The sequence below is a fragment of the Sorangium sp. So ce321 genome (assembly GCF_051530195.1).
Taxonomy (GTDB): Bacteria; Myxococcota_A; Polyangia; order Polyangiales; family Polyangiaceae; genus Sorangium.
In genome coordinates this window covers 3,104,802-3,162,472 of sequence record NZ_CP150329.1, presented here as the reverse complement: position 1 = coordinate 3,162,472, position 57,671 = coordinate 3,104,802, and the positions used below count along the sequence as shown (strand labels likewise).

42 protein-coding genes and 1 pseudogene (2 of these 43 cut by a window edge) are annotated in these 57,671 nt (G+C 69.5%); 24 read left to right on the top strand and 19 right to left on the bottom strand.

Annotated features, from left to right (window positions below; genetic code table 11):
• Together WME89_RS12255 and WME89_RS12250 are read right to left on the bottom strand one after the other, a co-directional pair.
• On the bottom strand, positions 1-532 hold the 5' portion of the coding sequence (locus tag WME89_RS12255; RefSeq protein ID WP_438009370.1) for a GNAT family N-acetyltransferase. It extends 1,406 nt beyond the left edge of the window; 532 of the gene's 1,938 nt are visible here — the first part of the coding sequence; the start codon lies at positions 530-532; its stop codon lies off the left edge, out of view.
• A 343-nt stretch (positions 533-875) separates the two neighbouring features.
• The gene (locus WME89_RS12250; RefSeq protein ID WP_438009369.1) at positions 876-1,859 is read right to left on the bottom strand and encodes an aldo/keto reductase; all 984 of its coding nucleotides are present in this window, start codon (positions 1,857-1,859) and stop codon (positions 876-878) included.
• Positions 1,860-2,120: 261 nt separating this feature from the next.
• On the opposite strand from WME89_RS12250, the gene WME89_RS12245 reads away from it, so the two are divergent.
• Positions 2,121-3,089 carry a D-2-hydroxyacid dehydrogenase gene (locus tag WME89_RS12245; RefSeq protein ID WP_438009368.1) on the top strand — a complete coding sequence of 323 codons (969 nt, stop codon included), beginning with the start codon at positions 2,121-2,123 and terminating at the stop codon, positions 3,087-3,089.
• A 21-nt stretch (positions 3,090-3,110) separates the two neighbouring features.
• Here WME89_RS12245 and WME89_RS12240 read toward each other — a convergent pair whose 3' ends face one another.
• Entirely contained in the window at positions 3,111-3,914 is an 804-nt protein-coding gene (locus tag WME89_RS12240; RefSeq protein ID WP_438009367.1) for a class I SAM-dependent methyltransferase, read from the bottom strand.
• A 315-nt stretch (positions 3,915-4,229) separates the two neighbouring features.
• On the opposite strand from WME89_RS12240, the gene WME89_RS12235 reads away from it, so the two are divergent.
• A complete protein-coding gene (locus WME89_RS12235; protein WP_438009366.1) occupies positions 4,230-4,778 on the top strand; it encodes a DinB family protein in 549 nt (182 codons plus the stop codon).
• Positions 4,779-5,234: 456 nt separating this feature from the next.
• Complete coding sequence (locus WME89_RS12230; RefSeq protein WP_438009365.1) at positions 5,235-6,560, top strand: glycosyl hydrolase family 18 protein; 1,326 nt, start codon at positions 5,235-5,237, stop codon at positions 6,558-6,560.
• Between the two features lie 123 nt (positions 6,561-6,683).
• Here the strand turns inward: WME89_RS12230 and WME89_RS12225 are convergent, their stop codons facing one another.
• Complete coding sequence (locus WME89_RS12225) at positions 6,684-8,051, bottom strand: hypothetical protein (protein WP_438009364.1); 1,368 nt, start codon at positions 8,049-8,051, stop codon at positions 6,684-6,686.
• Positions 8,052-8,486: 435 nt separating this feature from the next.
• A complete protein-coding gene (locus WME89_RS12220) occupies positions 8,487-9,758 on the bottom strand; it encodes a hypothetical protein (protein WP_438009363.1) in 1,272 nt (423 codons plus the stop codon).
• A 772-nt stretch (positions 9,759-10,530) separates the two neighbouring features.
• On the opposite strand from WME89_RS12220, the gene WME89_RS12215 reads away from it, so the two are divergent.
• Positions 10,531-11,508 carry a lipocalin/fatty-acid binding family protein gene (locus WME89_RS12215; protein WP_438009362.1) on the top strand — a complete coding sequence of 326 codons (978 nt, stop codon included), beginning with the start codon at positions 10,531-10,533 and terminating at the stop codon, positions 11,506-11,508.
• Between the two features lie 146 nt (positions 11,509-11,654).
• Here the strand turns inward: WME89_RS12215 and WME89_RS12210 are convergent, their stop codons facing one another.
• On the bottom strand, positions 11,655-12,617 hold the full coding sequence (locus WME89_RS12210; protein ID WP_438009361.1) for a LysR family transcriptional regulator: 963 nt from the start codon (positions 12,615-12,617) through the stop codon (positions 11,655-11,657).
• A gap of 210 nt (positions 12,618-12,827) precedes the next feature.
• On the opposite strand from WME89_RS12210, the gene WME89_RS12205 reads away from it, so the two are divergent.
• The 3 genes from WME89_RS12205 (at position 12,828) to WME89_RS12195 (ending at position 15,883) form a co-directional block, all read left to right on the top strand.
• Positions 12,828-13,418 carry an RNA 2'-phosphotransferase gene (locus tag WME89_RS12205; RefSeq protein WP_438009360.1) on the top strand — a complete coding sequence of 197 codons (591 nt, stop codon included), beginning with the start codon at positions 12,828-12,830 and terminating at the stop codon, positions 13,416-13,418.
• 1,348 nt (positions 13,419-14,766) lie between these two features.
• Positions 14,767-15,003, top strand: a complete 237-nt coding sequence (locus WME89_RS12200) for a hypothetical protein (protein WP_438009359.1) — start codon at positions 14,767-14,769, stop codon at positions 15,001-15,003.
• Between the two features lie 241 nt (positions 15,004-15,244).
• Positions 15,245-15,883: a glutathione S-transferase family protein gene (locus WME89_RS12195; RefSeq protein ID WP_438009358.1), complete on the top strand. Its 639-nt coding sequence runs from the start codon at positions 15,245-15,247 to the stop codon at positions 15,881-15,883.
• Positions 15,884-15,903: 20 nt separating this feature from the next.
• Here WME89_RS12195 and WME89_RS12190 read toward each other — a convergent pair whose 3' ends face one another.
• From WME89_RS12190 to WME89_RS12170, 5 genes are all read right to left on the bottom strand, one after another.
• On the bottom strand, positions 15,904-17,271 hold the full coding sequence (locus WME89_RS12190; RefSeq protein ID WP_438009357.1) for a cytochrome P450: 1,368 nt from the start codon (positions 17,269-17,271) through the stop codon (positions 15,904-15,906).
• Positions 17,268-20,246, bottom strand: coding sequence for an aminotransferase class V-fold PLP-dependent enzyme (locus tag WME89_RS12185; protein ID WP_438009356.1), 2,979 nt, complete (start codon positions 20,244-20,246; stop codon positions 17,268-17,270). Before WME89_RS12185 ends, WME89_RS12190 begins: the two co-directional genes overlap by 4 nt.
• Before the next feature lie 574 nt (positions 20,247-20,820).
• Positions 20,821-24,372 carry a serine/threonine-protein kinase gene (locus tag WME89_RS12180; protein WP_438009355.1) on the bottom strand — a complete coding sequence of 1,184 codons (3,552 nt, stop codon included), beginning with the start codon at positions 24,370-24,372 and terminating at the stop codon, positions 20,821-20,823.
• Positions 24,373-24,441: 69 nt separating this feature from the next.
• Entirely contained in the window at positions 24,442-25,227 is a 786-nt protein-coding gene (locus WME89_RS12175; protein ID WP_438009354.1) for an enoyl-CoA hydratase/isomerase family protein, read from the bottom strand.
• Positions 25,228-25,257: 30 nt separating this feature from the next.
• A complete protein-coding gene (locus WME89_RS12170) occupies positions 25,258-26,880 on the bottom strand; it encodes a B12-binding domain-containing radical SAM protein (protein WP_438009353.1) in 1,623 nt (540 codons plus the stop codon).
• Between the two features lie 240 nt (positions 26,881-27,120).
• Here WME89_RS12170 and WME89_RS12165 point away from each other — a divergent pair, with 240 nt between their 5' ends.
• A complete protein-coding gene (locus tag WME89_RS12165) occupies positions 27,121-27,333 on the top strand; it encodes a hypothetical protein (RefSeq protein ID WP_438009352.1) in 213 nt (70 codons plus the stop codon).
• Positions 27,334-27,354: 21 nt separating this feature from the next.
• Here WME89_RS12165 and WME89_RS12160 read toward each other — a convergent pair whose 3' ends face one another.
• The 4 genes from WME89_RS12160 to WME89_RS12145 form a co-directional block, all read right to left on the bottom strand.
• Positions 27,355-28,260: a DMT family transporter gene (locus WME89_RS12160; protein ID WP_438009351.1), complete on the bottom strand. Its 906-nt coding sequence runs from the start codon at positions 28,258-28,260 to the stop codon at positions 27,355-27,357.
• The gene (locus tag WME89_RS12155) at positions 28,257-29,678 is read right to left on the bottom strand and encodes a hypothetical protein (protein WP_438009350.1); all 1,422 of its coding nucleotides are present in this window, start codon (positions 29,676-29,678) and stop codon (positions 28,257-28,259) included. The genes WME89_RS12160 and WME89_RS12155 overlap by 4 nt, the downstream gene beginning before the upstream one ends.
• Before the next feature lie 103 nt (positions 29,679-29,781).
• Positions 29,782-30,603 carry a Rossmann-like domain-containing protein gene (locus WME89_RS12150; protein WP_438009349.1) on the bottom strand — a complete coding sequence of 274 codons (822 nt, stop codon included), beginning with the start codon at positions 30,601-30,603 and terminating at the stop codon, positions 29,782-29,784.
• Positions 30,572-32,200 (bottom strand): B12-binding domain/radical SAM domain-containing protein, encoded by a 1,629-nt coding sequence (locus WME89_RS12145; RefSeq protein ID WP_438009348.1) that lies wholly within the window; start codon positions 32,198-32,200, stop codon positions 30,572-30,574. The genes WME89_RS12150 and WME89_RS12145 overlap by 32 nt, the downstream gene beginning before the upstream one ends.
• A gap of 1,180 nt (positions 32,201-33,380) precedes the next feature.
• Here WME89_RS12145 and WME89_RS12140 point away from each other — a divergent pair.
• The 5 genes from WME89_RS12140 to WME89_RS12120 all read left to right on the top strand — a co-directional run bounded on the left by WME89_RS12140 (position 33,381) and on the right by WME89_RS12120 (position 38,981).
• Positions 33,381-33,779 carry a hypothetical protein gene (locus WME89_RS12140; protein ID WP_438006172.1) on the top strand — a complete coding sequence of 133 codons (399 nt, stop codon included), beginning with the start codon at positions 33,381-33,383 and terminating at the stop codon, positions 33,777-33,779.
• 119 nt (positions 33,780-33,898) lie between these two features.
• Positions 33,899-35,254, top strand: coding sequence for a DDE-type integrase/transposase/recombinase (locus tag WME89_RS12135; protein ID WP_438009347.1), 1,356 nt, complete (start codon positions 33,899-33,901; stop codon positions 35,252-35,254).
• A complete protein-coding gene (locus WME89_RS12130; protein WP_438006171.1) occupies positions 35,251-36,066 on the top strand; it encodes an ExeA family protein in 816 nt (271 codons plus the stop codon). The genes WME89_RS12135 and WME89_RS12130 overlap by 4 nt, the downstream gene beginning before the upstream one ends.
• Positions 36,067-37,218: 1,152 nt before the next feature.
• Positions 37,219-37,785: a glycine-rich domain-containing protein gene (locus WME89_RS12125; protein ID WP_438009346.1), complete on the top strand. Its 567-nt coding sequence runs from the start codon at positions 37,219-37,221 to the stop codon at positions 37,783-37,785.
• On the top strand, positions 37,785-38,981 hold the full coding sequence (locus WME89_RS12120; protein WP_438009345.1) for a glycosyltransferase: 1,197 nt from the start codon (positions 37,785-37,787) through the stop codon (positions 38,979-38,981). The genes WME89_RS12125 and WME89_RS12120 overlap by 1 nt, the downstream gene beginning before the upstream one ends.
• Here the strand turns inward: WME89_RS12120 and WME89_RS12115 are convergent.
• Positions 38,967-39,431 (bottom strand): transposase, encoded by a 465-nt coding sequence (locus tag WME89_RS12115; protein WP_438009344.1) that lies wholly within the window; start codon positions 39,429-39,431, stop codon positions 38,967-38,969. The genes WME89_RS12120 and WME89_RS12115 overlap by 15 nt on opposite strands.
• 133 nt (positions 39,432-39,564) lie before the next feature.
• The gene (locus tag WME89_RS12110; protein WP_438011923.1) at positions 39,565-40,656 is read right to left on the bottom strand and encodes a serine/threonine-protein kinase; all 1,092 of its coding nucleotides are present in this window, start codon (positions 40,654-40,656) and stop codon (positions 39,565-39,567) included.
• Positions 40,657-40,707: 51 nt separating this feature from the next.
• On the opposite strand from WME89_RS12110, the pseudogene WME89_RS12105 reads away from it, so the two are divergent.
• A pseudogene (locus WME89_RS12105) lies at positions 40,708-40,809 on the top strand (ATP-binding protein); the annotation flags it as partial.
• 69 nt (positions 40,810-40,878) lie between these two features.
• Positions 40,879-41,403: a hypothetical protein gene (locus tag WME89_RS12100; protein ID WP_438009343.1), complete on the top strand. Its 525-nt coding sequence runs from the start codon at positions 40,879-40,881 to the stop codon at positions 41,401-41,403.
• A gap of 554 nt (positions 41,404-41,957) precedes the next feature.
• Here the strand turns inward: WME89_RS12100 and WME89_RS12095 are convergent.
• Complete coding sequence (locus WME89_RS12095; RefSeq protein WP_438011922.1) at positions 41,958-42,587, bottom strand: transketolase-like TK C-terminal-containing protein; 630 nt, start codon at positions 42,585-42,587, stop codon at positions 41,958-41,960.
• A gap of 586 nt (positions 42,588-43,173) precedes the next feature.
• On the opposite strand from WME89_RS12095, the gene WME89_RS12090 reads away from it, so the two are divergent.
• Both WME89_RS12090 and WME89_RS12085 read left to right on the top strand, forming a co-directional pair.
• Positions 43,174-43,737, top strand: coding sequence for a hypothetical protein (locus WME89_RS12090; RefSeq protein WP_438009342.1), 564 nt, complete (start codon positions 43,174-43,176; stop codon positions 43,735-43,737).
• Between the two features lie 606 nt (positions 43,738-44,343).
• A complete protein-coding gene (locus WME89_RS12085; RefSeq protein ID WP_438009341.1) occupies positions 44,344-45,948 on the top strand; it encodes a response regulator in 1,605 nt (534 codons plus the stop codon).
• A 161-nt stretch (positions 45,949-46,109) separates the two neighbouring features.
• Here WME89_RS12085 and WME89_RS12080 read toward each other — a convergent pair whose 3' ends face one another.
• Complete coding sequence (locus tag WME89_RS12080; RefSeq protein ID WP_438009340.1) at positions 46,110-47,945, bottom strand: hypothetical protein; 1,836 nt, start codon at positions 47,943-47,945, stop codon at positions 46,110-46,112.
• A 404-nt stretch (positions 47,946-48,349) separates the two neighbouring features.
• Between WME89_RS12080 and WME89_RS12075 the strand changes: the two genes are divergently transcribed.
• The 7 genes from WME89_RS12075 to WME89_RS12045 all read left to right on the top strand — a co-directional run.
• Entirely contained in the window at positions 48,350-49,942 is a 1,593-nt protein-coding gene (locus WME89_RS12075; RefSeq protein WP_438009339.1) for a poly-gamma-glutamate hydrolase family protein, read from the top strand.
• A 636-nt stretch (positions 49,943-50,578) separates the two neighbouring features.
• Positions 50,579-51,094 carry a hypothetical protein gene (locus WME89_RS12070; RefSeq protein WP_438009338.1) on the top strand — a complete coding sequence of 172 codons (516 nt, stop codon included), beginning with the start codon at positions 50,579-50,581 and terminating at the stop codon, positions 51,092-51,094.
• Positions 51,095-51,110: 16 nt separating this feature from the next.
• The gene (locus WME89_RS12065; RefSeq protein WP_438009337.1) at positions 51,111-51,995 is read left to right on the top strand and encodes a hypothetical protein; all 885 of its coding nucleotides are present in this window, start codon (positions 51,111-51,113) and stop codon (positions 51,993-51,995) included.
• 294 nt (positions 51,996-52,289) lie between these two features.
• On the top strand, positions 52,290-52,751 hold the full coding sequence (locus WME89_RS12060) for a macro domain-containing protein (RefSeq protein ID WP_438009336.1): 462 nt from the start codon (positions 52,290-52,292) through the stop codon (positions 52,749-52,751).
• A gap of 160 nt (positions 52,752-52,911) precedes the next feature.
• A complete protein-coding gene (locus tag WME89_RS12055; protein WP_438009335.1) occupies positions 52,912-54,450 on the top strand; it encodes a hypothetical protein in 1,539 nt (512 codons plus the stop codon).
• Between the two features lie 236 nt (positions 54,451-54,686).
• The gene (locus WME89_RS12050; RefSeq protein WP_438009334.1) at positions 54,687-54,983 is read left to right on the top strand and encodes an MbtH family NRPS accessory protein; all 297 of its coding nucleotides are present in this window, start codon (positions 54,687-54,689) and stop codon (positions 54,981-54,983) included.
• A gap of 196 nt (positions 54,984-55,179) precedes the next feature.
• On the top strand, positions 55,180-57,671 hold the 5' portion of the coding sequence (locus WME89_RS12045; protein WP_438009333.1) for a hypothetical protein. It continues 40 nt past the right edge of the window; only the first 2,492 of its 2,532 coding nucleotides appear in the window; it begins with the start codon at positions 55,180-55,182; its stop codon lies beyond the right edge, outside the window.

The window sequence follows — 57,671 nt, the reverse complement described above, 5'->3', positions numbered from 1 at the left end:
GGGCGACGCGCGCGCGGATCCCCGGGAAGAGCAGGGCGTCCGGCCCGGCGTCGTCCGGGATCGTCAGCCGCGGACACGCCTCGTGCTTCTCGACCTCGTCCGACCAGCCCGGGGGCGCCTCGACGGCGAGCAGGGGCGACGACGGGCGCAGGTCGCCGAGCTCCGCGACGTCCCAGGAGCCTTCCCGCTCGCGCAGGCACCCGAGCACCGCCTCCGCGACGGCGCGCTCGTACCCGGGCGCGGCGAGGACGTCGAGGTAGTCGGTGATGCCGGCGCCGAGCAGCGCGACGAGGCGCTCCCCGCGGTAGTGGTGGATCGCGAGGGGCGCCAGGCCGACGAGCCCCTGCTCGGACCAGAAGGCGAGGGCGAGCACCTCCTCGGGGCCGAGCTCGCGGCACCACGGGATCAGCCACTCGGGCCGCTGGAACGTCGTCGCCGCCGGACAGCGCTCCCACAGCGCATTCCACGGTTCCCGCAGCGCCTCGAGCTCCCCGCGGCGGTGCAGCACCTTGATGTCGAGTCGTTCGCTCACCTGGCCTCCGAGAGGCGGGCTCTCCCCGGCCGGCGCCGCGCGAGCGCGCTCGCCGGGCTCCCGGCTCCTCTCGGCGCCGTATCCTCGCAGAGGCGAGCGGCCACGCAACCGCCGCGCGCTACCCCGGGGACGGCTCGCCGAGCACGCGATAGAGGCCGCCGTCCGCGTCCTCGGCGACCGCTCGATGCCCGGGCACGACAGGGACGAGCCGCTCGGCACGAAAGGGATGTACGTCGGGTGCAGGACCGCCGACAGGGCGGCGGTCGCCGCGCCGGCGCGCGGCTGAGCGCTCTCGATCGGAAGAAAGCTGCACGATCGCAGCGGACCTAGCATTGCCGCGCGATCATGTGTGCCCGAGCACAGGGTGCGGCCGGTACGGCTCGGCGAGCGCCCGCAGCTCCTCGGCGTCGAGCTTCAGCTCCACGGCCCTGGCCGCGTCGTTGATGTGCGACAGCTTGGTCGCCCCGACGATCGGCGCCGTGACCCCGGGCTGCTGGAGCAGCCACGCGAGCGCCACCTGCGCGTTCGGCACGCCGCGCTTCGCGGCGATCTCGGTCACCTTCTCGACGACGGCGAAGTCGGAGTCCTGGAAGTAGAGCCGCTGCGCGAACTCGTCGCTCTTCGAGCGGGCGGTCTCCCCCTTGCCGTCCTTGCTCCGGTTGCCCACGAGGAACCCACGCGCGAGCGGGCTCCACGGGATGACCCCGATCCCCTCGGACCGGCAGAGCGGGATCACCTCGCGCTCCTCCTCCCGGTAGACGAGGTTGTAATGGTTCTGCATGGCCACGAACCGGCTCAACCCGAGCCTGTCCGAGGTGTGGAGCATCTTCGCGAACTGCCAAGCGTACATCGACGAGGCGCCGAGATAGAGCGCCTTGCCCGCCTTGACGACCTCGTTCAGGGCATCGAGCGTCTCCTCGATGGGGGTGTTCGGGTCGAACCGGTGAATCTGATACAGATCGACGTAATCGGTGCCGAGCCGGCGCAGGCTGTCGTCGATGGAGTGCCTGATGTGCTTGCGCGAGAGCCCGCGCTGGTTCGGGTCGTCGCCCATGGGGCTGTTGACCTTGGTCGCGATCACCAGCCTGTCGCGCGAGGGGCCGATCTCCTTGAGCGCGCGGCCCAGCACCGCCTCGCTCTCGCCGAGCGAGTAGACGTCGGCCGTGTCGAAGAAGTTGATCCCGAGGTCCAGCGCCCGCTTGATCAGCGGGCGGCTCGCCGCCTCGTCGAGCACCCAGTCCCGCCACCTGGGCGAGCCGAAGGTCATGGCGCCAAGACAGATCCGCGAGACCTTGAGGCCGGTCGAGCCGAGGTTTGTGTACTCCATGGGCGAGCTCCTTGCGCTGCGGGTCCGTGGTTGACGTGAGGTGAGTCCGGCGCGGCGCGGCGCGGCCGAATGCAGGGCCTGTGCCCCGATCGGCCCCAGGAGCGCGCGGATCGGCGCCGATGCGAGGCGGCGCCGGCTGCTGTCTCGAGCGCAGCGCCTGCTGATCCGGTGCTGCTGGGGGAGCATCGCGGGGGCGCCCGGCGCCCTCGGGCGGGCGTGGTCCGGCATTTGGATGAGCCTCGCGCCGAGGGACATTCATCCATGGCCGAAGCCCCGGTGACCTTGCTCTTGAACGCCGAGATCCCGGCGCCCGTTGTGTCTCGCCTGCGCGCCGTCTCGCCGCGGGTGCGGGTCGTGACCGCGGCGCAGCACCGCGCGCGGCCCGAGTGGCTCGCCGAGGCGGAGGTGCTGCTCACCTCGGTGGCCGACGGCCGCCTCCTCGGCGAGGCGCGGGCGCTCCGGTGGGTCCAGACGCTCGGCGCAGGCGTCGACTGGGCGCTGACGCCCGAGGTCGTGGCGCGCGAGGAGCTCGTCATCACGAACGCGAGCGGCATCCACGCCCAGCCCATCGCCGAGCACATCTTCGGTCTCATCCTGATGTTCGGTCGGAACCTGCACCGGGCCGCCCTGCGGCAGCGCCAGGCCGAGTGGAGGAGCGACGACCTCCGCGAGGGCCTCGGGATGCTGTCCGGCAGCACGCTGGGCGTGCTCGGCGTCGGGGCCATCGGGGAGAGGACGGGGCAGATCGGCGCGGCGTTCGGCATGCGGGCGATCGGGGTGAAGCGCACGCCGGCGCCGGTCGCGGGGTTCGAGCGGATCTACGGCGTCGACGAGCTCCACACCTTCCTCGCCGAGTCGGATTACGTCGTGAATGCGCTCCCGCTCACGCCGGCGACGCGCGGGATCATCGGCCCGGCCGAGCTCGCGGCGATGAAGCCGAGCGCGATCCTCATCAACATCGGGCGGGGCGGGACGATCCAGACCGACGCGCTGGTCGACGCGCTCCGGTCGCGCCGGATCGCCGGCGCCGGCCTGGACGTCACCGATCCCGAGCCGCTGCCGCGCGATCACCCGCTCTGGCGACTCGAGAACGTGCTCCTCACGCCGCACTACTCGGGCGCGCACCCCGGTTATACGGAGCGCGCTTCGGAGATCTTCCTGGAGAACCTCTCTCGGTACCTCGACGGACGGCCGCTCATCAACGTCGTGGACAAGCGGGCGGGCTACTGATCCGCGCGGCCGCGCGGCCGGTCAGCCGTCCGCGCGCGCCACGACGAAGACGAGGTGACGTTGCAGCCGGATCCCCTCCGGCGCGCGGCGGCGCTCGAGCTCGGCATCGAGCGCTTTCCTGACCCGCTCGACGTCCGCCGGGGCGAGGTTGGACAGGAAGTTGCCGAAGGAGCTGGCCAGGTTGAACGCGACGACATCGTCCGTGGCCGCGAAGTGGTCCGTGAAGGTGCGGATCTGGAGCTTCGGCTCCGGGAAGCCGGCGAGGACGAGGGTGCTCTTCAGCTCGTCGGAGGTCACCTTGTACGTGGTGCTGCCGGACGTCTCCGCGGTTCCGGTCAGGCCGAGAGAGGCCAGCACGCCGCTCAGCACCCCCTCGAACTCGTGCGGGCGCTCCCGGACGGCCGAGCTGATCCCGAGCCGCCCTCCCCGCTTGAGCACGCGGCGCGCCTCGCGCAGCGGGCCGAGCTTCTCGGGCAGCCAGTGGAGCACGCTGTTCAGGAAGACGACATCGAAGCTCCCGCCGGCGAACTGCGAGAGATCCTCGGCCTGGCCGACGCTGGCGCGGAAGCGCGAGCTGCCCTTCCTGTTCGCCAGCTCGACCCGGAGCGGCAGCGGATCGACGCCGACCACGTCGCCGGACGGACCGACGAGCTCGGCGACGTGCGCGCCGAGGCGGCCGGTCCCGCACCCGACGTCGAGGACGCGCTCGCCCGGAGAGACCTGGAGATCCTCGATGAGCAGCTTTCCATGGTTGAACTGCAGATCGCTGACGCGATCGTACGTCTCCGCCAGAGCGGCTGAATCGAGCGCAAGGCTGACCATCATGGCTCCTTCTGTCGGTGAGAGGAGGTGGCGCTCGGCGGGGACGGCTCCGGAAGGGAGGTCTCCCCTGCGAGCACCACGCGTCTGCTATCGAGGACAATAGTCCGCCATAGCGGCATGATCAAGGGCGATCTCGGCCGCTGCGCGCGATGGCGGCGAGCCGTCGGAGGCGTCCGGAGAGCGCCGGTCCGTGGCGGCGCGCGGCGCGAGGGCGCCCCTGCCCTGGACGCCACCGGCGCTCACGGGCGGATCAGGATCGTCTCGACGATGCCGTAAGCGTGGTAGGGTGCGCGCCTACCTTCGACGGAGGATCGACACATGGCCTGGCTCGAGCAGTACCGCGCGCTGGCACGGTACAATCGATGGATGAACGACAAGCTCTTTGATCTCGTCGGCAAGCTCGACGACGTCGAGCGCAAGCGCGATCGCGGCGCCTTCTTCAAGTCGATCCACGGCACGCTGAACCACATCCTGCTCGGTGATCGCCGGTGGATGGGCCGCTTCACCGGCGACGAGGAGCGCTTCGCGCCCCGCGACGCGAGCGGCAGGGTCGTCGAGATCACCTCGATGGCGCAGGAGCTCTACGCCGACTTCGACGATCTCGCCCGTGAGCGCGCCAGGACGGACGCAGACATCCTCGCCTGGGTGCACCAGCTCGACGAGCGCGCGCTCCTGGGAGACCTGACCTGGACGGCGACCGGGACGGTGAAGCCAAGGTCCCATCCGCTCTGGTGGGCCGTGGGCCATTTCTTCAACCATCAGACCCATCACCGCGGCCAGGTGACCACCCTGCTCATGCAGATGGGGATCGACCCCGGCGTGACGGATCTGATCGCGATGCAGGCGATCGAGGCCAGCGCGCCCTGACAGGCGCGGTCTCGCGGCGCGCGCGCACGAGAGCACGAAGCACCCTGGAGAGCAGATCGGAAGCCGAGGTCGTCGCGATCGCGGGCGCCAGCGTTCCCGAGAGAGCGACCACGGCCGCGGCGGCAGCTCGCCCATGAGCACACCGACGTCAGCCGAGCGCGTTCCCGTGGCTCGGTGCCACGAGCAGAGCGTGGTCCATGATTTCATTGCAGCAGCAAATGTCAGGCCCCGGTGCATCTCCATCTGTCCGTAGCAACATCATCTGTCCGTAACGACATCATCATCGGGCGGACAAGCGGGCGGCTCGCGTAGATCGCTGCAAAATAATCCGAAGGGGTGCTCCCCGTGGCGGCATCAAGTCCCGTGAGATACCCGGGTCCGGGTGTCGAGCTTGAACTTGTGCTCTGGGTCGAGGCGCGCCGCCTGGTGTCTGCTGTCGACCGGGGAAGGTCTACCATGCTGCTCAATTCTACTTTCATTGCTCCCAGGCTGTCGCTCGTCCTTGTCGCCGTCGCCGCGAGCGCGCTCGGGTGCCTCGACGCCGGCTCGCCGCAGGGTGAGGTCGATGTGGGGCACAACGAAGCTGCCGCTTGCGCAGGCTCTCCGGAGTGGCAGGAGGGTCAGTGGTACGACGAGGGTGCCATCGTGAACTATCAGGGGGTGGCCTACATCGCCGAGCACGGCAATCCTGGCTACATCCCGACCGTCAGCACGTACTTCTGGGAGCCGTACTCCGGCTGCAGCGAGAGCCCCGACCCCGGCGGCGACGCGTGCAGCTATCCGCAGTGGCAGGAGGGCCAGTGGTACGACGAGGGCGTCATCGTGAGCTATGAGGGGTCGGCCTACGTCGCCGAGCACGGCAATCCTGGCTACATCCCGACCGTCAGCACGTACTTCTGGGAGCCGCACCCTGGCTGCAGCGAGAGCCCCGACCCTGGCCCTGGCCCTGATCCTGGCCCTGGCCCCATCGGTGCGCTCCCGGCAAAGGTCGTCGCTGGCTACTATCCCAACTGGACGCCTTCGCCCGTACGCATCCGGGACGTCAACAGCAATTACAACGTGATCTACCTCTTCGCCGCGACGCCCGTCGGCGGGTCGCCCGGCACGACGGGCGCCGTCGAATGGACGCCGCCGCGCAATGAACGGGGAGCGGCAACGAACCTCAACGCGGACATCCAGTACGCGCGGACGACGCAGGGTCGCAAGATCATCCTCTCTGTCGGCGGCGCCCGCAACGGCATGAGCTTCCCGGACCGACAGAAGTCGCAGACGTTCGTCGATAGCATTGTCGATATTTACAACGACCTGGGTGGGTTCGACGGCATCGACTGGAACACCTTCGAGGCCGATCAGAATCCTGACACAGCCGAGATGATCTGGATCAGCCTGGAGCTGAAGCGACGCTTCCCCGGCTTCATCATCACCGCGCCTCCGGCCCCGTGGAACGAGCGCGACAAGAGGTTTTGCAAGGAGATGGTGGACGCCGGCGCCATGGATTATGCGGCCCCGCAGTATTACGATGGCCCCGAGCTGGACCAGCAGGCTTACATCGTGAATAACGTGAACGAGTGGGTCAGTCTGCTCGGTCCGACGCACGTCGTCGTGGGGTTCGGGATCTGGGACCAGACGAACTACATGTCCATCGACGAGGCGATCCCCACGTGGAATGAGGTCGAGGTCAACCACCCGACGCTCCGCGGGGCGTTCGACTGGCAGATCCACATCGATGAGAGCCTGGGGTGGCCGTTCGCCGACCGCATCGGGCCCCTCGTCACAGAGTGAGGCGGACTCTCGGCCGGGTGCGGCCGCCGGCGACAGGCCCCGGACGGCGCGGCGCGCGTCGCCCGGCGACAGGCCCTGATCAGCGCGACGCGCGTCGCCCGGATTGGCGGTGATCCAGGGGCGTCACCGGGCGGCGCGCCGTCGCCCGTCCTGCCGCGCCTGGGCCGCTGCTTTCGCCTCGAGGAGCGGGTTGCGCGCCTCCGCGGCGCGCAGCCGCTCGAAGCGCTCGACGCGCGCGCGGTCGCCGCTCTGCCGGAGCGTCCTCGCGAGCACGACGCTCTTGGCGAGCCGGATGAACCGCAGGCGGTGCGCTGACGTCACGTCCTCGACGTCCTTCCTGCCGGCCCCCGGCCCGAACTCGCGGTCGTACGCGGCGCGCAGCCGGTGCTCGCCGTGGAGGCCGAGCGCGTCCGAGAGCCCCTCCAGCGCGGCGCGCTCCGCCGGGGTCGCCCAGGAGAGGACCCTGGAATAGGGCGTCGCCATGGTCTCGTGATCCGGCTTGTTCACGAAACGCCGCAGGAACACGTCGGACGTCGCGACCGGCACGTCGCTCGTCGCCTGGTGAAGGAGGGCGTACGCGAACGCCTCGTTCATGCCCACGAACCGGTTCTGGTCGTAATCGGCGCCGTCCACGCGCTGGCCCAGGCGGTCGACGCCCGAGAGGGCGGCGAAGAAGAAGCTGCTGAAGTCGGTGTAGTCCGCCTCGTTGATCTCGGGCGTGCAGCCTGACGCGGGGCGGTCCCTTGTCGCCGCGAAGAAGCCCACGACGTCGCGCTCGACCAGCTCGCCGTCGGGCCTGCCGCCCTCGAAGAGGAGGTTCGCGAACGAGCCCGAGAAGCACTGGGCCATCACGAGGACGACGGGCATCTCGTCGGGCAGCTCGTCCATGCGCGCGGCGAGGTCGCGCACCGACAGCCCGCCGCCGCCCCAGAGGTCGAACACGTTGTTGTCGAGATCGCGCCGCGGATCCGGGCTCCCGTGGCCGGCGAAGTAGAGCAGCAGCGGGTCCCCCCGGCGCGAGGCGGCGAACCTGCGCCAGAGCGCGTCGAAGCCGGCGCGGGTGGTCGCCCCGTCGATGCGCGGCAGCCTGGGCGCGCGGTAGCGCATGCGGAGGCCGTCGAGGAACTGGACGCTCCGCGTGCCGTGGCGCCCGTCGGCGAAGAGGACGCGCCGCTCCACCGCGGCCGGGAGCAGCGACTGGAAGTACCGGATGTGGCCTTCGATGGCCACCTGGTTCATCGCCGGCCGCGGGCCGCCGCCCACGACGAGCGCGCGCCAGGAGGCAGGCTCGGGCAAGGGCGCGGCCGGCTGGGCGAGCAGCGGGGGGGCCGGCTGGGCGGGCAGCGGGGCGGCAGACGTGGCCGGCAGGGCCGGCGGCGGGGTGGCAGACGTGGCCGGCGCGAGCAAGGCGGACGCGGCCGGCGCGGGCGAGGGCGCAGCCCTGGTGAGGGGCGCCGGCCGGGGCGCGGGCGCCGGCCGAGACGAGCGCACCGAAGAGGCTGCCGGCGCCGGCCGAGGCGAGCGCACCGGAGAGGCTGCGGGCGCCGGCCGAGACGAGCGCACCGGAGAGGCTGCCGGCGCCGGCCGAGACGAGCGCACCGAAGAGGCTGCCGGCGCTGACGCGAGCGCCTCCGATGCAGCCGGCGCTGGCCGGGGCGAGCGCGCGGCCGCCGCCGTCGTGGTCGCCGTGGCGGCGGCGAGCACAGCAACGCGGAGGAGCAGAGGGTACGCGGCGGTCACTTCTCGGCCTCGGCAGCGGGCATCGCTGCGCTCGACTCTAGGTAGCACCCGCCCGGCGATCGCGCAGCGGACGGCCTCCGTGGCGCGCTGCGGCGCGGTCATCCGCTTCGCCCGGCGGCGTCGCGCCGCGAGAGGGACCGGCCCTGCCGAGCAGGTCATCGGTCCTCTCCAGCGCTCGCCGCGCGCCTACTTGGCGAGCTTCATCACGACGCCGCGCCGATCCGTCCAGTAGATGCTGGTGCCGTCGACCGCCAGATCGTTCGGCGCGACGCCCGAGATCACCACGGCCGACTCACCGCCGCCGACAGGCACTCTCCTGATCTCGCCTGCGCCCGCGTTGACCCAGTACACATGGGCCTTGTCGAGCGCGATGTAGTACGGGGATGGCTGGCCCGTCGCGAGCGCCACCGGGGTGCCCCCCTCCTTCGGCACCTTGTTCACGGAGCCCACGCTCGGGCCCTCGCCGGGGGTGGTCCAGTACACGTGGGTCGCGTCGAGCACGACCTCGTGCGACTCGAAGTATCCGGTGGCGAGGGCCACGGACGCGCCCCCCGCGATCGGCACCTTCCGGACGGAGCTCGCGTCCGCGTTGGTCCAGTAGACGTGCGTGTCATCGACCCTGACGCGGCGAGAGCCGCTGCCCAGGGCGAGCTCTTCCGCGGGCCCTCCCTGGATCGGAAGCTTCATCACCGCGTAGTTGTCGCCCACGTAGATGCTCGTGGCGTCCAGGGCGAGGCCCACCGGATCTTCCAGCCCTGCGGTGGAGAGCAGCACCGGGGTGCCCCCGTCCAGCGGCGCGCTGTAGACGCCGGTGGGCACGTCGTGCTCGACGCCTGCAGAGGGGGAGCAGGTCCAGTAAATGCCCGCCTCGCTCACCGCGAGCCCGGGCGTCGGGCAGCTCTCGACGAGGAGGACCGGCGCCCCTCCCGCGATGGGCGCTCTCATGATCTCGCCCGTATCCTCGTGCGTCCAGTAGACGTGGGTCGCGTCCACCGCGATGGCGAGGGGATTGCCGGCCGCCTCGGCCAGCACGACAGGCTGACACGCGGCGTCGCTGCACGGCCCCCCCTGACAGCCGTGGCCGCAGGCGCCGCAGTGCAGCCCATCGCTGCTCAGGTCGACGCACGTCCCATCGCAGCACGAGGCCCCCGCCGCGCACGCATTCCCGCACGCGCCGCAGTTGGCCGGGTCGGCGCCCGTGTCGACGCACGCGCCGGAGCAGTCCGTCGCCCCGCCGGCGCAACCGCCGCCGCTCGCGGCGGAGGCGCTCGCCGCGCCGCCTCCGCCGCCTTCACCGGCGCTGGTGCTCGCCGCGTCGCCGCCCCCGACGCCGACGCTCGCCGTTCCGCCGCTCCCGACGCCGACGCTCGCCGCATCTCCGCCGCTGGCGGCGATGCTCGCGGCTCCGATGCCCCCGGCGCCGCCGGTCCCCGTCGCGCCGGGGGCGCTGAGCTCCAAGGCGCACCCGATCGCGAGCACCGGAGTGCCCGAGGCGAGCGCCGCGCGCGCGACGGCGATCGCAGCGACTCCCCGCCCGCGGCGCGGCGATCGAGCGTACCTCCGTGAGGGGGTGGCCTGTGGTCTGTCTGGTTGCATGTTCATCGCGCTCTGCGCACCGCGCGCAGCCTCCCGCGGGATAGCTAAGGCTCAGCCGGCGAGCTGGTCAAGCGAGCTCCCCGTCTGGACTCGATACGAGCGATCGTGCCCCTCCATGGAGGACGGAAGCTCCGTTCATCATCCACGTTGGCCCGGAGGACGCTCGTGGATGCCTGGAGGAGGGGGATCCTGGGATAGGGCCTCGACCCGGACCGACAGGCGGGCACGGCAGCGGGCGCCTGCAGGCGAGGCGTCGGGCCGGTGCGCAGGGGCGACGAGAGGGCCTGTGGTCACTCTCGATCAGGATGCGGTTCAGGCCGGCAGCATTTCGCCGCAGACGAGGCAGATTGCCCCAGCGCGCCTGTGCTCGACCGCGGCTGAGCTCCCCTCTCTCCGCCTCGGTCATGGACTCGCCGCCGGGGCTCGGGCGCGCAGGTCGCGCGCAGATCGCGCGCGGTCCAGAGCATGGCGACGGAATGGGCTCATCCAGCGCTGTAGTCGTCGTCCGTGAAAGACCCCTCAAAGGCATCTCACGGCTGAGCTCGACCATCTCTTGCCCTTATCATCTCATGGTCCGCTGGCACGCAGGTTGCCGCTCCCGGCGAAATCGACGTACGAGCACAGGAGAGTGACCATGTCGGCCAATTCATCGAAGACGACCATCGATCATGACGAGATCCGCCAGTGGGCCGAGTCGCGCGGAGGCCGCCCGGCGACGGTGAAGAGCACCGAGAAGAACGGGGAGCCGGGGATCCTCCGCATCGACTTCCCGGGGTACAGCGGCGAGGGCACCCTCGAGGAGATCGAGTGGGACGACTTCTTCGCCAAGTTCGAGGAGTCGAACCTCGCCTTCGTGTACCAGGAGACGACGGCGGACGGGCAGCCGAGCAACTTCTCCAAGCTGGTGAGCCGCCCCGACGACATGGTCCAGAAGGCCAAGCCGAAGTCGGACTCGGCGAAGGGCAGCAAGGCCAAGGCGAGCAGCGCCAAGGGCGCGAAGGCGAAGGGCGACGAGGGCGAGCTGGACGTCGAGATCGAGGTCCAGATGGATCTCGACAAGGAGCCCGGCGGCGCCGAGCAGCCGACCCGCGGCAAGCAGGCCCGCGCCAGGGGCGCCGAGGGCGAGCAGGACATCGAGGTGGAGGCCCAGATCGATCTCGACGACGACGACGATTCGGGCGAGGCCGGCGGAGCCGAGCGGAAGAAGCCCCGCGGCAAGCAGGCCAGCGCCAAGGGTGCCGAGAAGGGCGCCGAGGCGAAGGACGCCGGGGAGGACGACCACTCGTCCCACATGACGATCGATCACGACGAGATCCGCGAGTGGGTGGAGGCGCGCGGCGGCCACCCGGCGACGGTGAAGCGCACCGAGAAGAACGGGGAGCCCGGCGTCCTCCGGATCGATTTCCCGGGGTTCAGCGGGGAGGACTCCCTCGAGGAGATCTCGTGGGACGACTTCTTCGCGAAGTTCGAGGAGTCGAACCTCGCCTTCGTGTACCAGCAGGCCAAGGCGAGCGGCGAGCCGAGCTACTTCTCCAAGCTGGTGAGCCGGCCTGACGACATGGGCGGCAGCAAGGCGAAGCAGGGCAAGTCGAAGTCCAAGAAGGCGGCCTGAGCCCGGGAGCCCCCGTGGCGGGGCGCCGTGGTGAGGGTCGGATCCGATCGACGACGAAGGCGGGAAGGCGGGAGGAGCCCAGCGAGGCTCGTCCCCTTCCCGCCTTTCCTGTGAGCGCGATCCGAGCGGCTGCGGCCGCTCCCGGGTCAGCGCTGGCCTGCCGGCGCGCCGGCGCTGCGCTGGGGCCGTGAGGGCGTCGAGCGCGCCGGAGCGCTCCTTTCGACCGCGGCGCTCCTCCGCTGCCACGCCGCGCCGTGCGCGAGCAGCGTGTCGCGGAGCTCCGCCGGCGCGCCGGTCAGCTCGCCCCCGCGGCGGCGGACCACGTAGAAGACCTTGCGCGGCAGCTCGGGTACCGGGCGCGCGACGAGGCCGCGCGGGAGGCGGCAGCAGGCGTTGACCACCGCGACGCCGACGCCGAGCCGGACGAAGTGGAGCATCAGCTCCCAGCCGTTCGCCTCGACCGCCGGCTCCCACCGGACGCCCGCCGAGAGCAGCGCCTGCGCGAGCAGCGCCCGGTGGGGCCGCGAGGGGCCGGGGACCACGAGCCGGGCGCCCTCGAGGTCTTGCAGCTTGATCCGGCGCTTCCGGGCGAGCGGGTGCGCGTGGGGGACGACGAGGACCTGCTCCACCTCGGTGAGGCGGTCGGCGGCGAGCCCGTCCGGCGTGCCCTCGAGCGGCGCGACGCCGAGGTGCGCCTCGCCCGTCGCGATGGCGTCGAGCGTCGCCTCGCGGTCGCGCGTGAGCAGCCGGAGCGGCGCGGCGGCGCGCGCGGTGAAGGCGCGGATCCCCTCGCCGAGCAGGTAGAGGTACGAGCCCTCGCCGGCGCAGAGCACGACCGGCTCCCGGCTCTCGCCGTTGCGGAGCACGTCGAGGAACGACCGCGTCCGCTCGCCCACCTCGCGCCCGAAGGCGGCCACGCGCTTGCCGTCGGCCGTGAGCTCCAGCCGCTGCCCGCGCCGCTGGTAGAGCGCGACGCCGAGCGCCTCGCCGAGCTTGCCGATCTGGGCGTGGAGCGCCGGCTGCGAGATGTGGAGCGCCCGCGCCGCGCGCGTGAAGTTGAGGTGCTCGGTGAAGACCACGAAGGCGCCGAGCCAGTCGAGGTTGAGCATGCGGGGAGGCTATCGCGAAACGCGATAGCGTATCCAGAAATACAGCTTCCGGGTGATAGCCGGGGGTCTATGCTCCGGGTCGTATTCCTCTGGTCGTCCTTGTCCGGCGCCTGCGCTGGACAGGGTGTCTACCGGAGCGCCCCCGCGTGGAGGGCGGCTCCGGCTTGAGCTTGAAGAAGAGAAGGGAGCTTGACGATGGGCCGCGATCGCATGACCGACACGAGCAAGAAGCTCTCCTGGCTGCTCCGCCACGGCGCGCCCTCGCTGGGCATCGCCATGGACGACGCCGGCTGGGTGGCCGTGGACGACGTGCTCAGGGCGCTCGGGCTACAGCGCTCGCGGCTCGACGAGGTGGTGGAGAACAACACGAAGAACCGCCTCGAGCTCCGGGGCGACCGGGTGCGCGCGTCGCAGGGGCACTCGCGCGAGGGCATGCCGGTGACGCTCGCCGGCCTCGAGGCGTCCTGGGAGGAGGTCCACGGCGACGCGCCGATCTGGCACGGCACCAGCGTGGACGCGGTCCGGGGCATCGCGCGCGAGGGGATCCGCCCGGCGGCGCGCACGCACGTCCACTGCACCGACGCGCTCGACAGCGCGGTGGGCAAGCGGGCGAACGTCGACGTGATGCTCGAGATCAGCCCCGCGCGGCTGAGGGCGCGGGGGATCGGCGTGTTCCGCAGCCAGAACGGGGTGATCCTCGCGCGGGAGGTGCCGGTCGGGTGCGTCGTGGGGCTCGTGCCGATGGTCGCGCGGGCGAGGCGGGAAGCGGAGGCGCTGCGGGGGTTGCTGTTCGGGGGGTAGCGGCGGAGCTGCCCGGGAGCGCCGATGGGAGGCGGGGAGAGCGGGCCAAAGACTTGTGGAGAATCCACACATCCGTGCGGCATGGGCCGCAACGCTCCGCACGAACTGCCCGGGCTCCTCAGGAGACAGGAGACAGGGCCAACCTTGTGCGATCAGCATCAGCGAGGCTCCGGTCAGCGTTGAAGCCGCCGACGACGCCGACATCGGCGCCGGTCGGGACGTTCGCGGGTTCCGAAGGCTCTCCGCAGCGGGGCCGGACATCCTTACCGCCAACCTCTCCGCGGTTCTCCAGCTCGACGAGCTGGCTCGGCGAGAATACCTGGCCGATTAATTTGTCTCCGGGAAAATCCGAAGGGGTATAGAACGCACACCCCAATACCGTCGCGCCTGAGGGGAGTCCAGGTGCAGCTTGCGAATAGCCTCGACCTCGGAGGAAAGTCCGGCGCCAGGCCGCGCGGCCGCATACGGACGCAACGACTATTCAGAGTGAAGGCAAGGAACGCCAAGCGTGAAACTTGAGCTCATGGCACGACAGGTGCAAAGGAAACGTGCAAAGGAAACGTGCAAAGGAAACGTGCAAGGTCAATGTTCTCGTGCGGAAACTTTGCTCAAACGCAGAGCATGGCACTCGTGCGCCTCATGGACAATAGAGAATAGCAGGAGGTCATTATGCAATGCAATGTATCGCGGTCAGTGAAGATTGTCTCCTTTGTGTTTATTGCTTCAAGCGTCGGCTGTGTCGATAGTGCGGACGAGTCGTTCAACTCGGAGTCGGCGGCGCAAGCTCACCTCGGCATCGAGCCGCCTGCGTCTACATGTGATTCGTGGTTCGAGTATAACGACGGTCTCGATCAGTCTAGAGTTGCTTCATCGCTCCTGGGCTGGCCTCCCGTATGGCCTATAGGGAACCAAGGGGTGAGCTTAGCCTTCCCAAGACCCCTGCCGCCGGGGGACCCCCCACCGGACGGCTGGGCGGCGGCGGGTGCGCAGGGCCGACCTTGATAGATGGGACGTTCATGAACGACCAGCTCGATCCAGCGGGAACCGTCCCACCGCCGCAGGCCATCATAAGAGAATTCGAAGAGGTTATCCGGCTCGCCCCAGAGACCGTAGGGAGCATCCGTGCCGGTCTCGGTGCGGATGCTGCGCCAGCCCGTCGACGGGTCGTAGAGATAAACGCTCCCGTCGCGGGTTGCCATGGCCAGGGTCCCGCCGGCGTTGTGGACGAAAGCGGGACCGCTCGTGATCGTCGGGCTGCTGATATTGTACCAGGTGCCTCTGCGCCGGTAAGGGATCTTGCTTCTTGTTCCGTGTGGCGACCGCGATCCAGTCGATACGATGATTCATCATGCACGGACCTCCAGCGGCGCTCGCGCGTGCGCACCTGGAGGCGGCGATCGCCGGGTTCGATGAGCGCGAGATCGCGCTGAGCGCTGCGGCGGCGCGCGGGCGGCTCGGGCAGGTGCTCGGAGGCGACGAGGGGCGCGCGCTCGTTCTGGAGCCCGATTGCGCCATGACGCGCCTCGGTGCCAGCCGTCCGGATCGGATGACGTCTCGGTTCGCTCCCGGCTTCGGCGTCCTCTGACGGCAGCAGCCGCGGCCCGCACCGTCGGGCGAGCGGCGTCGAAGCCAGAGAGCCGGGCTCGAGGAACAGGATTGGTGGCCACGGCGGCGCGCGACGACGGTGACGCTGGAGAAGCGGGACGCCGGCGCTCTGGCTCCCGGGGGCCCTTGGCAAGCCCCTTGTCGCGCCCTACGACTCGCAGTGGCGCGCCTCGGGGGGCGAGCCGCCGGCGGTCGGACTCGTCAAACCCAGGGGAGGTTATATGAAGATCTACGGAAATCCGATGAGCACGTGTACCCAGAAGGCGCTGATCGTCCTGGCGGAGAAGGGGCACGACGCGCAGCTCGTGACGGTTGACCTCATGAAGGGCGAGCAAAAGCAGCCCGAGCACCTGGCGCGACACCCCTTCGGCGTGGTCCCCGTGCTCGACGACGACGGCTTCATCCTCTTCGAGTCGCGAGCGATCATGCGCTACCTGGATCAGTCGCTCTCTGGCCTCTCGCTCACCCCGGGCGACCCGAAGGGCCGGGGCCTCATGGAGCAGTGGATCAGCGCCGAGCAATCGTACTTCAGCCCGCATGTCCTCAAGATCATGTACCAGTGCATCTTCGGGCCCATGCGCGGCACGCCGCCGGACCAGGCCATCGTCGATCAGGCGAAGAGCGACATCAAGAAGGCGTTCGGCGTCGCCGACACGACGCTCGCGAAGCAGGAGTACTTCGTCGGCTCGGGCTTCTCGCTGGCGGACGTCACCTGGATGCCCTACATGCAGTACCTGTTCATCGCCGGCGTCGGAGACATCGTGGCGGAGCATCAGCACGTCAACGCGTGGTGGAAGCGCGCCAGCGCGCGTCCCTCGTGGGTCAAGGTCGCGCGCCAGGCCTCGCCGCAAAAGAGCTGAAGCCGCGCGCCGCAGCGACGCTAGCTCGCCCAACGACATGGCGCCGGCCGGGACGCGCGGTGCTTCCGTTCCGTGACGACGCAGGGCGCGCCGTTGGCTGGAGCCATGAAGAACCCCTGCTGCTTCGCGCCGGGGATGCCGCCCAGGAGCTCCATCCGCAGCTCCGAGAGCATCTTGGCGAGCAGGAACCGCATCTCCTCGAGGGCGAGCCCGCGGCCGATGCATATCCGATCTCCACCGCCGAAGGCGCCCCACGTGTACGGATCGGTCCGCTTGCCCAGGAAGCGCTCCGGGGAGAACACCTCGGGATCGGGATACACGTCAGGCGAGCGCTGCAGAAGATAGGCGCAGTGCACCAGGATCGTCCCCGCCGGCAGCAGGAACCCGTCGATCTCCATCGGCGTCTTCAGCATCCTGACCCCGTTCAGCGGCGTCACCGGGTGCAGGCGCAGCGTCTCCTTGAGCGTGGCATCCAGGTAGAGCAGGGCATCCAGCTTGCCTCGGGAGAGGGGGCCGTCTCCGACGACCTCTCGCAGCTCCTCCGTCAGCCGGTCGTGGACGTCCTCGTGGGTCAGGACGCGCACGAACGCCCAGGAGAGCGTGTTCGCCGTCGTCGAGAAGCCGGTGTAGAGCAGGCTGAAGACCTCATCGCGTACGACCTCGCGAGAGAGCGACGTATCGCCCTTCCCGGCGAGCTCGAGCAGCATCGCCAGCACATCCTGTCGTCCGGTCACCACGGACCTCCCGAGGTGGCCGCCGATCCGCTCGTCGATCAGCGAGCGGATGGCTCGGTCCGCCTCCAGCACCTCCTCCCTCCGGAAGCGCGCGCCCTCGGTCCTCGGCATCATCGCGCAGAGCTGCTCTCGATCGCGGGGCGCCATGTTCCCGCAGACGATCTCGGCGATGATGTTCGAGGTCAGCCGCTGGAGCTCCAGGAACAGGGAGAACGGACGCCCGCGCGGCCACTCTGCGATGCACCTGGTGGACACCTCGTCGATGAGCGCGGTGTAGTCCCGGCTGCCGTTGAACACCGGATGAAGCTGTGAACGCCTGCGCTTGTGGTCGCTGCCTTCGATGTAGCCGACGGACGCCTCGTTCGTGCCGAAGAAGAGCTTGTTGGCGGCGGCGCCGCTCACCGCGGAGCCGTCGGCCTGGTACATGAGTCGGATCTGATGCGGCCTCGTCAGGAACACCCAGTAGCCGTTGTTCCCGGCGCCCTCTGTCGGACCGTTGCCGAGCTCTCCCAGCTTCAGCGAGAAGATGGTCCCGTGCTCCTTCGACAACGCCTCGAGGCAGCGGTAGGGATCCTCGGCGTACAGGCGGAGGTCCTCCTCCGCGGAGCCGCTCGAGCCTGGAGGAAGCCTGTCTACACTCTCTCTATGCATCATGTGCTCTCCTGATCGGAGCTGGAAGCTCCGTGTCTCGCGTCAGCGCGCATTCGGCTCGACCTGGCCGCTCCGGCCAGCTCGAACGACGCTCCCGGCGCGTCGGCGCGGGCGTTGGTCGCCGCGACAGCCATCTTGATATCCTCGACGAGCCGATCGATGGTGGCAGCCCCGGTCATGTGGTGCAGGATGCAGGCGCGGATGACGGTCCCGTGGTCTGGCAGCTTCGTGGTCGTCAGGTATGTATTTCCGTACGAGCAGATAAGCTGGCACAGCCGCTCGTTGATGCGGTCCTCCTCGGCTGACGCGCGCGCGCGCATCTTGAAGTTGACGACCGGGAGGAGCACCTGGTGCCTCCTGATCACCTCGATCCTGTCGATGTGCCCGAGCTCTGCCGCGAGGCGCTCGGCGAGATCGATCTTCTCGTCGAGGCAGCGTTCGAACGCTCTGATGCCGTGGAGCTTTATCGGGAGCCACGCCGCCAGCCCGCGGATCTCCCGCGACAGCTCGGGTCCGTAGTTGCAGAAATCGATGAGCTCGGGGTCCCTCGTGAAGCCGGGCAGGTAGGCGGCGCCGTCGATCTCGAACGTCCTCCTCAGGTGCGCCTGCTCCTTCACGAGCAAGGCCGCGAGCCCGTGCGGCAAGAAGAGCGACTTGTGCGCGTCGACCGAGATGGAGTCGGCCTCCTCGATGCTCTTGAGAGCCTCCTTGCCTCTCTTTGTGATGCCGAAGAACCCGCCGAAGCAAGCGTCGACATGGAGCCAGACGCCCTGTCTGCGGCAGAGCTCCGAGATCGTCGCGAGATCGTCGATGGCGCCGGTGTTGGTGGTTCCAGCTGTGGCCACGACGCAGGCGGGGGTGAGCCCCATCGCCCTGTCCTGCTCCAGGCGCTCCTCCAGCTCGCTCGTGTCCATCGAATAGTCATGGCGCACGCTGATTATCCGTACCTGCGACCGCTGCAGCCCGAGCGTCCCGGCCGCCTTCGTGACGGAGAAATGGCCCTGCGCGGACGTGTATATCGTCGGGTAGCTGCTCCCGGCATCTCTGCTCCGGCGAATCGCGCACACGAGGCCCATGAGGTTCGCGATGGATCCGCCGGTGGTCAGGTAGCCGAAGGCGCGCTCGCCGTAGCCCAGCATGGCACAGAACCACTTGATGACGTTGGCTTCGAGCTGGATGAGGCCTGGAGCGGCGATCCAGACGCCGGCGAACCGGTTCGTGGCCCGCGCAATGAAGTCGCCGACAGCAGCCTGAAACAATCCGCCTGATGGGATGTGCGCCATGAAGCCGGGATGGGAGTGAATCGTGCCGCTCGGCATCGCCTTGTCGAAGATCTCGCCCAGGAGCGCGTGGAGGTCCGTCCCGTCCTCGGGGACCTGGTGCTCGCGGAGCTCGGCCGCGACGCGCTTGCCCTGCGCGTAGGCGTCAGCGTCGAGGGAGTCGTGGGCATACGACGCTGGGAGCTCGCCGCTCGAAACATCCCTGTGGTACTTCAGAATGTACGAAGTCGTGGTGTCGACGAGCTCCCGCATCTGCTCGGCTGAGAGCTCGAGCCCGCATGACGCGGCGCGCGCCGGGCCGGTCGAGGCGGACGGCGCCCTCGACCTCGCGGCATACGACTCGATGATTTTATCGGCCTCGGTCTCGACGTCGAAACGCTGGACGAGGGCGTCCAGGATGCTCTGTTGATCTCTGTGCTTCACGATGACCTCGTCGTAGGGGAGCCTGGAGAAGGCCACCATGCAGTAGAGCGGCGTGAACTCGCCTGGGTACCGTCGGTAGAGCTCCCTCTCCAGGCGGCTGCGGACGTGGAACTTCTTCTCCCCGGTGTGGGTCGAGAGCTCCCGGAGGTTCGCCAGCGAGAGCCCCGCGACGGCGTCGCACGGCGATTTCCTCGCGGCGGTGAACGCGGGCAGCGTGTTTGCGACGGCGCGCTCACGATCGTCGCGGAGGTTGCGGTCGAAGATCTCGAAGAACGTATGAACGTCCTCGAAGCTGCAGTTGATGCCTTGCCCGTAGAACGGCACCATCGTGTGGGCGGAGTCCCCGAGGAGCACCGCTCGTCCGTGGTGGAAGGAGCTGCACTTGATCGTCCTCAAGGACGCTGGAGGGCGCCTGAAGAAGTCCTCGGTCGTCCGGGGCAGGAGCTCGACGGCGTCCGAGAAGTGGCGCTCGAAGAAGGCGCGGACGTCCTCGTGCGTGCGAAGATGCTGGAACGCGGGCAACTCCGGGCTGTCCGAGAACTGCGGCATGAAGAGCGTCGTCGTGTAGGTCTTGTCGACGTTGGGCTGCGCGATGAGCACGAGGTCGCCGCGAGGCCAGACGTGCAGACCGTCATTGAGGCTCTCTGGCACGCATGGGTCCCGGCGCCGCTGAAGGAGCGCATGCTCGCCGCGAGCCGTCGGCGGCATGTGGAGCTCGACGTAGCCGTGGGCGATGTGCTCCTGCGAGGTGTCGACGCGCGCGCCGCTCCTCGACAGCTCGTACCTGACGAAGCTGTTCGTCCCGTCGCAGCCGACCAGGATGTCTCCTTCGTCCTGGATGAGGGCGTCCTGTGCCATGAGGCTGGCCCGAGCGTCGTGCGCGTCGATTCGAACGCACTCGTGATTGAAGGAGATGCGCGCCCCGGCGCGCTCGGCCTCGTTCAGCAAGGTCCTGTGTAGCACCGCTCGAGGTATCGAGAGAAGATGGTGTTCAGGCCTCATACCGTAAGGCTGATACGAGAGAGAGCTGTCCTCGTGGTGGACCACGCGCTGATGCATCGGCACTCCGTGCGCATAGAGCGTCTCCCGCAGGCCGGCGCTCAGGCAGCGCAGCCCACGCAGCGTCAGGGTCAGGTTGAAGGAAGGTCCTCCGTCCGCGCGAGAGCGCCGCGGATCACCGTACTTCTCATAGATGTGGACGTCGAAGGACCGCCGCCGGAGCTCCAGCGCGGTGAGGCATGCGATGGGACCGCCTCCGATAATGATCGCTCTCATTGGAACGCCTTTCATGTCTCCTCAGGTAAGAGACGCAAATTATCCAGGGGGCGCGGCTGCTGCCTTGCGGCCGCCGCGTCAGGGGCGCTGCGACCGCGCTGCCGGTGCCCATTGCATCGGCCATACCAGGACGAGGCACGCCGGCGATACGCGCGAGCGAGCGCGCGTGGCGCTGGGTATGGGCGCGCCGAGGCGCTTTGGCCTTCCTGGCCAGCTTGCTTGGTCAGGCAAGTCATTGCGTCTTCGTGCAACGACCGCTCGGTGGCGAGCATGCCTGCTTGGCGTCATCGATCGATTGAGGCGTCTCATCGAGCGACCGACGCGCCGTCCACCGCTTCGGGAATCCGGGCCGCGACCAGCCTGCCGGACAGGGCAGCGTCCGCGGTCATCGTCCTGCGACCTGAGCGCGTCGCCGGGGAAGCGTGGAGCGCGCCGCGCTGGAGGAGGGCCCCCAGAGCGCTGGGCTCTGCGAGATCCGCTCGCCTCAGGCGAAGGATGTGGTGGTTGCAGCTGCTGGCGAGAGCCGAGGTCAGAAGGACGACGCACGAGACGCGTACAAGCCCGCGGAATCAGCTTACATGGTCAGCAGCGTCGGCATGTAGCCGACCTCGGTCGATATCTTGTCCAGCAGCCCAGACATCACCGCCCCCAGCGGCAGCGTCAGGCTCGAGCCGACCGCCTCTTTCCACGCCATGGCCTGCTCGGGATCCCTCAGTCTGCTCCAGAATACCCGCCGTGATTGGTGGCGCTCCGCCGCGATGTCGGGCACCCGCGGCCAGAAGTCCGGCTCCCCCGGCTCGAGCTCCTCGACGAGGGCGCCGCGCCGGCGCACCCTCTGCGCGGCGTCCTCGAGCTCGCCGAGCGCCTCCAGCGCCTCGGCGTAACGCTGCTCGGCGATGATGCACGTCGCCAGGTTCGAGACCTCCTCGAGCTGTCGCAGCCCTTCCTCCGCGAGCCTCCGTACCTCACCAGGTGCCTGACCGCAAAGCGCGCCGAGGTGGGCGAGCCCCACCTGGCAGAGCGGGGCCGCATAGGCGTCGCCCGTACGGGCGAGCGCCACCTCCATGCCGCGACGGTACGCGTCCTCCGCCTCGCGCAGCGCGCCGGTCACGAAACATGCGTCCCCCAGGAACGCGTAGGCCCAGCCGACCCCCGTTGCGATGTGGAAGCGCGCCGAGAGGTTGACGGCGTTGAGGAGCAGCACCCTCGCCCTGTCGGGACGACCGACGTGGAACTGATGTCGCCCCGCGAACATCGTCCCGAGGTACAGGTACAGTCCACCGAGCGAGGTCTTCTCCGCAGACGCGAGCAGCCGCGTCGTGAAGACGATGCCCATATCCCACTGGCAGCTCGCCTCGCACAGCGCCGCGTAATAGAAGAGTGAGCCGAGGGTGCGGACGGGATCCTTCAGCTGGTCCGCGAGGCGCGCGCTCGAATGTATCCGCTCCCATGCCTCCTCGTATCGCCCCATGTAAGCCAGCGAGGTCCCGAGCAGCCCCTCCGAGTGGGACAGCTCGGTGTACTCTTCGGCTTCCTGCGCGAGCTCGCATGCCGTCGTGAGCACCTCCGCCGCTGGACCGAACTTACCCATCGCGGACAGGGCGCGACCCATGATGTTGGACGGGATGTACTGGTACTGGCGGAGCGATGGCTCTTCCTTCACCGTCTCCAGGCAGCGCACGCTGTGCTCCAGCGCCTTGGGGAAGTTACCCTGGGCGTAGTAGATCCGCGCGTACGAGCTGAAGAGCGCGGCCGCCTGCGCCGGGCTCGGCTCGCCCAGCATCGCAGCGCAGGTGTCGAGGTGCTGCAGGATGTCGGACGCCTGTCCGAGCAGACAAGCGACGCGGACCAGCTCGTAAGCCGTGCGCATGAGCAGATCGCCGCGCTCGGAGGAAGGCGGCAGCGCGGTGAGCAGCCGTGACGCCTGCCCCAGATGCGCCGCGGCGCCTGCCGGGTCGTGCTGCTCGTAGGAGGCGAGGCCCGCCATGAGGTACGCCTCTGCCGCCGCCTGAGACTCACCCGCTCTCGAGAGGTGGTACGCGCGCGCCCCGGGCGGCTGCCCCTGCTCCTCGAGCCGGCGAGCGATGCGCCGGTGGATATCGGGGCGCTCCGCCTCGGCCACCGTGGCCTCCAGCTCCTCCCGGATCGTGTGGTGCACGAACGTGCAGCAGTCGGCCGTGATCCTGCAAAGATAGAGCTGCTCTGCTCTGGCCAACGCTGCCCTCACCTCGTCCTCTCCCATGAGACCGAGCGACGGCAGGAGCGCGACGCTGAACTGCCTTCCGAGGAGGGCGGCGACGCCGAGCACCCGGGTCACGCTGGGGTCGAGGCGGCACAACGTACGCTTGAGGACCCGCGAGACCGAGTCGGGCGGCACATAATCCGTATGGATCCTGGGCGATAACCAGAGCGGGCCGTCGTGCGACCGGGAGAGGTATCCCTCCAGCTCCAGATTGGCGACCACCTGGGTGATCAACAGCGGGCTGCCAGCGGAGAGGAGCGGGACGGCTCGCTGGAGCGTGGCGAGATCCTCTTTCGCGCTGCTCCCGGTCAGCGCCGCGAGCAGGGCGTCGTTGTCGGCTTTCGCGAGCGCCTCGACGAGGATCACACGCATCCCGAGCTCGTCGACCCGAGCCCTCGCCTCCGGGCGGCTGCTGCCGAGCAACAGCACCCGCGCGCCTGCGAGCTCGCGCGAGAGGACGCTGAGAACGCGAAGCATCCCTTCGTCCATCCAGTGCAGATCCTCGATCACGAGCACGACCGACACCTCGCGGGCGAGCTCCGTGAGCAGGTGCACCGCCGCGCCGGCCACGCGCGCCGCGCCGCTCGGCCTGATGGTCGAGGGGCGGCGCACCCCCCTGCCGTTCTGGAGGGTCGGGCGGTGGAGCTCCGGGACGAGCTCGCCCAGCAGCGCCGCGTCTCCTAGCATCGCGTCCTCGATCCGCCGCTGGATCTGCCGCTGTGCGAGCGCCGGGAGGGACTCGACCGCATGCGCGACCTGAGCGAGCGCTTCCCTGAGCGGTGCGTAGGGGACCAGCTCACCGAGCTGGCGGCAGCGGCCATAGCCCACCAGCGTGGGCTCGACGTGCACCGATCGGCTGACGAACTCCCCGAGGAGCCGCGTCTTGCCGATGCCGGCCTCGCCCACCACGGCCACGGCGTGTCCGCGGCCGCAGCGCGCCTCCGCGAGGCGCTCGCCAAGCAAGGCCAGCTCACGCGTCCGACCTACGAAGGGAACATCGCGGCCCGTAGGTGAGCCCGACATGACGTCGCCGTCGATGACCTCGTCGGGACCGCCGTGCAGGATCGCGTAGTAGACGTCCTTCAGACGGGCGCTCAGGAGCGCGGCGCTGGGGTAGCGCCGCTCCACGTCACGACGAAGGAGCGCGCCGACGAGCCCGGTCACCCCCTTCGGGATCCCTGGATCCAGCACCTCCAGCGGGACGGGGTCGTACGACAGCTTGGCCCGAATGAGCGCCGAGAGATCGGCGAGCTGGTAAGCCGGGGCGCCGGCGAGCAGCTCGTAGAAGATCGCCCCGAGCGCATAGATGTCGATCTTCGGGCCGAGGCGGGGTCTCCGCTCCTCGAAGCACTCCGGCGCCATGTACTGGACGGTCCCTGCGCCGATGCTGTCGAGGTCCATGAGCCCCGCGTCGCTCAGGCGAGCGAGCCCGAAGTCGAGCACCTTGACGGCCGGCGCATACGCGTCGGTGATCACGATGTTGTTCGGCTTGAGATCGAGGTGCAGCACGTCCTGGTGGTGACAGTACGCGAGCGCGTCCGCGATCTTCTCGACGATACGGACAGCCTCGAGGGCGTCCAGCCTGCCTCGATCGCGGCAGTAAGCGTCGAGGCGGGTGCCGTTGACGAGCTCCATCAGCAGGTAGAGCCGACCGTCGTCGAGGAAGCCGTGGCCGAGCACTCCCACGAGCGACGGGTGATGGAGCCGCATCAGCACCTCGAGCTCGTTCTGCTGGTACCCGAGCTCCTGCGATGAGAGCTTCGCCGTGGGGACGTTCGACACCTTGACGGCGACCGCTCCGCCCGCCGCCGTACACGCCCTGTAAACCTTGCCGAACCCGCCCTCGCCGATCAGCTCCTCGACGGTGAGATCACCGATTCTCACCCCCCTGTCGAGCTTGTGGTAGGACACGAACCCTCCCGCGTCGTCCGCTCAGCGCTGTGCCGTCGGACGTCATCCGCCGTCGTCGGAACGTTTTTTGAAGAAATCAGCCAGGCGCCTGCGCACGTCCTCCGGATCTCCAGCGCTCGAGTAGCCATAGATGGCCTCCAGACGCAGCGCGTCGTCGATGGGGCGGCCGATCACCTCCAGGATGGTCTCCTTGGCGGAGCGGACAGCAATCTGGCCGTTCTCCAGGATCATCCTCGCGTAGCGCTCGGCCTCGGCGAGCAGCTCCTCCTCCGGCACGACACGGCTGACGAGACCGATGGCGAGCGCCTCCTCCGCGTACACTGCCCTCCCGGTGAGGACGAGCTCGAGCGCGCGCCCCGTGCCGAGGATCGCCACCAGCCGAACGATGCCACCATCGCCGTGATGGAACCCGCGCCGGACCTCGAAGCTGCCGAACTGGGCGCTGCGCGACGCGATCCGGATGTCGCAAGCGAGGGCGAGCTCGAAGCCGCCGGCGAGCGCGTGCCCGTTGACCGCCGCGATCACCGGCTTGTAGATGCGGTGGAGTCCTCTCGTGATGCCCCCGAGCCCCGTCGACGCGTTCCGCCGGATGTCCAGAGCGCTCCGTCCGAGCCACTCTGGAATGTAGGATCGCAGATCGGCGCCTGCACAGAACGACGGCCCGTTGCCCGTCAGGATCGCGACATCGACGTCAGCGTCCCCGTCGAAATCCCGCCAAACGCGCCAGAGCTCGGCGTTCGTCTCCCGATCGATGGCGTTCATCGCGTCGGGGCGATTCAGCGTGACCCACGCGATCCGGTCCTGCTTGCGGTAAAGTACAGTGTTCATGCTTCCTCCGTAGGTGAGGGCCTGCACGCCCTATCCCGTCGTGGAGCCCGCTCGCCGGCGCGCGCCGAGGAGCCCCGCCACGGCGAGCCGGATGGCCAGCGGGCCCTTCCAGCGCGGGCTCACGACCAGCCGGTCGAGCGTCTCGTCGTTGGCCATCGATTCGATGATGCGCTGCTGCCGCTCCGCGACGGACAGCTCCTCGTTCTTGGCGATCCGGTAGCGGTAGAGGTCATCCGCCGTGGTACAGAGCAGGCGCTCGAAGAACACGGCCAGGTTTCCCCAGTAGAAGTGACGATCCATGCGGTCGGTCGAGCCCATCGCTCTCAGCGTGTGGAGGTCGACCTCGCCGAGCGCGTGCCTCAGGCTCTTCCGGTTCTCCTGGGCGGCTCCACCGATGCTGGAGGCGGGCATATTCCAGTCGTGGTAGAACATATCCTTGACCTCCAGCCGCTTGTCACGGACCATGTTGTCGAAGAGCACGCTGTTCTTCTGCGGCAGGAGATCCGCGGAATAGTGGTAGTCACAAACCACGCCGTCGAGGCCCGCCCCGGAGCGAGCCGCGCCGGCGTGGGTCGGATTGATGAAAAGTCCGACCACGTAGACCCCGTTCGCCTTCATCGTCCGGTAGACTCTTCTCCACATGTCGAGCATGTCCCTGGAAGCGACCCCTTTCTTGTGGTCCTTGAGCCAACGGCTGTCGAGCGTCTCGATCCCCATCAGGGCGAGACGGAGCCCCGCCCTGGAAGCAATCGAGGCGAACTCAGGATGTCGCGCGACGGTGTCGCCCCTGATGAACCCGCCGAACGACATGCCGTAACCGCGCCGGACGATCGACTCCAGCAGCTCGACGGTGTGCGCGTGGTCGTGGCCGAAGTTGTCGTCGGCGAAGAAGACCTGGCGGACGCCCAGCCGCTCGAGCCGGTCGAGCTCATCGAGCACCCGGTCCACGCTCTTGTATCGTTGCTTGTAATCCCAGAAACGGTTGATATTACAAAAATCGCACCGGTGCGGACACCCCCGAGAGATCTCGAGCGTGGCCGCCGGGCCGCCCGCTCCGAAACCATGACGGTAGGGCGTCAGATCCATCCGCTCCCACGCGGGTATCGGAGAGTCATCGAGCGGCATATCAGGCAGCGCGGCGGTGGTCCGGCGGACGGCGCCGGAGGCGTCCCGATACACGAGGTTGGGCACGTCCTCGAAGCTCTGCGCGCCCTCGGCGAGCAGCTGCATGAGCCGCGGGAAGGCGCGCTCCCCCTCCCGGACCACGACGAAGTCGACGCCGAGCTCCACCCAGCGCTCGGCGAAGGCGGACGCCTGGTTGCCCCCGAGGACGACCTTGACGGAGGGGTTCAGCCGCCGCGCCAGGCGGATCGTGACCTCGGTGTCGAGCGCCTTCAGCGGCGTCATCACCGTGATGGCGATGACATCGGCGCGCGCGAGCCGCGCTTTATAATCGCGAAAGCTCGCGGGCGCTACGTAGCCGTCAAAAATCTCAACGTCGAATGGCATGGCGCTGACCGTCGACGCCAGAAGGGGGTAAATGAGGGATGGGACCTTGACGATCTCGCCCAGCGTATCGACCGGAAACGGCCACGAGTCGAAGAGTGTCTTCGGATGAAGGAACAACAGCCTGATCTTGGATCGTCCCGGCATCAGCATACCTCTGGGGCTGCAATGGCGCTGCGCACCGACGCGTGATGCGTCGGCGGCGATCGCGGTCAGTCCTCGGCGGTCCAGGCGGGCGGCGCGCGCGAGGACCCACCCAGTCTAGTAGCGAGCCGCTTCTCGACCATGGCCGGACGCCATAGAGCGCGTGCGTTCGGCGCCGGCGAGCGTCGGCCAGAGTGTCTCGAACGGCTCTGGCCAGGGCGCACGGCGACGACGGCGTGGTCCGTGACGCCAGTGTCGCCGAAGCTGACGACCCGTAAATTCGGAGAGCCGGTCAGTCCCCCGCCGGGCCGTCTCACGGGGATGTTGCGCAGCCGGACGTCGAGCTACGACGAGGACGGGATCCGACGCTGCCGCACCGAGGTGATCGCGCGGGATCTCCGCTTCACCGGGCGCCGGCCCATGGCGCCCCCGCCGCCGGGGCTCGAGGACGGCTGAGCCAGCCGAACCCCGCCGTCATCACGCAGCCTGTTCACGCGAGGCGCGCCTCGGCGAAGGGAGCTGCACGAGGGCAACGCCCACGATGACGACCCCCAGCGCGGCGAGGAGCGCCGGAGTGACCGCCTCGCCCAGAAAGACCGCCGCCAGGAGGAAGCTCCAGACAGGGACGAGGTTCAGGAAGATGGTCGTGCGCCCCGCGCCGAGCTGCTGAATGCCGCGATACCACAGGACGAACGCCACCACGGTCCCGAACGCCGCCATGTACCCGATCCCCGCCGCGCTTCCGGCGTCCAGCAGCGCGATCTGGCGGGGGACATCCACGCGGACGAGCGCGTACGCGCAGAGCAGCGCCGCGCCCAGCATGACGGCGTAGGCGGTCGCGACCAGCGGCGAGAAGATGGCGACGGCCTTGCGCCCGAGAATGGAGTAAGCCGCCCATACGACGACGGCGCCGAGGAAAGCGATGTCGCCTGTCGTGCCCCGCCATCCCAGCGCCGACACGCCCCCTCCTCGACCGGCGATCACGATGTACAGCACGCCCAGGAAGGACACCACCATCCCTACGAGCTTCTGGGGCGTCAGGGGCTCCTTCAGGAACACGCGCGCCAGGAGCACGGTCCACACGGGGGCTGTCGCGATGATCGCAGAGCCGTGGGTGACCGTCGAGTACTTCAGGCCGAAGAAGAACAGGACATTGTACAGGAGCACGCCCGTCACGCTGCAAAGGGAGATGATCTTGAACCCCCGCGCGCTGGCCGGCTCCCACCGCTTCGAGACGGTCAGGAGCAGCGGGAAGATCACCGCCGCGATCGCGAAGCGCGCCGCCGCTACGAACGTCGGATCGAGCCGGTGCACGGTGGACGACCCCACCACGAACACCCCGCTCAACAAGAGCGTGGCCAGGACGACCTGCAGGTAAATCATGCCGCTTCGTCGAGCAGTAACCACGTGCACTCCGTGTAGGTATCGTACTCTTGCTTCGAAGCCGCTCCGGTCTCGAGCGCTGCCTTGAGCTCCTTCTGGAGCTTGCGTAGATCCGTGAACGCCTCGTGGACATCGCCCGCCGCGATCTGCGCGCGCGCGCTCCTCAGCCGCTCGAGGAAGCGGCCATGCCCGTCGCGATCCTCGACCAGGCGTGCCATCGCCTTGATCTGCGCGTGGCTCGCGAGGAAGCTCGAGACCTGTTCCAGGATCTGGTTGCGAAGCGCGACCACCTCTCCGCTCCTGGCCCCGACGAGGAGGGACAGATCCGACACCGCCGCCGCGTCGGCGCGCCCGGCCTCCACGCGGTGGACGACCTTCGCCACGGCTGGCCGGAAGGGCGTACCAACGAGATCCGCGTGCAGCAGCCGGACCGCGAGGATCGCCTCTGCGGCGGCCATCGCCGCGACGAGCCAGACGTCCTCGCCGCCGTCGGCGCCCTCCTCCCGCAGCGTCGCCACGATCTGCAAGGCGGCGGACGGCTCGAACCCCACCGGGCGCTCCGCGGCGCTCGTCGCCTCTGGCTCGAGCGACAGGCTCCCGGTGTCCTGGTTCCAGAGGCCATCAGCCGCCGCGTCAGAGAAGCGGAGCCGCGCGATCGGCAGCGCGGCGACCTTGCGATCGGTGTGCCCACGCGCGAGCCCCGCGGCCTCGAGCTCGTCGAAGATGCGCTGCCGCGCCTCCCCATGGCTCGCACCGTCGAAGAGGCCGGACTTGATGGCGACTCCGGTCTTGATGACCGGCGGCACGAGCCAGCGGCCCAGCCCGGGGTGGACCCCGGCGGGGGTCAGGCCGAAGCGGATCGGAAGTCCGATGGCGCGGCCATACGCGAGGTCGGCCGTATCGTGCGCCGGGTTGATGAGCACGGCGCCGGTCCCGAAATCGGGCTTCACCCAGTCTGCAATCAGGACGGGGAGCTGGTCTCCCGTCAGCGGGTGATGAACATACCGCCCCAGGAAGCCTGGCTGGCGTCGCCTCCCTGCCCGGCGCGCGAGCCGGTGATCCCGGTGGATCGCGACCGCGCACGCGGCGTGGCAAGGTGACCAGTCCGTGATGAAGACCTCGACGGCGCTCTGCTCGTCGCCGACCAGGGGGAAGCGAAAGATCGCTCCCGGAGTGGCGCGCACGGCGTCCTGATGGCGCCTGGAGAGCGCCGACCCGAACACGTCGCCGCTCTCCTTCAGCGCCGCGACTGCCCCCGGCGACGGGACGTAAAGCACGTCGGCGCCGGCCTCGTCCTCGGAAAAATGGATGAGGTCTTGCTCGAGGAGCGCACCCAGCGCCGCGAGCGAGGCCGGGCGCCCAGCCTCTGACGGCTCGCTGGCCGTGGACGCCTTCGCTCGCCGGAGGAGGGCGGCCATGCCCTCGCACCTCCTCTTGTCCAGGGGAGGACACCGCTCAGAGAGGCAGACGATACGCGTCATTCGAGCACCCTCGCGTGGTCATGGGACAGGCCGTTCGCCCTCACGAGGCCGCCCGGAACACATCGATCCTCGATGTGCCCTGGAACATGTACTGCGGCTGGTACTCGGAGATGACGCAATCGACCCCGATCTCCTTGCAGTAGGTCTCGCCGAAGTGGGATCCCGTCGCGGCAAAGAGGACCAGCTTCTTGCCGGCCTCCTTTACCCCCTGCAAGATGCTATCTAGGGTCGCCGTCGTCAGCGTCATCCCCGTGGCGAGCACCAGGTCGCACGCGTGGATCAGCTCGTTCGTGTGCTGGCCGTCGCACACCTTCACGCCCCCGAGGCCACGCTCGATGAGCGCGGGATCGAAATCGCTCCCGATGACCCTCACTCCTCGTTTCAGCAGGTGAGGGAAGAAATTGCCCATGACCCCGACGTTCAAGACTCGCTTGCCGGCCGGGTCGCCGAGGAGATCACAGACTTCCTCCACGATGATGCGCGCGCGCTCGACGGTCTTCTCGTGCGCGTTTCCGGAGAACTGGTACGTCCTCAACGGGCGCCGCTCGAAGTTGGCGTAGACGGCGTCGAGGACCGCGATGCTCGTCGGCCAGTGGTCGGTCACGATGTGCCGCGTGTCCGCCCCGAGGAGCGCGTCGTCGACGGGGGCGTCCCCGTACGCGCTGTACGCGCAGCCCTGCCAGAGCGTCTGCGCGTACACCATGCTGTACGCCAGGTCGCGCTCGTGCTCGTTCGGGCGGTAGCGGTAATCGACCCGCCAGAGGCCGCGCAGCGCGAAGATCTCGGCGGACATGCCGCGGCTGCGCTCGATGGCCTGCGCCCGCAGGCGCTCAAAGATGATGCTGTCTCTCGGTGATCTCATGGTTCCTTGTGCTTCTTTCTCCACCGCGTCTCAGGATCGCGTCGACCCATGCAATGATCTCCATGGCCTCCCGTGGATCCGGCGCTGGACACCCCTGCAGCGGATACCTCGTCGAGGCCTCCCCGAAATGGCACAGCGAGGGCAAGAGCGCGTCGTCGATGGCCCAGTCCAGGTAGTCGTACGATGCGCCCCCGTCCCTCCCCATGAGCGGGTGCTGGACGGCCCAGTTCATGCTGATGGTCACGAGGGCCGGGTAATCCGCCCTCATGCGCTCGATCTGCCGCAGGAAGGCGCGCCGCTGCGCGTGAGATTCTCCCATGCCGAAGAGCAAGGAGAAGCCCACTTTGATGTCGCTGCTCGAGAGGATGTCCAGCATGTCACGGGTGCGGTGTAGCCAGGGCTTCCGCTTCCGGCCCGTGTCCTTGCTCATTCCGCCGATCGCGGTCGGGTCCGGTGTCTCGATCCCGACGAACAGGTAACTCAGGCCGGCCGACCGGAGGAGCGAGAGCTCTTTCGGCCTCGCGAGGACCTGGTCCACGGTCGCCTGGCCGCCGAACCGGAACGACGCGAGCCTCGCCGCCTTGCCCTCGCAGAACCTGTGGATCAGCTCCGGGTGCATACCGAGCAGGGTCGAGTCCTCCACGAAGCCGCAGGGCTCCTCGCCCGGGTGGTCCTCTTCGATGACCTGCGCCGCGGCGGCCATCTGGCGGAGGAGGCGCAGGTCGCTCGTCCGGAAGTCCCGAGGGGGACCGACGACGGACACGCGCTCGCTGCAGAAGGCGCAATCATAGATGCAGCCCCTGCCGATATCGCTGAAGAGGTGCGCGGTGGGCTGTCGATCGAAGACGTCGAACCGCGCCTCTACCCCGAACGGCTGGCACGGCGGGACGAGCTCGACGTCGGTCATGGGCCGCTCGCGCGAGGCCACGACGCGCGCCGCGCCATCCTCGGCCGTCCCGGCGATCCAGCGCCCGGGCGCCTCCTCGAGCTCGTCGATGCGGCGCCGCGCCGCGGAGGCCGGGGCACCGGCGCCGACGACGCTCGAGACGAGCTCACCCATGGCGGCCACGAAGAACTCCCCGTCTCCGGACAGGACGACATCGAAGACCGGTTCGATCGCCCCGCGGGCCATCAGCCGCAGGGGAGACGAGGCGTGGTGGCGTATGCTCCGGGTGAGGGGGTCGCGGTAGATCGTCTCCGACGCGTGCCGCCCGCCGAGCACGATACACACCTCGTCGCCGAGCAACGCCTTGATCCTCGTCGCGCAGGCGATGGCCCCTGGGAGGCACACCGTCATCGCCCCGAGGAAGACCAGGTTGGGCCGCAGCTCTTGCACGAGCGCGTCCACCTTCGCGAGCGCGGACGGCAGGTCGTGCACGAGCAGGGCAGTCTCGCGCCGGCTGCGGCGGTCGGTTGCCCAGTTGCTCGCGGACCAGGGGCTCTCGACGCGGGTCGCGCGGTGCGCGGCGACCCGCATCGCGTTGTATAGACTCGCAGCGTCCTCGCTCGACAGGGCGCGCCCGCCGACGCCGCCAGCCTGGAACTGAGGAGCGGAGAGGGCAAGAACGCGCAGGTGTGCGCCGGAGTGATTGCTCATGAACACCTCGACACGCTGCTCGCGCTCCGCGGCAGGCGTGCGCCGGGGTCCAGAGCACGACGCGTGCCCGGGGCGAGCCTCGCGCGTGCCGCGGGAAATCGAGGCCCCGCCGGGCCGAGGCGCCTTCGCCGCGGAGCTCCGATTGCGCGATCGAGCAAGGCGGCGCGCTATCAGGCAAAGCCGCGGCGCTGCGGGCGGCCCGCGCGGTCAGCCGGGTTGAGCTGTGAGGGACGGGGCGACTCGTACCGCTCCCCTCCCCGGGCCGGCGCCGCCGCTCGGGCGGAGGCATCGAAGGAGAGCAAGGCATGGGCGCGCCCCATCAACGCCGAGGCGGAGGCTGGGGAGGACCAGTCTGCATGTCGGCCCCCGTGCGAGCGGGGTTCGGCCACGCGGCCCGGGGAGCTTCCAACGACCGCGGGACGCACTGTTTTGGCGGTCGACGGACCGTCGGTCAGCACAAGTGCGGGCCGACGGTTTCTTCCGTATAGCCCTCCTCCGCGCCGTCTGCAAGGTCGTCGGTCGTTGGCCAACCGACCCCTGTGGCACCCTACGCAGGCGGACGGTCCGTGCGAGGTTATTACCGCCCAGTCTCGTTGATGCTCCAGCCCCTCGCACCGAGCATGCTGCGTGATGGTGAGGAGTTCTGCGCCGCGAAGATGGCCATCATGGAGGGGGCTCGCTCCGCGTAGGCAACGAGGGAGGAGGACGTCCACGGAGCCACGGCCCCGAGCCTTCCGGTCATCCACCAAGAATTCTCATCAGAGAAGCAACCGGTACATGGCTGCACCCTTTCCGAGTACGGCTCGGGAATTACCAGCCATCGTTGCTCCCACGCCCGCCTCACGACGGGGTAGGTCCACCCGAGGAGCGGAGCAGCGGCGCGGTGCCGGCCACAAAATAGGCGACGAGGAGACCTGATCTTGGCGGACAGCCTCCTCGTCGTGCTCCGGTTCTCTTGCCCAGGAATCGAAGCGGTCGCAGTGTTATCCAGAGCGCCATCGACATCAAGCGCTGGCAGCAGCAACCCCCCACAGTCGTCGAAGCGCGCCCCGCTCGCTGCCCCGCCTGCGGCGCCGCGAGTTGTCCGCTCGGGGGCGCGATCCGGCTCCAAGGCCACGGCAGGCGCGAGCGACAGGTCTGGGGCCCTGCCAGCCCGGACCAGCCCCCCGAGGTGATCTCGGTGGCCGCCCGCCGCTACCGCTGCCTCGGTTGCAGCGCCGTGCTCCTCGTCGTTCCTCGCGGCGTGCTGGGCCGGCGCGTGTACAGCGCCGCCGCGATCGGCTTCGCCCTCGCGCTCTGGGGCCTGGCGCTCGCGACGGCGATCGAGGTCCGGCGGCGCGTCGGCCCGTCGAGGATCCTCGGCGAGAGCGCCGTCACCGGCTGGGCCACGCTGCGCCGGTGGGCGCGCGAGGTCGCGCAGCGACGTCTCTTTGCTCAAGCCCCCGACCCAGGGCCGTCAGCGTCCCTCCGAAAGAGCGCGGCGACCGCCGCGGCCTCGCTCGCGGCGAGCGCGGACCCAACGACCCGGGCGCTGCCGATCGAGCACCGCGCCTTCTTCGGCGCCGCGCACGCGGCGTGAGGGGCTCTGCCCTTTCGGAGTCGGAATCGTACAGCCCACCTGAGAGGATCGCTGCCGAAAACGCCGCCGATCCCGGACAAGGACCGCACGCCAGCAAGGCGCAGAAAGGACCTGTTCGAATGGCTCTCGGCCCCGCCGACCACGCCGAGACCGTGGCGATCTATCGCGCCACGGTCATCGGCCCTCTGATGCACCGCGTGCTCACCCACGGCCAGCTCGCCGCCGAGCTGCGCACGCTCAGCGAGCAGCGGTTTCGACCGCCGGGCGCGCACAGCACGCGCACCTACTCGGTGCCCACGCTCCAGCGCTGGCTGTACGCCTATCGCTCCGCTGGCCTCGATGGCCTGCGTCCGCAGCCACGCAGCGATCGAGGCTTCGCGCAGGAGCTCTCGGAGGAGCTGCGCGCGCTGCTGCTCGATATCCGGCGCGAGCATCCCGATGCCTCGGTGCCGCTCATCCTCAAGACGCTCGTCGATGAGGGGCGCCTCGAAGCGGGCAAGGTCTCCGAGCCCACCGTACGGCGCCTGTACGCGGCGCACGGCCTTCGCCGCCGCGCCGCGCGCGCCGAGGGCGAGCCGAAGACGCGGCTGCGCTGGCAAGCCGAGCGCCCCGGCGCGCTCTGGCACGGTGACGTCTGTCACGTGACCGGCTGCACCGTCGGCGGCAAAGCGATGCCGATCCGCATCCACGGGCTGCTCGACGACGCCTCTCGCTACGTCGTCGCGCTCGAGGCGCACACCACCGAGAAGGAGGTCGACATGCTCGGCATGACCGTCGACGCCCTGCGCCGTCACGGCAAGCCCGACGCGCTCTATCTCGACAACGGCTCGACCTACCGCGGCGACATCCTCAAGACCGCGTGCGCGCGGCTCGGCATCACGCTCCTGCACGCAAAGCCCTACGACCCCGAGGCGCGCGGCAAAATGGAGCGCTTCTGGCGCACGCTGCGCGAAGGGTGCCTCAACTACCTCGGTGCCGTGGCCTCGCTCGTCGACATCAACACGACGCTCCGCGCTTTCCTCGACCGGCGCTACCACCCAGCGCCGCATGCGGGCCTGCTCGGCAAGAGCCCGGCGCAGGTCTACGCAGTCCGTCCCGCCGGAGACAGCGCGGTCGACGAGAAGGCGTTACGCAGCGCGCTTACCGAGCGTACCCGGCGCCGCGTCTCGGGCGATAACATCGTCTCTGTCGACGGCATCGCCTGGCAGCTCGATCAGGGCTACCTCGCTGGCCAGGTCGTCTCTGTGGCCCGGTGCTTCATTGCGTCCGACGAGCCGCCGTGGGTCGAGCACGAGGGCAAGCGCCTTGTGCTGCATCCGGTCGACCCGCAGCGCAACGCGCGGCGCAAGCGGCCGCCGTGCGGTGGCCCTGCGGCGGACAGGCCGACGCGCCCGGTGGACTTCAACCCCGCGCGGACGCTCGGCCGCCGGGCGGAGGGTGGCGAGGACACGAGCGAGGCTGGAGGTGGAGCGTGAGCGAGTCGTACGTCCGCTTCTTTACCCTGTCCGCCGCGCCCTTTTCCAAGGAGATCCAGGATGGCGAGCTGTGGCTGCCGCCCTCGAAGGAGCAGCTCGTCGAGGAGGTGTGCGAGGCCGTGCACGAGCACGCCCAAGTGCTGCTGGTCGGCGAGCCTGGCGCCGGTAAGACGTGTGTGCTGCGGGCCGTGCGGCATCGGTTGCCCCAGGCAGGCTTCCGGCTGACCTACTGCCACAACGCCACGCTGGGCCGTCGCGACTTTTATCGTCAGCTCTGCCACGCGCTCGGCCTCAATCCCGCTGCGACCGCGGCGGCTGTCTTCTATGCCGTCAGCGCGCATGTCGAGACCCTCGGCCGCGAGCGCATCCATCCCGTCTTCCTGCTGGACGAAGCGCACCTGCTCCACCAGGACACTCTTGATCATCTCCACATTTTGCTTAATTACGAATGGGACAGTCGTGCCCTGTTGTCGCTGATTCTGGTAGGGCTCCCGGACCTCCAAGATCGGCTCGAGCTGCGCAAAAATCGCTCGCTGTACTCGCGCATCGAACGGCGTCTGTCAATTGGCGCCATGGTCCCCAATGACACCGGCGAGTACGTGCGTCTGCGGATGAGCCGCGCCGGCGCCGACCGCGAGGTCTTCACCGCCGACGCACTCACCCTGCTGCACGAGGCGGCCGGCTCGAGCCTGCGCGAGATCGACCGCATGGCCACCGCCGCGCTGCGCGAGGCAGCGCGGCGCAAGAAGAAGCTCGTCGAGCGCGAGGTGATGGCCCACCTCGTCGGCGACTTGGGCACGGACGGCAGCTGACGCTGACCGCGATGACCGGTGCGTCCTCGGCGCCGGCGCAGGAGTGCCTCGCCGGCGCCCCCGTCGACGGTCAAACGAGGATGGCCATCACGAGGCCGCCAGCGGCGCACGCCTCGGCGATGGCCATCGCCCTCCTTGACCCCAACCGCGCACGCTCGCGATGGCCATCAAGGGGTCTGCTCGGCGAACCATCAGCCAGCGTGAGCGTCAATAGAGGTGAGCTATGGCTTCACGTCGTGCGACCGCGTCGGGCGCGAGCAAGCTCGGGAGGGCTCGGCGAAGTTCGCGAGCGCCTGTCAGAAACCTGCTGATGGCTCACGAGCCGACCCGTAGAATGAAGGATCTCTGGAGCGTCAAGCTTCGACCACTTGGACCCCGCGCTGCCCTTCAACTGCGCGGCTCGTAGCGCACGTCAAGGGCTTGCATCTGTAGAATTCCGTGGCGCGGACCCATGTCGTAAGTTCGCGGCGTAGTGGTCGCCGCCGACGAGGAGCGCGGCACGCGGCATGAGGTCGAACGCGTCGGCGGACGAGGCGTTGAGTGGAATCGGGGGCCCCGCGGCGCGAACGCGTCGAGCAGAGGCTCGGGTCGGTGCGGTCGGCATCATGAGTCCAGGCGCCGCTTGGGCTGCCTCATCCCATCTAATGGGCCGCCTTCATTCCACAGCTTGCGGGGCCCTTCGAGGCCGGAGCCGATCCAGCCCTTCGCGAAGGACGAGCGCCACGCCGCGAGCGGCCCCCCTGGTGCGGGGCAATTCGATGAGCCTCCGGCGCTCGATGCCCACAGGCGCGAAGTCGAGAAGATCGAGGCGCACGCGGCGATCGTCGCCGAGGCCGTCGAACTCGGGGCTGGGCGCGAGGCGGACGGGCGAGGACCTCGGCGTTTGCGAGGGAACCGCCCCGGCGCGCACATCGAGGCAAGCGCACGCCTTGCAATATGGCCGCGGCGGGCACCCGGATGCGGGTGGTCGACATACGGTGTAGAGCGTGCGCTCGGTGGCGACAAGCACGAGCTCGGCGAGCAGGGCCGGGGTGGCGAGTTGTGCTGTTCCTGCTGGGCGGCTACTCCACGAAGCGTGGCCTCAGCGATCAGCTTCACTCCCACGATGCTTTGTGTTAAGCTTAGCGCGTTCTCGCGCAAAGGAAATCGAGCATGACCACAGAACAGAACGAAGAGCAAGTGGATCCGGAGAAGGCAACAAAGATCCGGGAGTCGCTGGCGCTGTTCCCGCTACCGAGAGTGGTAGCTCGGTACTCGCACGACTATGATCTCCCAGAGGATATGGCTTTGCGGGTTGTCGAAGAAATGAAGCGATTCTTGGCGCTTTGCGCAATGAACTCGTCTGCTAGGTACGGAATGCGCGGCATCGTCGACGACGCGTGGCACACGTTTATGATATTTTCACGTGACTACTTCGCCTTCTGTGAGGCCATCGCCGGAACGTATATCCACCACGAACCTGAGGAACGTGGCAGTGATGATGGCCTCGAACAGCGGCTCGCCCTCAGCCGGGACAGCTACCGTCGGACGCTTGCGGATTACGAGAAAGTCTTCGGTAGCGAACCGCCCATTGATATCTGGCCTCGCGTTCAGTCCGGCGAAGCACTCCATGAACCAGCCTGTCGCAACGCATGCGGCAGAAGCTGCAGTCGATGCGGGCGCGGCTGCGCGAGTTGTGGGCACGGCTGCTCAAGATGCAATAGGTGTGGGCGCGGCTGATGGCAAGCGTTGTAGTCTTCGGGAAAATACCACCACTGCAAGGTGGCGTGGCAGTTCAGACCTTAGAGTTCGTGAGAGCTCTTCGGGCTCGGGGCCACAGATGTACTATTATCACCACCAATCTTGATGCCGACGCCGACTTCAATGAGGAATTTACGGCTGCAGACTGGGTGGAGTTCGATAGGCGCCTTGCTGGAGCCGCAGTGATTCGCATTGATTCCACGTCTCCAATTGCACACATCCCTCGATCCTCAGCGTTGGAAACTCGTCTGCTGGGAGCGGGCGCTGAAGTTGTTGCGACGGCTGACCTTGTGATAGGTTGGTACTTTCAGCCGTTCGGCGTGGCCGCAGCGATGGCCGCGAGCAACGCGAGGAAACCATGTGTCATAGTTCACGCGGGAAGCGATCTCAGCCGGCTTTGTGCCAACCCGGACTTGCTCGCCGCGTATCGGTTGCTGTTTCGCGGTGCTTATCTATTAAGCGTCTCGCCGCGCTCGCGTCCATTGCTCGAAGAAAGGTTTCCTCTAACTGACGGATACCGGATCGTCGATGCTTTACCAGGTGCAGCGTTGCCCAGTTATTTCAACACCCGACCCAAGAGGCGTCCACAAGGCGTGTCAAGTCCATTCAGGCTTGGAGTTTACGGAAAATGTGGGCAGCAAAAAGGTCATTTTGATCTACTTGCAGCACTGTCCATCCTAGGACACGAAGGTGTCGAGCTGGAAGTTGCGTTCTGTACGGGCGGTCGCATAGGGGTGATTTCTGCGCTTCGAGATGAAATCCGCCGAAGAGAGCTCAGGAAAGTAAACATTGGTCCACTGATCGCACCGTGGCAAGTTCCTGCGTTTATCGATTCCTGCGACGCGGTTGCATTTCTTGAGCGTGATTTTGAAGTCAATATTCATGGTCCGCAGATCCCGAAGGAGGTCATGTGGCGTCGACGGGCTTTGGTCTGCTCTGCAGAGATCGTTGCAAAACAATGGTTCTCTAGGGCTATGGTTCCTTGGGTCAACTATGTTCCCGCGGGAGATCCAAAGCAGCACGTAGCGTTAGCGGCGTCGCTCGCTCGCCTTGTCCGTGAGGGACAGGCTCGAGAAATTGGTGCCTCGGCTGGGGGCCTCATTCGACAATTTCTCGGTCGTGCCCCCACGACGGATACCCTGTTGAGTACGCTTGAGCATTCAGGTTTGCTCTAGTGCTCCGACGATTCTGTTGAACCAGTCGGCGCCGAAAACTTGCTCGGCGTCGCGGACGGTGAACTTCCAGTTGATCTCGCGGCGCGCCCGGTCCGCGGCTGCATTCCACTGCCGGACGCGGCGGCGTAGCTCGGCGAGGGTTGGGATGCGGTTGCGACCGAGGCACTCCCTGGACACGAGGCTGGTTTCGGTCTCCGCGGCGTTCAGCCAGCTCGCGTGCTTGGGCGTGAGGTGAAGCGCGAAACGCGAGGCAAGCGCGCGACCCCGCTCGGCTCCGAATTCCTTGATGAGCGATGCAGGGGTGTGAGTATTGAGGTTGTCCAGCACCAGGTGAATCCGCATCGCCCGCGGGTAGGCTCGGGCGATGCGGTCGGCGGCGAGCGCGAAGGACGGACGCGTCCGGTCCTCGGTCGCGTGGGTGAGATGGCGCCCGAGGTTGAGAGGGTCCAAGTTCGGCTGCCGATCGTGGGGCAGGTGGGGGGACGGGACGTCTCGGTCCCCGAGCACGAGCTGCCGCTGGATCTCAGGATCGAGATGAAGTGGGAGGAGCTTCAGCCGTCTTCGGAGCTCAACCCGTGCTGGTCTAGACTTTCCGGGCAGCGGTTATGAGTTTCTGTTGGAGCCACCCAGGGCGACCCAGGGCGAAGTAAGGGCCTGCTCCGGCAAGTGTTAGGGCAAGGGCCTCCGAAAGGGCTTCTTCCGGATCTTCAAAGTCCAACAAATCTGCTCCAGGCCCGGGATCATACCCGGTGATCGTGGATATCCGCCCGTGGACCGAAGGGGGGATCTTGGGCCCAAACACGATGCGCCACGACGGGCGATGCAGGATGCGGGCCAAACTTTCGACGGCTTCGTACGCGAGCCACCTAGCAGCCGGTAGGTGATTGATCAGCCCTTCATATATCTCAATGACACTTTGCTTTTCACTGGGAAGAAGCCCGTTCATCTTGCTAGGCGGCGGTACCGACTTCATGAGCTTCGCCATGGCGAGCGCACCGTTGTTCGGCTCATCTTCGAACGGTGCCTTTCCTTCCAGTAGCTCGTACAGAAGGCACCCAAGCTGATATTGGTCGGTTTCGGCTGACCCAGGTTCCCCTTGAATTTGCTCTGGAGCAAAATAGAGCAATGTGCCGTGTCCCTTGCCAGTAACTTGACGTGTTGCCTCCTGCGCGAACTTAGCAAGGCCGAAATCACTTAGTTTGACCTGTCCAGTCGTCGATATTAGAAGGTTTGCCGGTTTTATGTCCCTATGAATAATGTCCTTTTCGTGGGCGTGCATCAGAGCCTTCGCGGCGCAAAAAGTGACATACAGGGCAAGTGCTGTCCGGGTTAAGTTGTCCTTGCGCTTAGGTAGATATTGGCTCGCGAACTTGCGCCCATCCACGCCAGGGAGGAACTCCATCACCACGAAAGGCACGCCGGCTTCTTCTACATAATCGAGTACCGATACGACGTGGGGATGGTTGAAGAGGTGGGAGGCTGCTCGGGTCTCCTGACGCAGCATCAGCGTAAACTTCGGGTCAAGCTGTGCAAGGTGAGGTAGTGTACATTTGACGGCCACGCTGCGGCCGAGGACCGTGTCCTCAGCCTGCCAGACCTCCCCCATCCCTCCCTGGCCAAGGCGGCGCTGGAGCTTGTACCGCCCCCCAATCGACTGTCCTACCGTCCATGACATGTCGGCGAGGTTAGCCCAAGCCGGCGGAACTGTCTCCACGATCCCCACCCCTGTCCGTGCGGCTTCCACGGCGACCGCGGGAACCGCTGCGTCTGCTCAGACCGTACGCGCTACGGGGCGCGGCTGGGCGGGCCGCTGCTCGATCGCATCGACTGCACATCGCGTTGCCCCGGTCGACGTCGCGCACCTGTGCGCGCCGCTCCGCGCGGCGGAGGGCGACGGATGCAACGGTCGCGTGTCGCTCCAAGCGCCGAGAGCTCCGCGGCGGTGCGGGCGCGTGTGGTGGAGGCCCGGGCCGCGCAGCGCGTTTCGAGGCGGGGGAGCTCGTCGCTGCGCGCAACGCCGAGCTCGGCCTGCGCGATCTCGCGCACGTCGCCAATGCCGGACGCGGCGGGCGCGCGCGTGCTCGCGTCGGCCGTGGAGCGCCTCGGATTCGCGGCGCGGGCATACACCAAGGTGCTGCGCGTGGCCTGGTCGATGAGCTCGAGCGTCGCTTGTCAGTCCCGGCTCCGTACCGTGGTCCCCGTCCCCAGATCGCCTGGGTTTTTCTGGGAGCACCAGGACGGCCGCCGCCTCGGCGAACGCCCTGTCCTCGCGCTGCAGCTGCTTCTCCAGCTCCCGAACGCGCCGCGACGGGGGCCGGACCGTGCCCAAGCTTGGCCGGCCCGCCAAGCGCCTCCAGCGCGGCCTTGCCCTCGCGGGGATGGACCACTCCGCTCTCCGCTCACGGTGACCTCACCCGCGTAAGCGGATCAGATCGGGCGCCAACTTCTCTGACACCCGGGGGAGACTCAGGGTTGAACGCGCGTCCGTTGAAGTGCGGACCAACGTTTGTTCCGTGAACCCTCCATCTGCATCCTCTGCAAGCTCATCGGCTGTCCGCCACTCGAACTCCCCGGGGGCCCTGCGCTCAGGCGGATGGTCCTCGCGAGGTGATCTATCGTTTCGCGTCAGGCGGCCACATCGATGGCCGACCACGAGAGAGAGCTCCGCGACGTTCGCGAGCACCTTCCGGTGCGCCTCGGTATCTGGCACCTTTGCAGCGCGACCAGCTTCCGACGGGCTCGCGCGCGTGTTCGCGAACGGTCATGCGCCATTCTCGGGAGCGCGGCTGCTTGACGATTCCTCGGCGCGGACGCATCTGCGACGGACGGGCGATGAGGCCAGGGATCGATCTGCTGATCGCTGACGTCGATGGCACGCTGGTCACTCCGGCAAACGAGCTCACGGCGCGCACGACGGTCCGAGCTTCTTCACGTCATCGAGGCGCATCGCCGCCGTCTCCTCTCCGTATCTCCGTATCAGCCTGCGCGCGTGCGCGACCGGAGCGCCGCGGCAGCCTCCGCCACCCGCTGGGCCGTGAACCCGTACTCCTCGAGGACCTTGGGGCCGGGCGCGGAGGCTCCGAACCGGTTCACGCTCATGATGGCGCCCTCGAGCCCGACCCAGCGCTCCCAGCCCAGCGGCGACGCCGCTTCGACGGCGAGGCGTGCCCTGATCCGCGCGGGCAGCACGCCCTCGCGGTACTCGGCGCTTTGCTCCTCGAACAGGCGCCACGACGGCATCGAGACCAGCCGAGCGCGAATTCCGGCGTCCTTCAGGAGCTCGGCCGCCTTCACGATCAGCGCCACCTCCGAACCGCTCGCGATGAGGATGATCTCGGGGTCGCCCGCCGACGCGCCGTGATCGAGCACGTACGCGCCGTGGCGGAGCATGCTCGCGGGAGCGAACACCGAGCGATCGAGCGTGGGTACGCTCTGGCGGGTGAGCACGATCGCCGTCGGGCGGTCATGCGCTTCGAGCGCCACTTGCCAGGCCCAGCGCGTCTCGTTCGCGTCGCACGGCCGGATGTCCACGAGGTTGGGCATGGCACGCAACGCGGCGAGCTGCTCGACCGGCTCGTGTGTCGGCCCGTACTCGCCCACGCCGATGCTGTCGTGCCTTCTCCACCGGCTCCTTACGCTTCGCGACGCGCCGGGCTCGGCAGCTCGGCCTCGCGCCGCTACGAGCCGGCTCTGGTGGGCGTCCAGCCGGGCGGATCGCTGGCAGGAAACGAGTCCTTGGACGCATCATCCACGACGTCCAGCACGGTCGTGACCGGCGGGGCCGAGGTGGTGTCCTCTTCATCGCGGGGCCTCCTCTCCGCGCGCCGCCCCCGGGCACCGTCACGCCGCTTCCGGCCGCTCTCGTCAACTCGCACGCGACTATGCTGCATCGCGGAGCCTCCGCGACGCACATACCACCGCGCCATGAGGCGGCAACCCCGGCCACGCTCGGCTGCTTCGCCGGCTCCGCGGCCGCCTCGCGCAGCACCTCGCCAGGCGTGCGCCCCCCGTTGTGGGCGATGGCCTCGATAACCGGCGGTCCGGGCATCCAGCAGCCGCGAGAGCTACCGACGCGTCGAAGCGAGGCTCGATCGGTGCGCGCGCTCGATCCAGCGCGCCTCGTGCCCCCGTGCCCCCTCCCTGGCGGTCGGGCGCGGGCTCCCCGCGCCCGCCCTGTGGTACCCTCCCGCGCATGGGTACCGCGAACGCCCCCGCCCCCCGCCTGCGCGCTGCCCTGCGCTGCGCCCCTGGCGCGGCCCTCCTCCTGGCCGCCTGCGGCCCCGCGCCCGGCTTTGGCGAGCCGCGCGCGCCGGAGCCGCCGCCCGCCGAGACGGTCTACATCGTCCTCCAGGATCCGCCCCCGGCGTCGGTGGCGGTGGTCGCGGACGGCTGGGTCCCTGACGAGCCTCGCGGTGCGAACCCGTTCGAGCGGACGCGGACCTGGATCGGCGATTACGACTGTCCGCAGGGCACGACCGAGATGACGTTCCGGATCCTCCGGGTCAAGGGCGACCGCATCAAGGCCGTGTTCGGCTTCCGTCATGCCGAGTCCGGCGCATCCGGCAAATACCTCATGCTCGGCCGCTACGACGCCGAGACGCGGACTGCCTCGTTCTCCCCCGGCGCGTGGCTCGAGCGCCCTCCCAATTACGTCACCGTGAGCATGAGGGGCGATCTCGCGCTCGATGGCTCGCTCTTCGCCGGCCGCATCGAGCACCCCGAGTGTGGCGCGTTCCGGCTCCGTCCAGCGGGCTAGTCCCGCGTCCCCCCCCGGATTTTCGCCCCCCGTCAGGCCCCCGGGCAGATCGGATCAGGCTGCCTCGCGCGCGCCGTGGCGTGTTCCTCCTCGCCATGACTGGCGCCTCATACACGGACACCGGGTCACCTTCTGCGCCATCGCCGCAGGTGAGCGGTCGCAGCAGGTGACCGGCGGCCTGGCCGCGCGCGGGACACTGTAGCCCCCGTCATCGGGCGTCGCGGCCCGCAGCGGGTTCGTGATAGGGTGCTTCAACATGGGGGGCCCCGCGGTCGGGCCGCCGCCGCGAGGCAGGCGCCATGGCGCGCCGCGTCCGGTGACTCGCGAAGGACCCTCGATAGACCATGAAGACATCGGCTGTGCGACGCATCCCCGGCCGGCTCACCGCCGCAGCGTCGCGTGTCCTCGCCTCGGCGTGCCAGCTCGGGCCGTCCGTCGCGCGGCGATCGCCGCGCGGAGGCGCGCCGGCCGCTCCGCTTCAGCCACGGCGGCTCAGGCTGGATGCCGGGGAAGGTTCACCGACGAGCACGTACGCGATCGACGACGCTGGACGGCTCGCGCTTTGGCCATGGAGATGTGCGCGCGCGCGTCCTGGAGGAGTGAACGATGGATTCCAGTGAAGCCGGGACAATACTGATCGTTGACGACAATCCGCGGAACCTGGGGCTCCTGTCCGACACCCTGACGGGCTCGGGCTTCGAGGTCGCCGCGGCGGTGGACGGCGTGCGTGCGATCCGGCTCGCGAAGGAAGGGATGCCCGACCTCATCCTGCTCGACGTGAAGATGGATGGGATCGATGGATTCGAGACCTGCCGCCGGCTGAAGAGCGACCCGACGACGAGCGCGATCCCGGTCATCTTCATGACCGCGAGCACGGACCTCTCCTCGGACAGGGTGAAGGGCCTGAACCTCGGGGCCGTCGACTACCTCGCCAAGCCGTTCCTGGACGCGGAGCTGCTCGCGCGCGTCCGGGTGCACACGAAGCTCAGGAAGCTGACGAAGAGCCTCGCGGCGCAGGTGGACGAGCGCCTCGCGGCGGAGTCGGCGCTGCAGCGGCTCACGCACGAGCTGGAGCGGCGCGTCGCGGAGCGCACCGCCCAGCTGGAGCGGGCGCTGGAGGGGCTCACGCAGGCGCAGGCCCAGATGGCGACGGTCATCCGCGCCGCCCAGGCGGTCTCGGGCGAGATGGTCCTCGACGACCTGCTCGACCGGCTGATGCGGCTCACGCTCGAGCACGCCGGCGCGCGCAAGTGCGTCCTCGTCCTCTCGCGCGAGTCCGGGCTGGTCATCGAGGCCTCGATCGCGAAGGATCAGGACGCGGTCCGGCTCGGGCTCTCGACCCCGCTCCAGCCGGACGCCGATCTCGCCGTGTGCGTCGTGGAGGAGGTCGCGAGGACCCGGGAGTCCGTCTTCCACTGGGACACGAGCCGCGAGGCTCGCCTCGCCGGCGCGCCTTATCTGGAGGGGAAGCCGCCGAAGTCGATCCTCTCCCTGGCCATGATCTGCCAGGGCGAGCTGATCGGGGTCCTGTACATCGAGGGCGACGCGACGCCGGAGCCGCTGTTCGCGACGCAGCTGGAGACGCTCGGGCTGCTCGCCTCCCAGGCGGCGATCGCCGTGAAGAACGCCCTGCTCTACGCGCACCTGGCGGAGATGACGTCCGCGCTCCGGCGCTCGAACGAGCGCCTGGAGACGGAGGTGACGCGCCAGACCGAGGAGCTCCGCCGGACGAACGAGCGCCTGCAGCTGGAGCTCACGGAGCGCGCCCGGGCCGAGGAAGCGCGCGCGGCGCTCCAGGCGGAGATCATCCAGACGAAGGACGCCCGCCTGGCGGAGCTCTCCACGCCGCTCATCCCGATCACCGATCACATCATGGTGATGCCGCTCATCGGGACGATCGACTCCCCGCGGGCGCAGCAGGCGCTCGAGGCGGCGCTGAACGGCGTCCAGGCGAACCGGGCGCAGGTCGTCATCATCGACGTCACCGGGGTGACGGTGCTCGACTCTGCTGTCGCGAGCACGCTGATGAGCACGGCGGCGGCGCTGCGGCTGCTCGGCGCGAGGACGGTGATCACCGGCATCCGCGCCGAGCTGGCGCAGACGCTCATCGACCTCGGCGTCGACCTCAGCGCCGTCGTGACCAGGGGGACGCTGAAGAGCGGCATCAGCTACGCGCTGAAGCAGGCCGGCGCCGGCGCGCAGCGGCTCTGACCCGGCGCCACGGCCCGCCACCGGACGGCCTGCTCCCGGGGAGGCCTCGGTGAAGGAGCGCGCCTGTCGCTGCGCCCGCCTGCCGCTGCGCCCGCCTGTCGCTGCGCCCGCCTGTCGCTGCGCCCGCCTGTCGCTGCGCCCACGTCGAGGCGTGAGATGCTTCAGCGCCCGGCGGACAGCTGCGCTGCCATCGCCGGGCCGGCGAGGGCCGCCCGGTACCCGAGGTAGCGCCCGAACGCGCGCATCGCCTGGTTCCACTGCTTGGGCTGCTTCACCCGCATCTCCTTCACGCCCACGTCGGCCAGCGCGTCTCCCACGGCGATCCACCGCGGATCGCGCGTCAGCGCGTAGGCCGCGCCGAACACGGGCACGATCAGCAGGTTGAGGTCGGCGGTCCCGCTGTCGTCGTACGCGTCCGTCTCGCAGCCCCACAGGTAGCGGAAGGCGCGCCGGTCCGAGGTCAGCGCGCGCTCCTCCAGCCAGCCTGCCGCGCGCGCGACCACCTCGCGCACCCGCGGGTCGCCGGTGAGCGCGCGGTAGTCCATGAGCGCGTCGACGAGCAGCGCGGTCATGAACGGCGAGCCGCCGCGCGGGCCGCGCTCGCACTCCGACGGGTCGGCGCGGTTGAGGTCGTGCTCGAACGCGCCCGACGCGCCCTGCTGCTGCCACGTCACGGTGCGGTCGGCGAGCCCGCGCAGCGCCGCGAGGAGCTCCGGCCGCGGGTCGAGCGCGTAGTAGCTCGACAGGGTCATCATCGCCCAGGCCATGTTGCGCTCGGTCACGCGCAGCACGTCCTCCTTCTTCCCGCCCGTCAGCGCGGCGAGGTTCTGCCGGAGCGCCTCGCCCGTCGCGAGCACCGCCTCCTTCGCCGCCGGATCGCCGGTGAGCAGGTAGTCGTCGAGCATCCCCTGGCCGAGCGTGCGCCGGAGGACCTCCCACGAGAGCGGCTTCGCCGGCGTCCAGTCCTCCGTCTCGCACACGTGGACCGCGAGCCGGCGGTCGGGCGAGAACCTGAGCTCGTGCTGCCGGTACCAGACGGCCTCGGCGCGCGCGCGCCTGTAGCGCGCGACGTCGCCGTTGCGGAGGAAGCGCTGGTAGAGCGCGTGCGGGCCGTCGTAGTACGTGCGGTGCGGGCCCGAGCAGCTGACGCCGTACGAGTCGTACGCGGGCGTCATGCGGTCGAGCCCGCGCTCGATGCCGCTCTCGAACCCGGGGAAGCGGCGGTCGTCCATGGCGGGCAGCTGCGGCCCGCACACCTCGCTGGCCGCGTACCACGACGGCGGCAGCACGGCCGCGATCGGGCCGTCCGGGTCGGGGAGGAGCGCCTCGTCGAGCACCGCGGCCGGGGCGACCGGCGCGCCCTGGGCGACGGGCGCGACCGGCGCGACCGGCGTGGCGCGCTGCGCGGGGGACCCCGGCGGCGTGCCGGCGCGCTGCGCGGGGGACCCCGGCGGCGCGCCCTCGGGAGGGAGAGCGGGAGCGCCGTGATCCAGCGTGTAGATCGCGCGCTCGCCCGGCGAGAGCGACGCGCGGAAGGCGATGAGCGCGCTGCGGATCGAGCCGCCCTGGGGCCAGACCGCGAGCGGCTTCGCGCGGAGCGGGACCGCCGCGCCGCGCCCGTCGCGCAGGCGGAGGAGCCGGACGTCGCGCAGCGCGCCCGGCGCGAACGGCACGGCCGCCGACACGGCGACCTCCGGTGGCGGCGTCGCTCCCGGCGGTCGCTTCGCGGGCGCGACGGCTGTCGCTGGCGCGCTGCCCCGCGCGTCCGCGACGAGCAGCAGCGGGACCGATCCCGCGCGCGGGGGCGCCGGCCGCGCGACGGCGTTCTCCTCCAGGACGGCCCGCACGCGCGGCTCCGCCCGGCGCGCGACCGCCACCCGACCTGATAGCCGGCCGCAGCTCGTCCAGAGGAGCGGCGCAGCGAGGACCAGCGCCGCGAGCGCGCGGCCGAGGCCGGCCGGCGCCGTTCGCCGCGCGTTCGGATCTGGCGTGGTCATGCAGCCTCCGATGCCCCGGAGCCCTCGCGCGTCGCCCCTCCGCCGCGGCGTCCCGCTCTGCCAGGCCGTCCCGCGCCGGCGGGGCGCTCGACCTCATCGGCCCCCGGATCTTCGCTACATCGCGCGGGCCGCTCCGCGCCGGCGGGAGGCGCGGGCGCGCGCCGGCGGTTGAGCGGCGCCCTGCGCAATTCGAGCAACTCTCCGGCGGTCGCGCGGCGGCGCGATCGCGGCGTTGCGCACCGCCGCGCCGTTTCCCCGGAGCAGCGCGCGTCGCGCGGCCGGCACACCGGGTGCAAAGCCGCCAGCGGCGCGCGGCCGGCGGGAGGACATCCGCGAGCTCATCGAGCGGCAATCGCATGTCGCCGCCGCGCAGCTGATCAACACGTTCGTGAGGAGATTGAACAATGCACCTGCACCCACACCGCACCTTGATCAGCGCGTCCACGGTCACACTCCTTGTCATCGCAAAGAGGAGTGGACTCGGGCGTGCTCTCACACGGCGCCACCGGATCATCCCGCTCGCGCTCCTGATCGCGTCGGGCTGCGGCGGCGTGGACGACGCCGTCGACCTCACCGACGAGGCGCTCGGCGCGGCGGTCGCCGCCTCCGACGGGGCCGCGACGCTCGCCTGTGACTGGTCGCCCCACCCGGGATACTCCATCTCGAACGTCACGTTCGAGATCGACCCCGGCATGGACGCGGCGCCGGCGTCGGAGAACATGGAGGAGAAGTGTCGGGTCTGGGAGCCCTACGCCACGCGCCACGGCCTGGCCGGCGTCCAGCTCCGCATCACGGCGAACGATCGCACTGCGCTCTGCACCGTCGACGATGCGTGGCACGACCGCCCCGAGGCGCAGGCGCTCGTCCTGATGAGCACGCAGGGGTTCCAGAGCAGGTTCGGGACCACGACATCCCCACAGACCGGCGCGTGGACGACGTACCCGGTGAGCATGTGCGGCTGGGTCGCGCAGCCGCTCCCGTCGATCACGAGCACGCTGGACACCGAGATCGGGATCGGCGACTTCTACGCCGCGCCGACGGGCGGCCCGGCCGCGCGCCGCGTGGCGTTCACGGCGCCGCACGGCGGCGGCATCGAGACGTGGACGGGGGAGCAGGTGCAGCACCTGTACTCGCTGCATGCTGCCTCGGCGCACTTCTGGCTCGTGCGGAGCGTCGGGAACAACGCGCGTCGCTGGCACATCAACTCCGACGACCTGAGCTTCAAGAGCTTCCGCGGGCTCCACGAGCTCCACGAGGGGTTCTCCCCGGCGAACGGCGAGCAGGTGCGCGACCAGGTGGTCGGGTTCCACGGGTACACCCCGACGGCGACGTGCAGCGCCGACGCGCTGATCGGCGGCGGCGCGCCGCTGGTACTCCGCCAGGGGCTCGTGTCCGCCGCGGCGCTCTGGGCGACATACCGCGGCGTCGCGATCGACGCGATCGCGGACTTCACCGGCACGACGCGATGCCCGCGAGGGATATCGAGCGAGAATTACGCGAACGAGCTGTCCGATTTCGGCGAGGGGATCCACATCGAGCAGAGCACGACGTTCAAGGGCAGCGAGGCCCGGCGCAATGCGCTCGCCGAGGCGGTCGCCCGGTACTTGCTGGCCTACAACGAGACGCAGCTCACCCCGGCGCTCGGCGGGGAGGCGTCGAGCGCCCTCTCGGACAAGGACGTCGGCCTGGGCGCGACATGGACCGTGCCGAACGGCACGCGCGTCGGGTCCGGCGGCGCGTACGGCGCCTGCCAGTCGAGCGGCGACCGCGGCCACGTCGACTGGTTCGTGCGCACCGGCTCCGGGCTGATCCGCGCCGGCGGGGGCGCGCTCGTCTGCAACGGGAGCCATCGGTTCGAGCCCGACGCTGGCTTCCAGCCGGTGAGTTACCTGAACTCGACCGGCGCCCCCGTGAAGGTCCGCGTGGTGGGCGTGGCTTACACGAAGAACATGACCGCAGCGAGCATCCAGCTCAAGGCGACGCTCGGCGCGATCTGAGCGCGCAGCCGCGGCGTGAAGGCCGCCCAGGGGGCCGGAGCGCAGCGGAGGACCTGGACGAGAGAGAGCATGGCGCGACTGGCTCACACGACGGCGGACACGCGGCCACGCTGCCCGGGAATTCGGGTTTGAATTTCAATTCACCCGGGAGGTTCCCGGCAGCCTCCGGTTTGACTTTCAATTCACCCGGGAGGTTCCCGGCAGCCTCCGGTTTGACTTTCAATTCACCCGAGAGGTTCCCGGCATCCTCCGGTTTGACTTTCAATTCACCCGAGAGGTTCCCGGCAGCCTCCGGTTTGAATTTCAATTCACCCGAGAGGTTGCTGCGCTTGCCGTATCCGGCGCCGGCCCTCAGCGAGCTACCAAGGAGCAGCCACGATGGTCGCCTCGCTCGCCAGCCCCCTGAGCCGCGCCGTCGCCCTCGGGATGAGCCGGGGGCCCGGGTCGTTCACGAGACGCTCAGCGGCCAGGCGCTCTGGAACGCAGCGCCAACGTCGCCAGAACCGTCCGCCCAGGACGGCCCTGCCCCCCGCCGGGGGATCCAGCATCGTCACCGCACACGCCAGCCAGCGCAGGCGCCGCGGGCCGGGTGCGCTATCGTCGCGGCGCGCTCGTGGGCGCGAAGGAGAAGCGAAGATGCTCGGATGGCGATGGCTCGGAGCGCTCTGTATCGCCGGGATGCTCTCGGGAGCGACCGGCTGCAAGGACAAGAACGAGCGCTGGGAGGGGGCGCAGGAGGCCGCTGAACAGCGCGCCGAGGAGAAGGCCAAAGGTGACACACCCAAAGCGGTCGAGGGCGGCAAGCTGAACGCCTTCTTCCCAGCCGACGGCGTCGAGGGGCTGAAGCGCACCTTCGAGCAGGAGAAGGACGGCTTCGTGCAGGCCAAGTACGCCAAGGAGGGCGCCGAGGCCACGCTCTCGATCAGCGACCTCGTCCAGAACGAGGACGCTCGCAAGAAGTTCGCCGACGCCACCGAGAAGCTGGGCAGCGACCCGCTGACCACGGTGGGCAAGAACCAGACGACGGCGCTCGTCGCCAACCGCTGGCAGATCAAGGTCTCGTCGCAGGCCCTGGATCACGCCGCGCGCAAGGCCCTGCTCGAGAAGTTCGATCTCGGCGGGCTGCGTTCCTTCAATCCCCCCACCAAGTAGCCACCGGAGAGAGCCCATGAGCGACAGCGACGACCCCATCTTCAAGCTGGTCAACGACCTGCCCGGCACCAGCGTCACCGGCGCCGTGCTCCACGCCCTGGACTGGATCGCCCCCGGCCAGTGGAAGAACATCACCAACTTCGACGAGCTCATCGCCGACGAGACCGGCGAGAGCGACCAGGACCTCATCCAGCAGGTCGGCCAGCGCGCCATCCAGCTCTACACCGACTCGTCCAATGGCTACCAGAAGGCGGTCTGGTGCTTCCAGATGGTGGACAGCCTGGACAAGACCATCGCCGCCGCCTCGGCGGTGAACCTCATCGGCCAGAAGTTCGATCTCGGCTTCCTGAAGGCCATCACCCCGCAGCCGGAGGCGGCCCAGGCCGTGGATGCAGGCATCAAGTTCGCGTGCGAGCTGGCCTCGTTCGTGTTCGTCAACGGCATCCCCGGCGACGGGGTGGCCGACTTCGCCAAGGCCATCGGCAGCTACGGCAAGAGCGACGTCATGCGCCTGGCGGCCTTCGCGGCCATCGACTGCGTGCTGCCGCTGGGGCCGAACTTCCTCGAGAAGATCACCGCCGCCGTCTCCGGCTCGGCGCTCACCGACAGCAAGCTCTACAACGCCGTCGCCAAATACCTGCCCGGTGGCGGCCCCGATGAGCACAAGGCCCTCATCCAGAAGAACCTCGAGCAGGCCGGCGGCAAGGTCACCCAGCTGGTGCAGGAGAAGGGCATCACTCAGGCCGGCGTCCTCGACAAGGTGCGCGAGCACATCGCCTTCTCGGACGACAAACTCGACGTGGTGGCCGCGGCGCTCGACGTGATGACCAGCTACTACGAGCACACCGGCATCCAGTCGGTCGCCCGGCGGGTCATCTCCCGCGCCTACTCCGAGATCTGAGCGAGACGCGGCGCAGACGCCGCCGTGCTCACCTCCCCGCGCCGCGGGGAGGGTGCATGGCGGCGCCCGTGCAGCCCGGAATCGCCGGGCGCGCCGCCCGGCGCCGCGCCGCCGGGGAGGCCGCGCGCTGGAGCGAGCACGACCGGCCCGTCCGAGGGGCGCCGGCGCGGACGTGCCGGGCGGGCCGGAACGGCGCGCTCGAGGGGGCGGGGGCACAGGCGGCCCCTCGCCCTCGCGTTCGCGGGCCCGTCGGCATCTCACGAAGCGGACCCCGACAGTGCTAGGGTGCCCCGCGTGCCGACGATCTTCACCAAGGGCGATCTCCTCAACACCCCGGACCTTCATGCGTACGCGCACGGCGTGAGCTGCGTGGGCGAGATGGACACGGGGATCTCCGTGACGTTCAAGAAGCGCTGGCCGGGCCTGCTCCCGGCGTTCGAGCAGCGGAGCGCCGAGCGGAAGTTCCAGCTCGGGGAGGCCTTCGTCTGGAGCGAGGGCAGCGACACGGTGTACAGCCTCACGATCCAGGAGAACGCGACGAAGCGGCCCGCGCTCGCCGCGCTCGAGCGCGCGCTCGCCGCGATGGTGACGCACGCCGCCGGGGCGGGGATCGAGCGGATCGGCGTGCCGCGCGTGGGCGCCGGCAAGGCCGGCCTCGAATGGCTGCGCGTCAAGAGCGTCCTGGTGAAGGTCGCCAACGACAAGCCGGTCACGCTCGTGGTCTACGAGCAGTTCGTGCGCGCCCCGGGCGCCTGACTCCAGCGCTGGAGCCGGCCTTCCGACGGTCGCCTCCGCACATCGCGCTCCGCGATCCACGCCGAGGGTCGTGCCTCGCCGCCCCTCCCTGCGCGGCGGACACCTCCGCGGCGCGCGCTTCGCGATCTCGTGGGCACGCTGGCCGCCAAAAGCTGCCGCGATGCTGCTATACCGTCGCGCCATGATCAAAGAGACGACGGTCACGGGCTTCACGCTCAAGGGACGAGAGATCCTCTCCTCGTACGCCAGCTTCACCATCGAGGGCGAAGTCACGGCGAAGGTCACGCGCGGGGAGGAGACGTGGACCATCACCGAGCGCAACGGCATCCCCAAGGGGACGTCGGACGGTGAGAACGAGGCGGTGTACATCCCGAACGACAAGGCGCTCGAGTCCATCGAGAAGAACATCGCGCCGCTGCTCCCGAAGAAGGTGGTGATCAAGAGCCCCAGGGACCTGCTGGACGCCGCCGCGGCGTTCGACCTGGAGCTGGTCAAGCGCGCCGGCCACAACAAGAAGGCGTGGGGCGGAAACGCGTGCCTGGCCGCGTCCACCGCCTTCTTCCAGACGTTGCTGAAGGCGAGCGGCTACGAGGCCTGGGAGATCTTCACCACCGACCAGACCCGGACGTTCCACTTCCCCAACATCGCCTTCAACATGGTGTGCGGCGGCGAGCACGTGCCCGGCACCAAGCAGGACATCCAGGAGATGTTCTTCTTCGCCATGAAGGCCGGCTCGCTCAAGGAAGTCTTCGACACGGGCACCAAGTTCTTCCGCCAGTTCGAGAAGAACCTGGTGCGCGACGGGCTGCCGACCGGCACGGCCAAGGAGCGTGGCTTCGTGTTCCCGGTGAAGGACAACTTCGAGGGGCTGACCCGGATCAAGGAGTGCGCGGGCCAGCTCGGGCTCGGCCTCGCCGAGTACGCGATCGGCACCGACAACGCCTTCAGCGAGGTGCAGAAGGGAGAGGAGCTGATCGCTCAGGGCATGTACGACATGCGCTTCTCAGGCACCGGCAAGAAGACGCGCGAGGAGCTGGTCGACTTCGACGGTACGGTCGTGAACAGCGCGGACAACTTCGCCACCATGGAAGACCCCGGCTCCGAGCACGACGTGGCCGCCCACAAGCTGATGAACGCCCGCTTCGGCGATCGCGTGCAGATCGTGCTCGACGATCTGGTGGTCACGCAGCTCCGCTTCATCATCCCCTACCTCTGCGGCAAGAAGCGCGAGGAGCGCGCCGGCAACAGCGTGCTGATCAAGCTCAACCAGGCCGGCACCTTCACCGAGACGCGCCTCGCCATCGAGGTCGTGCTCGGGCTGGCCGACGCGAAGCAGGTCGAAGAGTTCCTGACCGCGCGCGGCGATCTCTCCTGGATCCTCGACGAGTGTCAGAAGGTGGGCGTCAAGAGCCTGGGGGAGGCGCTCGACAACATCAAGGCCTGTGGCTTCTCCGCGTTCGTGTCGCATCGCTCCACCGAGGGCTCGAGCGAGTTCTTGCCCTACCTGCCGCTGATGTACGGCTCGCTCACCCGCAAGCTGTGGTTCAAGGCCGGCGCGCCGAACGGCGAGCGGAACCTCCAGAACTACAATCCCATGCTCCGCGCCGAGGAGCAGATGCACGCCCGCGGCATCAAGACCGAGGTGGCGGGCTGGGGCGGTCTGCCGGACGGCGTGAAGGTCCCGGCCGCCGCGCGCTGAGCGGCCCCGAGGAACGCCGGGCTCCGGGTCTGCCGCCGGGAGCCCGGCGCAGGCTTCCCCGCCTCGGTTCGCTGGCGCGACGTCATGACATGGACATCGATCCCGGCATGACGCCGTCTCGGTCCGGAGACGGCGTGATCCTGCGATCCGCGCTCGGAGATTCCGGCTCGACGGCGCGGGGGTCGAGGTTATCGTGCGACCCCGCAGCGCAATCGGGCCGACCCGCGGAGGGGAAGATGAACCAGGGAGAGCGGCAGGACGCAGCCACCTATCGCGTCGTCGTCGATCACGAGAAGCAGTACACCGTCTACCCTGTCGAGCGCGCGCTCCCGCGCGGGTCGTGGGAGGCCGGCAAGCAGGGATCCATCATGGAGTGCCTCGCTTATATCGAGCAAACATGGGAGCGCCTGCGCGCCCCGGCGGAGGGATGCGCCTCGGCGGATTTTTTTCTATCCATCCCGCGCCCGCGCGAAGCGCGTTGCTCGAGGAATGACACACAGGCTTCCTCGACCGGGAGGCCGTGGGCCAGATAGTCAGGTGAGGGCTCCGGCGAAGCTGTCGCCGGCGCCGTGGTCGCCGAGGACGCGGGCGGGCTCCTCCGCTGCGCGGCGATCGAGCGGGGCCGCCGCCTCGAGGCGTCCCCGCACCTCGCGCCGCCGTCGAGCCTCGCGCCGCCGTCGCGACGGCAGCGATCGTGCGGGCCGGACGTCGTGATAAGCGTCCCGCACCATGCAGGCGCCCGACACCGACTCCCCCGCGCCCTCGGAGCCGCTCCAGGAGAGCGCCCCGCCAGCCCCGCCAGCGGCCCCCCCGCCGGCGGAAGCCCCCGCGCGTGCCGACCGCAGCCCCGACGCCAGCCCGGCTCGCGGCGCCGCCTCCCCGCCCCCGCCGCCCCGCCGATGGGCCGTCGGCCTGCTCAGCGCCCTCCACGCCCCCGTCTTCGCCTGGGCCGCGCTCGTCCTCCCCTTCCGGCCGTGGACGCTCTTCGCCGTGGTCACCGCCGCGCTCGCGCTGCTCCACGCCGCGACCGCCGTGCTCTCGCTCCTCCCCCACCCGCTCGCGCCGCGCGCCTTCCGGGTCACGTCATTCGTCTCGCTCGGCTACCTCGCCCTCCTGAGCTACGGCCTCCTCTCCTCGGCCGTCTACGTCGCCTCGCTGAACCGCGGCCTCGGCACCGGCATCGCGGCCGCGCTGCTCGCGGTCTGGGCGGTCGTCGCGCTCCTCACCCTGCCCTTCGCTTGCTGGGGCGTCGCCTCGACCGGCGGCCTCCCTGCCCTCCGGCGGCGCTCTTCCCCGCGCGCCGCGCTCGCCGCGATCGCCTCCGTGGCGGTGCTCGCCGCGCTCGCGCTGCTCTTCCGCCACCGGACCGCCAAGGCCGACGTCCTCCCGGTGCCCGGCGGCGCCCCGTCCGGCACCGGGGCCGCGCTGCGCGAGGCGCTCTCGGGCTTCGACGCGCTCCCGGCGGCGCCGGCCAAAGCGCCGTCGCTCATGACCACGGAGCCGGCCGCGTGCGCCGCGCCCCCCGAGCCCGGTCGCCCCACCCTCGTCGTCACCCACCTCGCGCACCTCGACGCCGCGCGCGAGCCCCAGCGCGCCGACGCCGCCACCCGCTGCCTCCAGCCCGCGCCCGGCGAGGACGCCGTCGCGGCGCTGCGCGGCGCGCTCGCCGGCGCGCTGCGCGGCCCGCTCAAGATCGACGTCGTCTCGGCCGTGCAGCCGCTCGGCTCCCCCGGCCCCGGCCTCGCCGGGCTCTCGCTGCGCCCCGGGCTCGACGGGCTCTGCCTCGACGGGCGCTGCCTCATGCCGTGGCAGCTCATCGCGCTCGACGCGTTCAACACGAACGCCCCGCTCGCCGGCGTCCCCGACTTCCGCTTCGGCGTGGACCTCGCGGTCCTGCGCCGCGCCCTCGGCGAGCCCGCGCCGGGCGGCGCCGGCGGCCCTGACGGCGCGGGCGCGCGTGTCGACGACGCCGCGCTGCGGAGCGGCCTCCTCCGGATCGAGACGCTGAGCTACGCCGTCGATCGCGCGGGCGCGCTCCACCTCCTGTCCCGGCTCGGCGAGCCCGGGGTCGAGCTCACCGAGGCGACCGCCCGGCAGGCGGCGGCCGCGGCGCAGCGCTACATCCTCGGCGCGCAGCGGAAGGACGGCATGTTCCGCTACATCGTCGATCCGTTCACCGGGCGCGCCTCGTTCGACGGGTTCTCGATCGCGCGGCAGGCCGGCACGACGCTCGCGCTGTGCGAGCTCGGCGCCGGCGCCGAGGGCGCGCCGGCGCCGGCGGAGCTCAGGACGGCGGTGCAGCGCTCGCTCGGGATGCTCGCGAAGCTCGAGCGCCGCGCCGGCGCGGGCGACGCTGTCGGCGCGCTCTTCTACCCCGCGGACAGCCGCGGGATGGTCGCGAACCTCAACCCCACGGCGCTGAGCCTCGTCGCGTTCCTCTCGTGCCGCGACGCCGTCAGCGACGCGCGCGGCGCGCACGACGCCCTCATCGGTCGGCTCGCCCGCATGGTCCTCGCGACGCAGCGGGACGACGGCGGCTTCGCGCCGCAGCTCGACCTCGCGCGCGTCGCGCCCGTCCTCGGCCCGACGCAGCTCTACGAGGGAGGCCAGTCGGTGCTCGCGCTGGCGCTGCTCGAGGAGCTCGCCGCCCGCGAGCCGCTCCCCGGGCTCCCGCCCGCGGCCGAGGTGCGCGCCGCCGTCGACCGGGCCATGGACTACTACGCGAACCGCTACTGGGACCATTTCGCCAGTGATTTCGTGTACATGGAGGAGAACTGGCACTGCCTCGCGGCGCGCGCGGCGCTCGGCCGCCACCGCCGCGACGACTACGAGCGGTTCTGCCTCGACTACGTCGCGTTCAAGTCGCGGCTCGTGCTCGACGAGGAGAGCGACGTGGCGCCCGATCTCGTGGGCGGTTACGGGTTCGGCAACGTGCTGCCGCCGCACAACACGGCGACGGCGGGGTTCGGCGAGGCGCTGGCCGCGGCGATGGCGGTCAAGGCGGCGCGCGGCGAGGATCTCGCGCCGGATCGAGCGCTGATGGAGCGGGTGCTCGGGTTCCTCGTGCGGCAGCAGTGGTCGCCCGCGACCTGCTTCGCGTGCAGCCGCGAGGTGGTCATCGAGGGCGGCTTCAGCGAGAGCATGGCGTCGCCCCGCATCCGCATCGACTACGTGCAGCACGCCTGGGCCGCGCTCGGCCACGGGGGCAGGGCGCTGGGGCT

Coding starts and splice junctions, on each gene's coding strand:
- WME89_RS12120 (WP_438009345.1), top strand. CDS start 37,785: ATGGCAAGCGTTGTAGTCTTCGGGAAAATACCACCACTGCAAGGTGGC.
- WME89_RS12150 (WP_438009349.1), bottom strand. CDS start 30,603: ATGAGATCACCGAGAGACAGCATCATCTTTGAGCGCCTGCGGGCGCAG.
- WME89_RS12125 (WP_438009346.1), top strand. CDS start 37,219: ATGACCACAGAACAGAACGAAGAGCAAGTGGATCCGGAGAAGGCAACA.
- WME89_RS12055 (WP_438009335.1), top strand. CDS start 52,912: ATGCTGCTATACCGTCGCGCCATGATCAAAGAGACGACGGTCACGGGC.
- WME89_RS12250 (WP_438009369.1), bottom strand. CDS start 1,859: ATGGAGTACACAAACCTCGGCTCGACCGGCCTCAAGGTCTCGCGGATC.
- WME89_RS12215 (WP_438009362.1), top strand. CDS start 10,531: ATGTCGGCCAATTCATCGAAGACGACCATCGATCATGACGAGATCCGC.
- WME89_RS12100 (WP_438009343.1), top strand. CDS start 40,879: ATGCAACGGTCGCGTGTCGCTCCAAGCGCCGAGAGCTCCGCGGCGGTG.
- WME89_RS12155 (WP_438009350.1), bottom strand. CDS start 29,678: ATGGCCGCCCTCCTCCGGCGAGCGAAGGCGTCCACGGCCAGCGAGCCG.
- WME89_RS12210 (WP_438009361.1), bottom strand. CDS start 12,617: ATGCTCAACCTCGACTGGCTCGGCGCCTTCGTGGTCTTCACCGAGCAC.
- WME89_RS12080 (WP_438009340.1), bottom strand. CDS start 47,945: ATGACCACGCCAGATCCGAACGCGCGGCGAACGGCGCCGGCCGGCCTC.
- WME89_RS12240 (WP_438009367.1), bottom strand. CDS start 3,914: ATGATGGTCAGCCTTGCGCTCGATTCAGCCGCTCTGGCGGAGACGTAC.
- WME89_RS12110 (WP_438011923.1), bottom strand. CDS start 40,656: ATGTCATGGACGGTAGGACAGTCGATTGGGGGGCGGTACAAGCTCCAG.
- WME89_RS12200 (WP_438009359.1), top strand. CDS start 14,767: ATGCACGGACCTCCAGCGGCGCTCGCGCGTGCGCACCTGGAGGCGGCG.
- WME89_RS12075 (WP_438009339.1), top strand. CDS start 48,350: ATGCACCTGCACCCACACCGCACCTTGATCAGCGCGTCCACGGTCACA.
- WME89_RS12065 (WP_438009337.1), top strand. CDS start 51,111: ATGAGCGACAGCGACGACCCCATCTTCAAGCTGGTCAACGACCTGCCC.
- WME89_RS12235 (WP_438009366.1), top strand. CDS start 4,230: ATGGCCTGGCTCGAGCAGTACCGCGCGCTGGCACGGTACAATCGATGG.
- WME89_RS12195 (WP_438009358.1), top strand. CDS start 15,245: ATGAAGATCTACGGAAATCCGATGAGCACGTGTACCCAGAAGGCGCTG.
- WME89_RS12190 (WP_438009357.1), bottom strand. CDS start 17,271: ATGATGCATAGAGAGAGTGTAGACAGGCTTCCTCCAGGCTCGAGCGGC.
- WME89_RS12185 (WP_438009356.1), bottom strand. CDS start 20,246: ATGAGAGCGATCATTATCGGAGGCGGTCCCATCGCATGCCTCACCGCG.
- WME89_RS12245 (WP_438009368.1), top strand. CDS start 2,121: ATGGCCGAAGCCCCGGTGACCTTGCTCTTGAACGCCGAGATCCCGGCG.
- WME89_RS12205 (WP_438009360.1), top strand. CDS start 12,828: ATGACCGACACGAGCAAGAAGCTCTCCTGGCTGCTCCGCCACGGCGCG.
- WME89_RS12050 (WP_438009334.1), top strand. CDS start 54,687: ATGAACCAGGGAGAGCGGCAGGACGCAGCCACCTATCGCGTCGTCGTC.
- WME89_RS12145 (WP_438009348.1), bottom strand. CDS start 32,200: ATGAGCAATCACTCCGGCGCACACCTGCGCGTTCTTGCCCTCTCCGCT.
- WME89_RS12090 (WP_438009342.1), top strand. CDS start 43,174: ATGGGTACCGCGAACGCCCCCGCCCCCCGCCTGCGCGCTGCCCTGCGC.
- WME89_RS12070 (WP_438009338.1), top strand. CDS start 50,579: ATGCTCGGATGGCGATGGCTCGGAGCGCTCTGTATCGCCGGGATGCTC.
- WME89_RS12175 (WP_438009354.1), bottom strand. CDS start 25,227: ATGAACACTGTACTTTACCGCAAGCAGGACCGGATCGCGTGGGTCACG.
- WME89_RS12170 (WP_438009353.1), bottom strand. CDS start 26,880: ATGCCGGGACGATCCAAGATCAGGCTGTTGTTCCTTCATCCGAAGACA.
- WME89_RS12135 (WP_438009347.1), top strand. CDS start 33,899: ATGGCTCTCGGCCCCGCCGACCACGCCGAGACCGTGGCGATCTATCGC.
- WME89_RS12160 (WP_438009351.1), bottom strand. CDS start 28,260: ATGATTTACCTGCAGGTCGTCCTGGCCACGCTCTTGTTGAGCGGGGTG.
- WME89_RS12085 (WP_438009341.1), top strand. CDS start 44,344: ATGGATTCCAGTGAAGCCGGGACAATACTGATCGTTGACGACAATCCG.
- WME89_RS12230 (WP_438009365.1), top strand. CDS start 5,235: ATGCTGCTCAATTCTACTTTCATTGCTCCCAGGCTGTCGCTCGTCCTT.